At 74.5% G+C, this 48,809-nt stretch carries 36 protein-coding genes and 1 pseudogene; 22 read left to right on the forward strand and 15 right to left on the reverse strand.

What is annotated here, in order from left to right:
- Positions 1-1,004: condensation domain-containing protein (locus tag ABT023_RS23630; RefSeq protein ID WP_350888575.1), on the forward strand; the 1,004-nt coding region annotated here is incomplete at its 5' end.
- A gap of 78 nt (positions 1,005-1,082) precedes the next feature.
- Here ABT023_RS23630 and ABT023_RS23635 read toward each other — a convergent pair.
- Positions 1,083-1,304 (reverse strand): hypothetical protein, encoded by a 222-nt coding sequence (locus ABT023_RS23635; protein WP_350888576.1) that lies wholly within the window; start codon positions 1,302-1,304, stop codon positions 1,083-1,085.
- A gap of 224 nt (positions 1,305-1,528) precedes the next feature.
- Here ABT023_RS23635 and ABT023_RS23640 point away from each other — a divergent pair, with 224 nt between their 5' ends.
- Complete coding sequence (locus tag ABT023_RS23640; RefSeq protein ID WP_350888577.1) at positions 1,529-2,242, forward strand: DUF8817 family protein; 714 nt, start codon at positions 1,529-1,531, stop codon at positions 2,240-2,242.
- Positions 2,243-2,675: 433 nt separating this feature from the next.
- On the opposite strand, the gene ABT023_RS23645 is transcribed toward ABT023_RS23640, so the two are convergent.
- Genes ABT023_RS23645 through ABT023_RS23655 form a run of 3 tightly spaced genes read right to left on the reverse strand, consistent with a single transcriptional unit; the run spans position 2,676 to position 5,723 of the window.
- Positions 2,676-3,389, reverse strand: coding sequence for an HAD-IA family hydrolase (locus tag ABT023_RS23645; RefSeq protein WP_350888578.1), 714 nt, complete (start codon positions 3,387-3,389; stop codon positions 2,676-2,678).
- A gap of 37 nt (positions 3,390-3,426) precedes the next feature.
- Positions 3,427-4,563, reverse strand: a complete 1,137-nt coding sequence (locus ABT023_RS23650; protein WP_350888579.1) for a Gfo/Idh/MocA family protein — start codon at positions 4,561-4,563, stop codon at positions 3,427-3,429.
- Complete coding sequence (locus ABT023_RS23655) at positions 4,560-5,723, reverse strand: DegT/DnrJ/EryC1/StrS family aminotransferase (RefSeq protein ID WP_350888580.1); 1,164 nt, start codon at positions 5,721-5,723, stop codon at positions 4,560-4,562. The genes ABT023_RS23650 and ABT023_RS23655 overlap by 4 nt, the downstream gene beginning before the upstream one ends.
- A gap of 359 nt (positions 5,724-6,082) precedes the next feature.
- Here ABT023_RS23655 and ABT023_RS23660 point away from each other — a divergent pair, with 359 nt between their 5' ends.
- The 8 genes from ABT023_RS23660 (at position 6,083) to ABT023_RS23695 (ending at position 15,790) form a co-directional block, all read left to right on the forward strand.
- Complete coding sequence (locus tag ABT023_RS23660; protein ID WP_350888581.1) at positions 6,083-6,514, forward strand: type II 3-dehydroquinate dehydratase; 432 nt, start codon at positions 6,083-6,085, stop codon at positions 6,512-6,514.
- Positions 6,515-6,616: 102 nt separating this feature from the next.
- Entirely contained in the window at positions 6,617-6,970 is a 354-nt protein-coding gene (locus ABT023_RS23665; RefSeq protein WP_350888582.1) for a DoxX family protein, read from the forward strand.
- Positions 6,971-6,976: 6 nt separating this feature from the next.
- Positions 6,977-7,951: an ROK family protein gene (locus ABT023_RS23670; protein WP_350888583.1), complete on the forward strand. Its 975-nt coding sequence runs from the start codon at positions 6,977-6,979 to the stop codon at positions 7,949-7,951.
- A gap of 563 nt (positions 7,952-8,514) precedes the next feature.
- The gene (locus ABT023_RS23675) at positions 8,515-10,815 is read left to right on the forward strand and encodes a TRAP transporter permease (protein ID WP_350888584.1); all 2,301 of its coding nucleotides are present in this window, start codon (positions 8,515-8,517) and stop codon (positions 10,813-10,815) included.
- Entirely contained in the window at positions 10,812-11,831 is a 1,020-nt protein-coding gene (locus ABT023_RS23680; RefSeq protein ID WP_350888585.1) for a TAXI family TRAP transporter solute-binding subunit, read from the forward strand. Before ABT023_RS23675 ends, ABT023_RS23680 begins: the two co-directional genes overlap by 4 nt.
- Before the next feature lie 97 nt (positions 11,832-11,928).
- A complete protein-coding gene (locus ABT023_RS23685; RefSeq protein WP_350888586.1) occupies positions 11,929-14,409 on the forward strand; it encodes a sensor histidine kinase in 2,481 nt (826 codons plus the stop codon).
- Entirely contained in the window at positions 14,406-14,798 is a 393-nt protein-coding gene (locus tag ABT023_RS23690) for a roadblock/LC7 domain-containing protein (RefSeq protein WP_350888587.1), read from the forward strand. Before ABT023_RS23685 ends, ABT023_RS23690 begins: the two co-directional genes overlap by 4 nt.
- Positions 14,795-15,790, forward strand: coding sequence for a TAXI family TRAP transporter solute-binding subunit (locus ABT023_RS23695; protein ID WP_350888588.1), 996 nt, complete (start codon positions 14,795-14,797; stop codon positions 15,788-15,790). The genes ABT023_RS23690 and ABT023_RS23695 overlap by 4 nt, the downstream gene beginning before the upstream one ends.
- Positions 15,791-15,920: 130 nt before the next feature.
- On the opposite strand, the gene ABT023_RS23700 is transcribed toward ABT023_RS23695, so the two are convergent.
- The 10 genes from ABT023_RS23700 to ABT023_RS23745 all read right to left on the reverse strand — a co-directional run bounded on the left by ABT023_RS23700 (position 15,921) and on the right by ABT023_RS23745 (position 29,572).
- A complete protein-coding gene (locus tag ABT023_RS23700; protein ID WP_350888589.1) occupies positions 15,921-16,781 on the reverse strand; it encodes a S1 family peptidase in 861 nt (286 codons plus the stop codon).
- 178 nt (positions 16,782-16,959) lie between these two features.
- Complete coding sequence (locus ABT023_RS23705; protein ID WP_350888590.1) at positions 16,960-18,759, reverse strand: NACHT domain-containing protein; 1,800 nt, start codon at positions 18,757-18,759, stop codon at positions 16,960-16,962.
- Positions 18,756-20,216, reverse strand: a complete 1,461-nt coding sequence (locus ABT023_RS23710; RefSeq protein WP_350888591.1) for a VWA domain-containing protein — start codon at positions 20,214-20,216, stop codon at positions 18,756-18,758. Before ABT023_RS23710 ends, ABT023_RS23705 begins: the two co-directional genes overlap by 4 nt.
- A 70-nt stretch (positions 20,217-20,286) precedes the next feature.
- Positions 20,287-22,503: a tetratricopeptide repeat protein gene (locus ABT023_RS23715; protein WP_350888592.1), complete on the reverse strand. Its 2,217-nt coding sequence runs from the start codon at positions 22,501-22,503 to the stop codon at positions 20,287-20,289.
- Positions 22,500-23,630, reverse strand: a complete 1,131-nt coding sequence (locus ABT023_RS23720) for a hypothetical protein (RefSeq protein ID WP_350888593.1) — start codon at positions 23,628-23,630, stop codon at positions 22,500-22,502. Before ABT023_RS23720 ends, ABT023_RS23715 begins: the two co-directional genes overlap by 4 nt.
- Before the next feature lie 13 nt (positions 23,631-23,643).
- Complete coding sequence (locus tag ABT023_RS23725; RefSeq protein WP_350888594.1) at positions 23,644-24,747, reverse strand: transporter substrate-binding domain-containing protein; 1,104 nt, start codon at positions 24,745-24,747, stop codon at positions 23,644-23,646.
- Between the two features lie 17 nt (positions 24,748-24,764).
- A complete protein-coding gene (locus ABT023_RS23730) occupies positions 24,765-26,078 on the reverse strand; it encodes a GlnX family signal transduction membrane protein (protein WP_350888595.1) in 1,314 nt (437 codons plus the stop codon).
- A 170-nt stretch (positions 26,079-26,248) separates the two neighbouring features.
- Complete coding sequence (locus ABT023_RS23735; RefSeq protein WP_350888596.1) at positions 26,249-27,052, reverse strand: TetR/AcrR family transcriptional regulator; 804 nt, start codon at positions 27,050-27,052, stop codon at positions 26,249-26,251.
- 73 nt (positions 27,053-27,125) lie between these two features.
- Complete coding sequence (gene rfbB, locus ABT023_RS23740) at positions 27,126-28,115, reverse strand: dTDP-glucose 4,6-dehydratase (RefSeq protein WP_502890744.1); 990 nt, start codon at positions 28,113-28,115, stop codon at positions 27,126-27,128.
- Positions 28,116-28,240: 125 nt separating this feature from the next.
- Positions 28,241-29,572 (reverse strand): COG1470 family protein, encoded by a 1,332-nt coding sequence (locus ABT023_RS23745; RefSeq protein WP_350888598.1) that lies wholly within the window; start codon positions 29,570-29,572, stop codon positions 28,241-28,243.
- Positions 29,573-29,726: 154 nt separating this feature from the next.
- Between ABT023_RS23745 and ABT023_RS23750 the strand changes: the two genes are divergently transcribed.
- From ABT023_RS23750 to ABT023_RS23765, 4 genes are all read left to right on the forward strand, one after another.
- Entirely contained in the window at positions 29,727-30,350 is a 624-nt protein-coding gene (locus tag ABT023_RS23750; protein ID WP_350888599.1) for a response regulator transcription factor, read from the forward strand.
- A gap of 112 nt (positions 30,351-30,462) precedes the next feature.
- Positions 30,463-34,173 carry a VWA domain-containing protein gene (locus ABT023_RS23755; protein ID WP_350888600.1) on the forward strand — a complete coding sequence of 1,237 codons (3,711 nt, stop codon included), beginning with the start codon at positions 30,463-30,465 and terminating at the stop codon, positions 34,171-34,173.
- 4 nt (positions 34,174-34,177) lie between these two features.
- Positions 34,178-34,804 (forward strand): Pvc16 family protein, encoded by a 627-nt coding sequence (locus ABT023_RS23760; RefSeq protein WP_350888601.1) that lies wholly within the window; start codon positions 34,178-34,180, stop codon positions 34,802-34,804.
- A gap of 3 nt (positions 34,805-34,807) precedes the next feature.
- Positions 34,808-36,904, forward strand: coding sequence for an ATP-binding protein (locus tag ABT023_RS23765; RefSeq protein WP_350888602.1), 2,097 nt, complete (start codon positions 34,808-34,810; stop codon positions 36,902-36,904).
- Positions 36,905-36,947: 43 nt separating this feature from the next.
- Here the strand turns inward: ABT023_RS23765 and ABT023_RS23770 are convergent, their stop codons facing one another.
- Positions 36,948-37,307: a hypothetical protein gene (locus ABT023_RS23770; protein ID WP_350888603.1), complete on the reverse strand. Its 360-nt coding sequence runs from the start codon at positions 37,305-37,307 to the stop codon at positions 36,948-36,950.
- Between the two features lie 739 nt (positions 37,308-38,046).
- On the opposite strand from ABT023_RS23770, the gene ABT023_RS23775 reads away from it, so the two are divergent.
- The 8 genes and pseudogenes from ABT023_RS23775 to ABT023_RS23810 all read left to right on the forward strand — a co-directional run.
- Entirely contained in the window at positions 38,047-38,811 is a 765-nt protein-coding gene (locus tag ABT023_RS23775) for an eCIS core domain-containing protein (RefSeq protein WP_350888604.1), read from the forward strand.
- A gap of 85 nt (positions 38,812-38,896) precedes the next feature.
- Positions 38,897-43,021 (forward strand): hypothetical protein, encoded by a 4,125-nt coding sequence (locus ABT023_RS23780; RefSeq protein WP_350888605.1) that lies wholly within the window; start codon positions 38,897-38,899, stop codon positions 43,019-43,021.
- 1 nt (position 43,022) lies between these two features.
- Positions 43,023-43,595, forward strand: coding sequence for a hypothetical protein (locus ABT023_RS23785; RefSeq protein WP_350888606.1), 573 nt, complete (start codon positions 43,023-43,025; stop codon positions 43,593-43,595).
- A gap of 182 nt (positions 43,596-43,777) precedes the next feature.
- Positions 43,778-45,307 carry a phage tail sheath family protein gene (locus tag ABT023_RS23790; RefSeq protein ID WP_350888607.1) on the forward strand — a complete coding sequence of 510 codons (1,530 nt, stop codon included), beginning with the start codon at positions 43,778-43,780 and terminating at the stop codon, positions 45,305-45,307.
- A gap of 24 nt (positions 45,308-45,331) precedes the next feature.
- A complete protein-coding gene (locus ABT023_RS23795; RefSeq protein WP_350888608.1) occupies positions 45,332-45,775 on the forward strand; it encodes a phage tail protein in 444 nt (147 codons plus the stop codon).
- 4 nt (positions 45,776-45,779) lie between these two features.
- On the forward strand, positions 45,780-46,229 hold the full coding sequence (locus ABT023_RS23800; protein WP_350888609.1) for a hypothetical protein: 450 nt from the start codon (positions 45,780-45,782) through the stop codon (positions 46,227-46,229).
- Positions 46,226-46,384 (forward strand): DUF6760 family protein, encoded by a 159-nt coding sequence (locus ABT023_RS23805; RefSeq protein ID WP_350888610.1) that lies wholly within the window; start codon positions 46,226-46,228, stop codon positions 46,382-46,384. The genes ABT023_RS23800 and ABT023_RS23805 overlap by 4 nt, the downstream gene beginning before the upstream one ends.
- A gap of 37 nt (positions 46,385-46,421) precedes the next feature.
- Positions 46,422-48,809 (forward strand): annotated as a pseudogene (locus tag ABT023_RS23810) (hypothetical protein); the annotation flags it as partial.

Here is a 48,809-nt window from a genome sequence, read left to right on the forward strand (position 1 = left end):
AACTCACCGAAGCACTACAACAACCCCTCGACTACACCCAAGGCCGCAACTGGCGAGCCGCCCTCATCCGCGAAAAAACCACCAACCGCATCCTCCTCGGCATCGGCATCCACCACATCGCCTTCGACGGCTGGTCCCACACCCTCCTCGTCAACGACCTCAGCCACGCCTACACCGCCCGACTCGCCGGCAAGACCCCCGAATGGGACCGACCCGCACCCACACTGCGCGAGGCGTACGACGAGCACACCCGCCTGCGCCACGCGGCCGACCTCGACGCGCAGCGGGCCTACTGGCGCGAGCAACTGCGCGGGCTCTCCCGCCAGGGCGAGGGCCGACCCCAGGAGCTGCTGGTGGAGACCCCGGCCTGGGGGCCCAAGGCCGGACACATCGTCACCGTCACCCCCGACCTGATGGAACGCTGGGACCGCGCCGCCCGCGAACACCGGTTCAGCCGCTCCACCTACTTCGCCGCCGCCTACGCCTCCGCGCTCCGCGCCACCCATGAGCAGGACGACATCGCCATGCTGATGATCGTCGCCCAGCGCGGCAGCCGGATCCTCGACTCCACCTTCACGAGCCGGATCAGCTCCAACTGCCTCCGGGTCCGGTTCGACGGGCCGGAGAAGAACCTGATCCGGGCCGTCCAGCGGACCGTCGACGAGCTGATGGCCGCCCAGGACGTGTCCTTCCTGGAGATGACCACCGACCCGGCCCTCGACATGTCCCGCGAGGTGGCCAACAGCCTGTTCTCCTTCGCCTACCAGGACAACGTCATTCTCCCGCTTGAGCTGCCCGGCTGCCGGACCGAGGAGATCGTCGAGCCGTACGCCCGGGAGTGGTCGGGCGCCTGCCTCGTCGAGGTGCTGCCCGGCAACGGGGACACCCTCTTGCGCGTCACCGTCCGCACCGACCTGGTCCCGGCTTCCGTCGCCGAGATGCTGGCCACCGAGATGCTGCGCTTCCTCGAAGCCGGCCCCGAGGGCGTCGACCAGGCGCACTGAGAGGTCCGCCCGGACGCCACCCCGGCCCGCCAACGTCACGTCGACGTTGGCGGGCCGGGGTGCAGGGCGGCGGCTTCGTCACCGGGTCAGCCCGGCCGCCGTCGCCAGGTGCCCGACGCCGGCCGGCATCGGGCCGCCGCGCGCCACGTCGGCGATCACCGTACGCGCCAGCGGCCGGCACCGGACCTCCGCAGGTGCGGTCCGGTCGGCGTCGGCCAGGGCGCGGCCCGCCCGCAGCAGGTCACCGACGTGCAGGTACGCCCGCGCGGTGTCGACCAGCTGCGCGGCCCGGTGCTCCACCGGCAGCTGCCCTGCTCGGCAAGGGACCCACGCCGAGCCGCATCCGCACCGCGTTCCGACGCCGTACCGGAAGTGCCACCTACACCGAATCAGTGATCGACTCGGGCCCAGCATTCCGCTGGCCATCAGCCCGGCTTGCGCCACCTCGGACGTTCGGTCGGCTGCGTACGGCGATCGGCTATTCCCATGTGCACGCGTCTGCTCACGACGGCTATCAAGTACGGATGACCAACGAAGTAGCCGTTCCTCTGTTGCCCTGCGCCTCCATCGAGGAGATCGCCGCCTTCTACGAGGTGCTCGGTTTCCACACCACCTACCAGCAGCGCAAACCCAACCCGTACGTGGCGTTGCAACGCGAGGACTTACAGCTGCACTTCTTCGAGATCGCGGGGTTCGATCCGGAGAAGTCCTACGGCTCGTGTCTGGTGTTGACCTCGGACACGGGTGAGCTCTACCGGGCCTTCGCGGCAGGCATGCGGGTCGCATACGGCAAGGTGCTGGTCTCCGGAACGCCGCGGATGACCAGGCCCCGGGCGCGGAGGAACCAAGACGGGCTGAGCGGTTTCAGCGTCATCGACCCGGGTGGCAACTGGATCCGCGTCACCCAGAACGCGGCTGCCGGCCCCCCGTCGGCGCCCACCGGTCGCCTGGCCAAGGCGCTGGCGAATGCCGTCGTGCAGGCCGACTCCAGAGGTGACGCCCGGCAGGCCGCGCGAATCCTCGACAGTGCGCTGGCCCGCGCCGAGGCAGATGACGACCCGGTCGCGTTGGTGGAGGTTCTCGTCTACCGCGCCGAGGTTGCGATGGTGCTGCACGACCCGGCCACGACAGCCGAGATGCTGGCCCGCGTCGACAATGTTGCACTGAGCACGGACGAAGCCCGACGGGCGACTGCTGCACTTGATATCGCATCCGACCTGGCGGTGGCGCTGACCTAGAGCCCGGTCGAAGTCGGGCTACCCCGGCTCGGTGTGGGTGGGAGCGGTCCGTACGAGCGCACACGGCCGCGCCGGATCGCGCCGGATCGCGCCGGATCGCGCCGGGTCAGCGAACAAGATCGTGCTCGATCACGGAAGGAGTGGCATCGTCACGGGTAGGAGGCCACACTTTCCGGGATCGAGCATGATCTTTCCGGGATCGAGCACGATCTTGCACGGGCTGGCCGATCGCCGGCGGTCTCCGGGAGGCCGCCCGGTCCCGGAGCGCTCCGGAACTGGTGGATGTCCGCTCATCGTCATGGCAGCGGTCGCTCTCGGTTGGTGGCACACGCGCTTGCCTGCCGACGAGGGCATCGCCCGGCAGACCAAGGACGACCAGGACGTGGCCGTGCGTCTCCCGCACCTCGACACGCGCTAGCCGCAACCGCGCGGGTCAGGGGACGAGGGCCGCCGGGCAGTGGGCCAGCAGGTCCGCCGGGGCGTGCGCGACCACGTCCGGACCGGCGGCGAGCAGGGCGGCGATGTCGCCGCCGTGCCAGGTGGTGGCGACGGTGGTGGCACCGGCGTCCCGGCCGCTGAGCAGGTCGATAACCGCGTCGCCGACCATCATGGCCTGGGCCGGCGGGACGTCGAGGTGGCCGAGCGCCTGGAGCACGATGTCCGGGGCGGGCTTCGGGCGGGCCACCTCGTCGGAGCCGATCACCTGGTCGAACAGGCCCAGCACGCCGAGCGTGTCGAGCAGCGAGCGCGCCCGGGGGCCGCTCTTGCCGGTGGCGATGGCCATCCGGATGCCCCGGACGTGCAGCTCCTCCAGGGTGTCCCGGACGCCGGGGAACAGCGGCACCAGGTGGGCCATCCGGTAGCTCTCCCGGACGAAGGGCTCCTCCATCTCCAGCGGCAACCCCATCAGCCGCATGATGTCCGGGAAGTACCGGCCCATGTGCCGGTTGTACTCCTCGAACGGCGCGGGTCCGTCGCCCACCACCTCCGCGTACGCGATGCTGAACGCCTCGCGCATCACGGCCGAGCTGTCGACGATGACACCGTCGAGGTCGAACACGACCGCGCGGATCGGACCCCGGCCCGGCGCCGGGAGGGGCACGTCGGCCGGGAGGGGCACGTCGAGGATGGACGGTGATTGGCTCATGGCTGCTCCCCGGAGCGAGTGAGGTCGCCGGTGGTTCTCACCGGTCGCGATGGCCCGCCAGCGCGTGTTCCCGCTCCGGCTCGGTGGGCCGGGCGGAACGGTAGATCCGTTCGATGATGTCGATGGTCCGACGGGCCTCGGCGGCGGCCACTCCCCGGCTGGCCGGGTCGGCGAGCAGCCCGGGCAGGGCGTCGAGCTGGCGGTCGTACTCGCTGCCGATCGGTTCGGCGGGCAGCGGCAGCGGGACGGTCTCGCCGTCGCGGGTGCGGGTGAGCACCGGCGTGGGCTCCCGGTTCGGGCTGAACCCGAACGTGCAGCGCAGGGTGGCCGAACCGGCGGCGCCCTGCACGGTGATGGTGGTGCGGTCGAGGGCCTCGTGCGACGCCCAGCAGGCGTGCAGGGCGACCGAGGCACCGCCGTCGGTGAGCAGGAACCCCCGGGCGGTGTCCTCGACATCGCCGCGGGACCGGCCGCCGGTCCCGGCCTCGCTGCGCCATGCGGCGTGCGCGGCGCTGTCGTTGACGAAGTCGTCGGAGACGTTGCCGATGGCGTGGCTGACCCGGGTGTCCGGGCCGAGCATCGGCAGAACGGTGTCGAGCAGGTGCCAGCCGAGGTCGACCAGCGCGCCGCCGCCGGAGAGGTCGCGGCGGGTGAACCAGCCGCCCGCGTCGGGCACCCCCCGGGCGCGGACCCAGGCCACGTCGACGTGTCGGACGGGGCCCAGCTCGCCGGCGGCCTCCGCCAGCGCCCGGACGTCGGCCCGCCACCGGGCGGCGCTGCCGGCCAGCAGCACCGCGCCGCCGTCGCGCTCCGCGTCGGCGAGCAGCTCCGCCTCGGCGGAGGTGAGGCAGACAGGCTTCTCCAGGAACACCGGTACGCCCCGGCGCAGCAGCCCGGCGGCGACGGTCGCGTGCAGGTGGTTGGGGACGGCCACCACCACCAGGTCGACCGAGCCCGCGGGCAGGTCGTCGACGTCGGCGTACGCGAAGGGCACCGCGTGGATGTCCCGGGCGGCGTCCCGGACCGCCGGCTGCGGGTCGATCAGGGCGGTCACCTCGAAGGCCGGATGCGCGGCGAGCCGGGGCAGCCAGATCTCCCGCCCGGCCCACCCCAGGCCGGCCACCGCGACCCGGACCGGACGGTCGGGCGCGGCGGCCGGGGGCAGCCCGGTCATTCGGCGAGGATGTCGGCCAGCACGGCGGCGATGTCGTGCATCTGCTGCTCGGTGCCGAGCAGGGTGCGGTGGTGCAGCCAGACGCAGTCGGAGTGGATCTGCTCGACGTTGGGGCAGCGGGCGGCGATCGCCTCGATGCTCTCGTCGGGGGCGCCGGCCTCCCAGAAGCCCTCGCACCGGTAGATGGCCCGGAACGCCACGAACGCCGGGACGCCCCGGGCGATGAGCGCGTCGACCACGGCACGGCGGCGCTCCAGGGTGATCCCCGGGATCCGGAACATGGCCATGTAGTGCGGGTTGCGGTCGGTGCGCGGGTCGGTGGCCTGCGGCACCACGCCGGGGATCTCGGCGAGCAGGCTGGCCAGCAGCGGCCAGCGTTGCTCGCGCGCCTCGATCTGGCCGTCGAGGCGGGCGAGCTGGGCGCGCAGCACGGCGGCGGTGAACTCGCTCATCCGGTAGTTGGAGCCGGTGGTGCGGTGCAGGTAGTCCCGGTCGGTGCGGGGCCGGCCGCAGCTGTGCACGAGGAATGCCCGCTCGCGGGTCTCCTCGTCGGGGAAGAGCACCGCGCCGCCCTCACCGGCGGTCATCAGCTTGCCGTTCTGGAAGCTGAACGCGGCCACCGAGCCGAGCGCGCCGGCCCGCTTGCCCTGCCACTGGGCGCCGTGGGCGTGCGCGGCGTCCTGGAGCAGCGCCACTCCGGCATCGGCGGCGATCTTGTCCAGCGCGTCCATGTCGGCGAACTGGCCGGCCATGTGCACCGGCATGATGACCCTGGTGCGGTCGGTGATCGCAGCGGCCACGGCGGCGGGGTCGACGCAGTAGGTGTCCAGGTCGACGTCGACCGGCACGGCGACCGCGCCGAGGCGCTGCGCGGCGAGCGACGACGAGATGAAGGTGAAGGCGGGGACGATCACCTCGGTGCCGGCCTTGACGCCGAGCACCTCCAGTGCGACCTCCAGGGCGTGGGTGCCGTTGGTGACGGCGAGCGCGTGCGGTGTGCCGTGGTACGCGCCGAACTCCGCCTCGAAGGTGTCGACCTCGCTCCCGCCCATCCGCCACCACTGACCCTGTTCCAGGGCACGGATCAGGCCGGCTCGTTCCTCGTCACCGAACTGCGGCCACTCGGGGAACTCCGGCACCGTCGACGGCTGACCACTCATGACTTCCCACTTCCCAATCCAGGAGGACCAGCGGTTCCCGACCGTCCCGCGGCGGCTTCGCGCGTCCCGCGGACCCGGGCTCGCCCACTGCGGCGGGCCTGCGCCGGTCGGCCGGTCGAGCGGGGACGCCGCCGTCGGATCGGTCAGCGTCATCGGCTCGCGGTGGACGCTAACCGACCCGGCAGGACGCTCACCTCCCCTAACGGCCCCTACCCACCCCTTAGTTCGACGGCGGGCCGGCGGCGGTCGGCGCGGGCAGGGCCGGCGGCGTAGTAAGACTGCGGGGAATCTGTCGCCGGCCCGGCGGGGGCCAGCCACGCGAGGTGGCCGTACCCGGGCTGTTCCCCGCGAGGTGAGCTGTGCCCGACGTGCTGCTGTTGAACGGTCCGAACCTCGGCATCCTCGGCCGACGCGAGCCGGAGATTTACGGCACCGACACCCTCGCCGACATCGAGCGGGCCGTCGGCGAGGAGGTCGCGGCGCGGGGCTGGCGGGTGGTCGCGGTGCAGCACGACTGCGAGGGCGCGCTGGTCCGCACCGTGCAGGAGCACTACGACACGGTGGGCGCGATCGTGAACCCGGGCGCCCTGATGATCGCGGGCTGGAGCCTGCGCGACGCGCTGGCCAACTATCCGCGGCCGTGGATGGAGGTCCACCTGTCCAACGTGTGGGCCCGGGAGAGCTTCCGGCACGACTCGGTGCTCGCCCCGCTGGCCAGCGGGATCATCGTCGGGCTGGGCTCGCTGGGCTACCGGCTGGCCGCCCGCGCGCTGGTCGCCACCGTCGACTGAGGACGATGCCCGGTCCGGCGTGGCGCCGCGCGTACCGGGCCACCCGGCCGTCCGGCCGATAGGGTCGGCCCGGCCCTGACCCCCTCCGAGAAGGAAGAAACCGTGCAGATTCCCATCATCGTCCTCAGCGTCATCCTCGCCACCGTCTTCGCGGCGCTGGCCTACCCCAAGCTCACCGGCCAGGCGCAGATGCGCGAGCGGATGGCCCACCTCGGCGTCTCCCCCGGGCTCACCAAGGTGATCGGCAACCTGGAACTGGCCGCGGTCGTCGGCCTGATCTTCGGCCTGTACTGGTCGCCCGCCGGGATCGCGGCGGCGATCGGCCTCACCCTCCAGATGATCGGCGCGGTGATCTTCCACCTCCGCGCCCGGGACCCGATCTCGGTGGCGGCGATGCCGGCCGTGTTCGGGCTGGCGGCAGCCGCGGTCGCGGTGCTGCACGTGCTGCGGGGCTGACCGCCGGTGCCGGAGCGGACCGACACCGCCGTGCTCGGGGTCGACATCGGGGGCACCAAGGTCGCGTTGCGGGCCGAGCGGGCCGCGTCCGCGCCGGGCGACCCGGGGGCGTACGAGCAGCTCGGGGCCGCCGCGTCGCGGTCGTACGAGCGGACGCTGACCTGGCCGACCGGCGGCGACGCCGAGGCGGACGTGGCTGCGCTGGCGGGCGCGGTCGACGCGCTGCGCGCGGAGTCCGGTTGGCGGCTGGCGGCCGTCGGGGTGGCGATGCCCGGCACCACCGACCCGACCGGTCGGGTGACGGTCTGGCCGGGCCGGCCGAGCTGGGCCGGGCTGCGGCTCGACAAGTCGCTGCGCCGGCTCTTCCCCGGCAGCCGGACCGCCTGGGCCGACGACGGTGACCTCGCGGCGCTCGCCGAGGCCCGGCACGTCGGCGCGGACGACGTCGTCTACCTCGGGGTGGGGACCGGGGTGGGCGGGGGCGTGGTGCTCGGCGGACGCCCGCTGCCCGGGGCCGGCCGGGGCTCGCCCGAGGTCGGGCACATGGTCGTCGCCGTCGACGGGCCGCGCTGCGACTGCGGCCGGCACGGCTGCCTCCAGGCGATCGCCTCCGGGCCGGCCACGCTGCGCCGGGCCGCCGCCGGGCGGGGGGCCGCCGTGAGCTTCGCCGAGCTGCGCGACGGGCTGGCGCGGGACCGGCCGTGGGCCCACGACGCGGTCCGGCCGAGCGGTACGGCGCTCGCGGCGGCCGTGGTCAGCCTCGGTGAGCTGGTCGACCCGTCGGTGGCGGTGCTGGGCGGCGGGTTCGCCGCCGGGCTGCCGGGCTTCGTCGGGCTGGTCGAGCGGGAGGTCGCCCGGCTGGCCCGGCCCGGCCGCGCGGCGCCGGCCGTGCGGGCCGCCGCCCTGGGCGGGCTCTCCTCGCTGCACGGTGCCGTGGCGCTGGCCCGGAACCTGACCGTGCCGCCGCCCGCGTACCCCTGAGCCGACCCGGTCACGGGCCGCCGGGTAATCCGTCGGTCATTCATTCACGTCATCTTCGGGCGCCGGGCGGGGATGACGGGTTCACACAGGCTGCGCTACGCTTCGTGCGCTCCGCGCCCGGCCGTCCCGCGAGCGCAGCACGGAATCCGTCACCGCCGCCTCACACGCCACGGCTCCACGCGCCACCGCTTGACACACCCCGGCTCCACACATCACCGATGCCGCACCGTCGGTCCGCGTACCGGCGCACCCGCCCGGCGCCGCCCCGCACGCACGCCGAGCGGACCGGCTGCGACCCGAGGCCAGGAGCCCTCGACCGGCCGGCCGGGCCACCGCACAGCGCCGCCCCCGGGGCCGCGCCGCGATGTCGCGCACTCCGAATACCAATTCCGTACGCATTTCGCGGTCACGCCTGGTCGAACATCGCAGGAATACTCTCGCGTGATTCGACAAGACCCCGTTGATCACACTTACGTAAATACCGAGGACAATGTTCCCCTCGATGGGCAAAAGGCGTATCGTCCCGCTTCGTGTCGTCGCCTGACCGATCATCCAAAGGGCCCGTGCCAGCCGATCCGGCCCCGCCGGGCCGGCCGGACCACCACGCCGTCGCCACGGTGGCGGCACCGGAAGCCGCCCCGCCACCGGACGGCACACCGGCCCCGGACGGGGCCGCGCCCCACCGGATCAGTGGCGACGGGGTCGCCCGAGCCGCCCGGGAGGCCCAGGACCTGGCCGCCCAGTTCGAGGAGGAGAAGCCGGGCCGGCAGCTCACCGGGGCGGTCGCGGTGCTGCTCGGCACGGCCGCACTCGCCGTCGCGCTGCTCAGCCTCTGGCAGGTCTTCCGGCCTCTGCCGCAGGGCAGCAAGTTCTACCTGATCGTCTTCCTCGCCGGGGTGCTGCCGCTGGTCTTCCTGGCGTACCCCGCCGGGTTGCGGCTGCCACGGGTGCTGCGCCGCGCGTCGGCCCGCCGCGCCGGGCGACCCGACGGCCCGGACGACCCGACGCGCGCTTGCGCCGATCCCGGCAGCCCGGCGGCGCAGGACCCCGGCGGACCCCGGGTGCCGACGGCCGGGCGGCCCAGCGGGCTGGACTGGGTCCTCGCGGCACTCGCCCTGGTGGTCTGCCTCTACCCGGTACTGCCGCCGACCGTGGCCGGCGGGGGCGGCGGGTACGACGCGTTCCTCGACCGGCAGGGCCTGCTCGCGCCGCTGGACGTGGTGCTGGGCGCGCTGCTGCTGGTGCTGCTGCTGGAGGCGTGCCGGCGGGCGACCGGCTGGGTGCTGCCCGTGGTCTGCCTGGTCTTCCTCGGCTACGGCTACTACGGCGGCCTGCTCCCCCAGTCCTGGCCGGTGGCCCACGCCGGGCTGGACTTCGACCAGCTCGTGGACGCGTTCTACAACTCCGACAGCGGCTTCTACGGCACCCCGCTGGACGTCGCCGCCTCGTACATCGTGCTGTTCACCATCTACGGCGCGGTGCTGGACATCTCCGGCGCGGGCCGGTTCTTCGTCGAACTGTCCGCCGCCGCGTTTCGCCGTTCCCGCACCGCCGCCGGGCGCACCGCGGTCGCCTCCGGGTTCCTGCTCGGCACCGTCTCCGGCTCGGGCGCGGCCACCACGGTCAGCATCGGCGCGGTGACCTGGCCGATCCTGCGCCGCGCCGGGTACCCGGCCGAGCGGGCCGGCGGGATGCTCGCCGCGGCGGGCGTCGGCGCGATCCTCTCCCCACCGACGCTCGGGGCCGCCGCGTTCATCATCGCCGAGTACCTGGGCGTGTCCTACCTGCGGGTGCTGGCCTGGGCCACCATCCCGACGGTCCTGTACTACCTGGGCATCCTGCTCTCCGTCGAGATCGACGCCCGGCGGTTCGGCGCCCGGCCGGTCACCATCGAGGTCACCTCGCCGTGGCGGCTGCTGGCCCGGTCCGGGTACCACTTCGCCTCGCTGTTCGTCATCATCGGCTGCCTGGCGGTGGGGCTCTCGGCCACCCGCGCCGTGGTCTACGCGACCCTGCTCGCGGCGGCGCTGTCCTTCCTGGACCGCGCGCACCGGCTCACTCCGGCCCGGCTGGTCGCCGCCCTGGTGGCCGGGGTGCGCGGCGTGCTCGCGGTGGCCGCGGTCTGCGCGGCGGCCGGCATCATCACCGCCACCACCACCAAGACCGGCCTCGGGCCGCAGGCCGCCGCGCTGCTGGTCGGCGGCGCGAAGGCGGTCAGCACCGACCCGACCGTGGTCGTCCTGCTCACCGTCGTCCTCGCCGCGGTCGCGCTGACCCTGCTCGGCCTGGCCGTCCCGGTCACCGCCTCGTTCGTCATCGGCTGGGTGATCATCGGGCCGGCGCTGCTCGACCTCGGGGTGGCCGCGCCCGCCGCCGCGATGTTCGTCTTCTACTTCGCCGTGCTGTCGGAGGTGTCGCCGCCGACCGCGCTCGCCGCGGTCGCCGCCGCCGCGGTCACCGGCGGCCGGCTGGTCCCCACCATGTGGCAGACCCTGCGGTACGCGCTGCCGGCGTACCTGGCGCCGATCGCGTTCGTGGTCACCCCGAACGGGCTGGGGCTGCTCGGCACCGGCGGTCCGGGGCGGGTCGCCTTCGCCACCGCCGCGTCCGCGCTCGGCGTCGCGGTGCTCGCCGTCGCCGCCGGTGGCTGGCTGCCGGGGGTCGGCCCGGCCGGTCCGCCGGAGCGCGTCCTCGGTGCGTTGGCCGGGCTGACGCTGCTCTGGCTCGAACCTGTCCCCGTCGCGATCGGCGTCGCGCTCGCCGCCGCCGGCGTGACGGGCTGTCTGATCCGACGCGGACTCACCGCCAGAGCCGGCGGGCCGCGGGCCGGGAGACCGGCTGAACTGAGGGAGGAACCCACGTGAGGCGCACCAACGCACGACTCGCGGCCGTCGCGAGCACGCTCGCACTCGTCACGGCCGGCACCGTCGGCTGTGGCGGCAAGCAGGACGGCGCGGCCAAGGACGACGCGGCCAGCGAGATAACCTGCACGGTCGACAAAGACACCCGGATCGGCATAGCCACCGGCAACGCCACCGGCGTGTACTACGTGGTCGGCAACGCCCTGGCCAACCAGTTGCCCGGGGCCACCGGGGGCAAGCTGAGCGGCACCGCCGCCGAGACCGGCGCTTCGGTGCAGAACGTCGAGCAACTCGTCGCCGGCAAGTACGACGTGGCGTTCTCGTTGTTCGACACCGCCGTCAACGCGGCGCAGGGCAAGGGCAGCTTCACCGCCCCGCAGCCGGTCGAGGCACTGGCCCGGATCTACGACAACTACACGCAGGTCGTGGTGCGGGCCGACTCGGGGATCAAGTCGGTCGCCGACATGAAGGGCAAGCGGATCTCCACCGGCTCCCCCAAGTCCGGCACGGAGGTCATCGCCAACCGACTGCTCACCGCCGCCGGCCTCGACCCCGCCAAGGACGTCCAGGCGCAGCGACTGGACCTGACCAAGACTGTGGACGGGATCAAGGACGGCAGCGTCGACGGGCTGTTCTGGTCCGGTGGCCTGCCCACGGGCGGGCTGACCGACCTGTTCACGACCTCGGGAGACAAGGTACGGTTCATCGACATCAGCCCGCTGTTGCCGCAGCTGGCGGGGCTGAATCCGGCATACCAGGCGGGGACGATCGGCAAGGAGACCTACCGGACCGCGACCGACACCCCGACCATCGTGGTCCCGAACGTGCTCCTGGTCCGCAAGGACCTCGACGCGAACGTCGCCTGCGCGGTGACGAAGGTGCTGTTCGAGAAGAAGGACGCCCTCGCCCAGGCCAGCCCCGCCGCCGCCGGGATCAGCCTGGACACCGCCCGCCGCACCGACCCGGTGCCACTGCACCGGGGCGCTGCCAGCGCGCTGACCACCCTCGGCGCAAGCTGACCCCCGCAGTCGGGCCCGGCCACCACGCCGGGCCCGGCGCGGTCACACCCAGCACCCACGACTACCACCGCTGCCCCATCACCGCCCGGAGGCCCGCGTGCCCCAGCCCGGCACCGCCGACGTACGCCGGCACAACCGCTCCACGGACCGGACCAGTCGGTTGTGGTCGGTGCGTACCCAACTGGTCGCGCCGATCCTGATCGCCACGGTCGGCCTGCTCGTGCTCGGCACCCTGCAGACCCGCACGGCACTGGCCGCCACGGCCGACGCCGAGCGCGCCCGGGTGCTCGCCGGCACCGCCACCGCGACCGTACGGCTGGTGCACGAGCTGGAACGGGAGCTGGCCGAGACGGTCGCGTTGCGTCAGCGCGGCGGTGCCTCCGGTCGGCAGCTCGTCAACGCCCAGCGCCAGCGCGTCGACTCGGCGGCCGGGCGGTATCGGACGGCCCGGGACGACGCCCGGCGGGCCGCCCCGGCGCTGGCCGGCGCGCTGGACGGCGCGGACGGCCAGCTCGCCCAGCTCGACAACGCCCGGACCCTCGCGCTGGGCATCCGCCCCGCCGACCAGCTCTACGTGAGCCTGGTCGACACACTGCTCGGGGTCGCCGACGCGCTCCCCGCCCAGCTACGCGACACGGACCTGGCGAACTCGGCCCGCGAGGTGGCCGCCGTCGCCGCCCAGGAGCACTTCGCCGCGCTGGAGCGGGACCTGCTGCGGGCGATCTTCTCCCGGGGCGCGCTGGAGCCGGGCGAGCTGGCCCGGGTGGCCCAGTTGCGCGGGGCACAGGAGCAGCGGCAGGCCGAGTTCTCCCGGATCGCCAGCCCCGCCTCGTCGGCGACGTACAACCGGCTGCTGGACGGTCAGGACGTGGCGACCGCCCGCCGGATGCGCGACGGCGCGCTGGGCGCGGACGCGGCGCCGGAGGCACTGAGGACCGATGGCGACGCCTGGTACGTGGCGCAGAGCGGGGTGATCCGCCGGTACAACCTGATCAGCCGGGACCTGTCCGAGCAGCTCGACCGGCAGGCCGCCGGGCTGGCCGCCGCGGCCCGGCGGGACGCCCTGGTCAGCGCCGGGATCACCCTGAGCGTGGCGGTGCTCTCCTTCGTCGCTGCCGGGCTGCTCGCGATGCACACCAGCCGCCGGCTACGCCGGCTGCGGGTGGCCGCGCTGACCATGGCCCACCGGGAGCTGCCCGACCGGATCACCGCCATCGCGGCGGGCGGCCCGGCGGACGGGTGCCCCGGCGGGCCGGCCGACGGGGCGGATTCCGCGCTGGACCGGACCGCCGGCATCGCCCGGGGGCGCGACGAGATCGCCCAGGTGGCGGACGCGTTCGACACGGTGAACCGGTCGGCGTTGCGGCTGGCCGGGCAGCAGGCGGAGCTACGGGTCGACGTGACCCGGATGGCGGAGGCGCTGGCCCGACGGATCCGTACCCTGATCACCCGGCAGTTGCGCCTGCTCGACGAGTTCGAGCGGGAGGAGACCGACCCGGACGCGCTGGCCCGGCTCTTCGCCCTCGACCACCTGGCGGCCCGGATGCGCCGCAACGGCGAGAACCTGCTGGTGCTGGCCGGCGGCGAGCCGGGGCGCGGCCAGCACGGCGCGCACCTGATCGCCGACGTGGTGACGGCCGCCGCCGCCGAGATCGAGGAGTACACCCGGGTCGAGGCGGACCTGCCGCCCGTGGCCATCGACGCCGCGGTGGTCGGCAACCTGGTGCACCTGCTGGCCGAGCTGCTGGAGAACGCCACGGCATACTCCCCGCCGCACGCGATGGTCGGGGTCGACGGACGGCGCACCATCGACGGGCTGGTCCTGCGGATCCACGACCGGGGGATCGGGATCAGCGACAGCCGGCTCACCGAGATCAACGGACGGCTCGACAGGCCGGGCACCCTGTCCAGCGCCGCGGCGGGCAGCATGGGGCTGCACGTGGTCGCCCACCTGGCCGCCCGGCACCACATCCGGGTGTCGCTGCACAGCGCCGCCGGGGGCACCACGGCCACCGTCGAGATCCCGGAGAGCGCCCTCACCCTGGTGGAGAAGGTGGTGGCCCGGTCGGGTCCGGCGCCGGCCGCCCGGCCGTCGGGGACGCCGTCCTCGCCGGCCACCTGGTTCTCCACCGGCCGTGTCCCCGCCGCGCCGCAGCCCTGGTCGCCCGTCCCGGCCACCGCACGGCTCACGGCGGTCTCGCCGCCGGTACACCCCCAGCAGACCCCCGCCGTCACGCTGCCGGGGTTCGAGACGCAGCGCCGGCCCGGGCCGGCGGCACCGGCCTGGCCCGCCGGGCCCGCGGTCGCCGGCACCGGGTCGACCTGGGACGGCACGACGGGCCACGGCGGGACGGTGGGCCACGGCGGGACGGTCACGCCCGGCGGCGGGTCGCTGCCCCGACGTGCCCGCGGTGGCCAGCTCGCGCCCCCGCTGCCCTACGCGCAGCCCGCCCGGCGCCAGCCGGACGACCTGCTGGACCCGGAACTGGTCCGGGCCCGGCTCTCCGCACTGGCCGAGGGCGTCGCGACCGCGATGCGCCACGGCCAACAGAACGACGCCACCAGGAGAACCACATGACACCGCAGCCCAGCACAGGCCTGGACTGGCTGTTGGCCAGCTTCGCCACCCAGGTGCCGGACGTCGCCCACGCCCTCGCGGTCTCCGGCGACGGCCTCAAGCTGGCCGCCTCCCCCGGCCTCTCCACCGACCAGGTCGACCACCTGTCCGCCGTGATCAGCGGCCTGGCGAGCCTCACCGTGGGCGCCGCCCGGTTCATGAACGCCGGCCGGGTACGCCAGCAGATCGTCGACATGGACGGCGGGGTGCTGCTGGTGATGGCGGTCGGCGACCGGGCACTGATCGGCGTGCTGGCCGCACCCGGCTGCGACCTGGGCCAGATCGGCTACGAGACGGCCATGCTGGTGCAGCGGGTGGCCGAGGCCCTCGAACCGGCGGCCCGGTCGTGACCGCTCGCCCGACCCCGCCGAGTCGCGGGCGGGTGGCCGCCGCCCTGGTAGCGCTGCTGTCCGTCCTGCTGACGGCCGGCTGCGGTGGCGACGCGGCGCCCCAGCCGGCCCCCTGGCACGGCGGACGGATCTTCCTCGCCACCGGCAACACCACCGGCGTCTACTACCAGCTCGGCGGCGGGTACGCCGACCTGATCAGCCGGTACCTGCCCGGCTACGAGGCGCGCGCCGAGCCGACCGGCGCCTCGGGCGAGAACATCACCCGGGTCGCCGGCGGCGACATGGAGATCGCGTTCAGCCTGGCGGACACCGCGGCCGACGCGAACGCCGGGCGGGGCGCGTTCGAGGGCCGGCCGCAGCAGGTGCGCGCGCTGGCCCGGGTCTACCGCAACTACACCCACGTGCTGGTACGCACCGACGCGAAGATCACCACCCTGTCCGACCTGCGGGGCAGGCGGGTCTCCACGGGCTCCCCCCGGTCGGGCACCGACGTCATCGCCGGCCGGCTGCTCACCGCGGCCGGGATCGACCCGGAGCGGGACGTCCGCCGGGCCCGGCTCTCCCTGCCGGACACCGCCGCCCGGATGCGGGCCGGCACCCTCGACGCCATGTTCTTCTCCGGTGGGCTGCCCACGCCCGGCATCACCGACCTGCTCGCCGCCGCGCCCGGCAGGTTCCGGTTCCTGCCGATCGCCGACCTGATCGAGCCGCTGACCGCCGCGTACGGGCCGGTCTACGCCGCCGCCGACCTGCCGAAGGAGGCGTACGGGACGCCGACGGCGGTGCCGACGGTGACCGTGGCGAACATGATCCTGGTGAGCGCCGACATGCCGGACAAGCTGGCGTACGACCTGACCGCGCTGCTCTTCGCGCACCAGACCGAGCTGGGGACGGTGCACCCGGAGGGGCGCAACTTCGACCGGAGCGGCGCGGCCAACACCGACCCCGTCCCGCTGCACCCCGGAGCGTCCCGGTTCTACCAGAACGGTTGACCGGGCGGCCGGGACCGGGGCTGCCCACCGGGTGAGCACCGGCCGAACGGCACGGGGCCGGGCGGCTGCACTCTGCGGCTGACCGCGGAAGGCCCGCACCTCGCCGCGTACGGCCGCCCGGCCCGCCGGCTCACGGGATCGTCACCCCGTACGCGGCCAGGATCTCGTTGATCGGCTGGTAGTAGGTGGTGCCGCCGCTGGTGCAGTTGCCGCTGCCGCCCGAGAGGATGCCGAGGATCCGGCCGGTGGCGGCGACGTAGAGCGGGCCGCCGCTGTCGCCGGGCTCGGCGCAGATGTTGGTGCGGATCAGCCCGGAGACCGAACCCTCGGCGTAGTTGACCGTGGCGTTGAGGGCGGTGATCGTGCCGCACCGCACGCCGGTGGTGGAGCCGCTGCGGCAGACGGCCATGCCGACGACCGGGGTGGCGGTTCCGGTGACGGTCACCGTCCCGGGGTACGTGTGGACGGCGCTCGGGTGCGGGACCGTCGACGAGGTGTAACGGACGATCCCGTAGTCGTTGCCGGGAAAGCTGGTGCCGGTGCGGGAGCCGAGGACCGTCGTGTTGGCGCTGTCGGCGTACCAGGTGGTGGCGATCGACGTGCAGTGGCCTGCGGTGACGAAGTAGTAGGTGCTGCCGCTGCGGACGTTGGCGCCCAGCGAGCAGCGGCCCCCGCCGCCGGCGTAGATGGCCTGCCCGCCGGCGATCAGGGTGCTGAGCCGGCCGGGCTCCCGGCGGACCACGGCGTCGGTACCGGCCAACCGGGTGCGCAGCGCGGCCAGTTGGCTCTCGCTCACCGTGTCGTCCACCGCGACGGTGGTCCGGCCGGTGGCCGGGTCCACGGCCCACGCGGTGCCGGCCGGAGCGGTGGCGGCCATGGAGATCGACGCGGCGGCGACCGGCGCGGCGGCTGGCGCGGCGGCCCGGGCGACCGCCGGTGGTGCCGCCAGGGGGACGACGAGCAGGAGTGCGAGCAGGGGAAAGCGACGCATTCGAGCCTCCACACATCGGTAACAATGGATTCCCTACAGCATCCGCGCCCCGCCCGCCCCGTTCAATACGCCAAGCCGAGTCGACACCCCGAGGCCCCCACCCCCACCCACCCGCCGGGCGGCACCCCGGGATGGTGCTCTTTCGGGGAAAGAGTGGTGTCCCGTCGCGCGACGGCCACTAATTCCCGGAATCAGCGCGGGCGGCGCCGGCCGGCTGCTGACGCCGCCGGGTGGCGAAGAAGAGCGCGGCGGCCCGCCGGACGACGGTGGGTCGGCGCGGGTCGACGGCGACCTCGCGGAGCAGGTCCCGGTTCACCGTGGCGGCGGTCAGCGTGGTGAGCAGCGCGAAGCACTCCTGCCGCACGTCCGGCGGCGGGTCGACGCCGTCGACCGCCGGGCCCGGGCGCGGCGACCAGTGGGTCAGCAGCGCCGCCAGCACGTCCGAGCGGACCACCGGGCCTGCGGCGCCGCCCGCGGCCAGGTAGTGCCCGGCGGCGACCGCCCCGGCCGGGTCCCGCGCCACGTCCCGGAGGAACCCCGGCGCGACCGTGGCCCGGCTCATCGCCCACAGCCCGACGCCCCGCTGGGGGGTGCTGGTCATCGCCGTGATCCAGCGCTGCGCGCTCCAGTCCCGGGCGAGCGGACCCGCCGCCAGGTGCTCGACCAGGCCGGGCCAGGTCGGGGCCAGCGTGCCGGGAGCAGGGGCCGGCCCGCCCGCCGCACCGGACCGGGCGGCGGGCACGCGGCCGGCCCCGGCGTCGGAGAACAGGCCGGTGGCGAGCAGGACCAGCCGCACGTGCCGATCCCAGTCCGGCAGCACCCGGTCCGGCTGGTACGGCGCCTGCCCCGCCGACCAGTCGACCACCGCCGCGACCGGGTCGACGCCGGTCACCGCGGCAGCCGCCGCCACCTCGACCAGCTCGGTGTGGCGCTCGGTCAGCCAGTCGGCGACCGGCCCGCCCCGCACCGCCCGGCGCAGCGTGTCGCACGTCGTGTCGAAGCTGGCCCGCCCGCCGCCGAGCAGGGCACCGACGAACCGGTCCAGCAGCACCGCCGGGTCTGCCACCGGGTCCGGGCCCGCCAGCCCGGCCTGCCAGACCGCGGCGGCGATGGTGGCGGTGAGGGGGTTGCGCAGCGCCGGGCGTGCCCGCTGGTGGTCGACCCAGCTCAGGAAGCGCCGCGCGGCCACCGCGTCCGGGAACCAGCGGTGCGCGAACCGCCCGACGTCCGGGTCGGTGAACGGCGCCAGGTGGTACGCGGCGTACCCGGGGCCCAGAACCGCCAGTTCGTTCTCCGCGAGCTGACGGGTCGTCACCAGGACCCGCCACGGCCCGGCCGGGGGCGCGGGGGCGCGGGCCAGCGCGGCGAGGCGGTTGAGCACCTCCGCCCGGTCGTCCGGGTCCGCCACCGCGTCGACCCCGTCGACGCAGACCAGCCACGCCCGGTCCGGCGCGGGCTCCCGCGCGAAGTCCAGGCCGGGCACCAGATCGCGGTACGCCTCGGCGAGCGCGGCGGGCAGCGGTTGGTGCACCAGCGCGGTCGCCGGCAGGCCCACCACCACCGGCCCGGGAGGGGTCCGGCGCAACCGGCCCCGCCCGGCGAGCCACCACCGCGCCGAGCTCGCGCACGCCTGCCCGACCAGCGCCGATTTCCCGCTGCCCGGCTCGCCGATCAGCAGCACGTGCCCGGGGCCGGTGAGCAGCGACCCGGCGGCGACAGGGCCGGCGGCGGGGTCGAGCCGGGAGACGACCCGGCGGGCGACGTACACCTCCGACAGGGGGCGGACGTACCCTCCGGCGATCCGGTGCGGGTGGACGATCGCCTCCTCCGACTGGGCCCTCCACAGCGGGCTCAGGGCGGCCCACCAGCCGCTCCCGCGCCGGCCGCGCAGGTGGCGGCGGACCGCCAGGATCGCGGCGGCCAGCGCCAGCAGCCCGCTGACCACGCTGGCCACCTTATCGAAGTAGTCCCAGGTCACGCGCCCACCCGGGCCGGCCCGCCCGGCGAGTCGTGGTGGGCGCCGCACCCGCCGCAGTACGGGCGGGTGTGCAGTTCGCCGCAGTGTTCCCACGGCGGCACCCGCTGCTCGGGGGCCGGATGCGGCGGCGGGTCCGACCGCCCCGGGTCGCCGGACACCCAGGAGGACGTCTGCGGCGCGACCGCCGCGGAGTACTGCCAGCGCCGCAGGTCGACGTGGGGCTTGAGGCGTACGTCGCCGGCGGCGGCGTCCCGCACGTCCACGATCCGGTCGAGCTGCCGCAGCTTGTCGTGGTGGCCGCCGGCATGGGCGAGGGCCACGGCCCGCCCGAGGTGGTGCTCCGCGTCGGTGAGCCGGCCGACGCCGGCCGCCGCCAGCGCCAGCCCCACCTGTTCGGCGTACCCCTGCTGGTGGGTGTAGTGGGCGACGGTCTCGTGCACCCGGGAGAACAGCTCGATCTCGTCGGTCCACTCCACGTCCACGGGCACCTCGGCGGTGTCCGGGGCCGCGTCGACCCGTACGCCCAGCCAGCCGATCCGCCGCCGCGCCTGCGGGGTCATCGGGTCCACCTCCAGGGCGACGTGGTAGTCGCGCCGGTCGGCCGGGCTCCACGCCCCGATGGGGAAGTCGGTGGTGAGGTCACCGGCGGCCACGCCCCGACCGGTGAGGTCGGCGATGGTCGGGTACACCTGTTTGACGAAGCGGATCCGGGCCAGCGCGCTGGTGCGTACCCGCAGCCGGGCGTCGGCGGCCCGGCGGTTCAGCGCCCGGTCCAGCACCGCCGCGAACTCGGCGGCGAGGCCGTCGAGGTCCTCCACCGGCACGACGGGGTTGGCGCCCAGCGCGTCGGCAATGCCGAGCAGTTCCGGGCCGTCCCAGTCGTGCACCCCGTCGGCCGAGCCGATGGCCCGGCAGTCCACGGTGAACCGGCCCGCGCAGGCGTCCACCGCCGCCCTCAGCTCGGCGGGCCGCTGGGACTCGTTGCGGCCGTCGGTCAACAGGATGGCGTGCCCGATCGCGTCGGGCCGGGTTCCGAGCAGGTCCCGGGCCAGCAGCAGCCACTTGCCGATGGCGGTGCCGCCGTGCGGCGACGCCCTGCGTACCGCGCGCCGGGCCGCGGCCCGGCTGCCCACGTCGGCGACCGCGAGCCGCCGCTCGCCGGGGTAGATCATCTCGGCCCCGCTGGTGCCCTCCACCACGGCGAACGCCACCCCGTCGGGCAGCGCGTCGACGGCCGCGAGGGTGGCCGCGCGGGCGGCCCGCATCTTGGCCTGCGGCGCACCCATCGAGCCGGAGCAGTCGAGCAGGATCACCTCGGCGAGTTCGTCGTGTCGCGCGTCGCCCCCGGCCGGTCCGGCCCGCACCGCGGCGACGACGTCGACGGTCCCGCCGTCGGTCGGCAGGTACTCGCTGTGGTGGGCGGTCAGGTCGAGCCGCAGCCCGTCCGGTGCCGTCACGCGGGGCTCCTTTCGTCGGGTCCGCCGGCCGGCGGCTGACCGGCCACCGGCTCGCCGCGCCTGCCGGGGATCACCACCAGGTCACCGGCCGGTGCGCGTTGGCGAGGTCCACCAGCGCGATCCGCTCCCGCCGGTCGCCGGTGTGCCCGGCCAGGGACCGGCAGGTACGTTCGAAGACGCGGCGCAGGGTGTCCGGGTCGAGCCGGTGACCGAACAGGCGCCGGTCGGCGTACCGCCCGTCGGCCAGGTCACTGCCGAGGGCGATCCGTAGGATGTGCGCCTCGACCAGGTCGCGTTCGGCGAACGGGGGCAGCTTCTCCACGACGGCCGCGGCGTCGAGCGCGGCGTCGAGCCGATGGCCGTCCTCCGGCGCCTCCAGCAGCATCCGTACCGCGCAGGTCGCAGCCACCGTCGAGGCGCGGGACGACTCCGGCACGGTGAGCAGGACGGCGGCGGCGGCGCGTGGGCCCTCGGTGACGAACAGGCAGCGGGCCAGCCCGAAGGCGGCGGCGACCACACCCCGATCGGTCTCCCACACCCCCCGGTAGTGCGCGGCGGCCGTCGGGTGGTCGCCGGCGACCTCGCAGGCCACGGCGTACGCCAGGCGGGCGGACACCTCGCCGGGCAGCCACCCGTACACCCGCCCGAACCGGTCCCGGGCAGCGGCGCCGTCGGTGTCCACCAGGGCGACCAGGCCTTGGTGCCACCACAGTGACCAGCCCCGCCGGTCGTCGGGGATCCCGGCGAGCAGCGGCCCCGCCTCGTCCGCCCGGCCGGCGGCGAGGTACGCCCGCACCGTCCGGTAGGTGACCTCGGCCGTGTGCTCGGGCGCGGTGCCGAGCAGGGCGATCAGCTCGGCGGGTTCGGCCTGGCCGAGCGAGGCGAGGAAACCGGCCGCCGGGTCGTTGCCGTCGACCAGCGGCATCGGCAGGCCGAGCACGATCTCCACCATGTCGAGGGCGTCGACGTCGGCGTGCAGGGCGAACGCGCACGCCGCCGGGCTGAACAGGGTGGACCGGGTGGGCCGGGGAATGCCGTCGGCGGCCGAGCGCACCTGCCGGCGCACCCCCCTGACCTGCTCGCGCATCTCGGCGGCGGAGCCGAACCGCTCCTCGGGTTCGACGGCGGTGGCCCGCGCCAGCAGCCGCGCGAACGGGTCGAGGGGGGCCGGCAGCGGCAACCGCAGCAGGTCCTGCCCCACCGGCAGGGGCCGCAGGTCGGTCGCGCTGACCGCCAGGGTCAGCGCGGCGACGGTACGGCCGACCGTGTAGATGTCGGAGCGGACGCTCGGCCCCGCCGGGCCGAGCCGCTGCACCTCGGGGGCCTCGAAACCGGCCGTGCCCCAGGGCGGGCTGACGGTGTTGTCGATCCGCCGGGCCGCGCCGAAGTCGACGAGCTTGAGCGGGCCGTCCGGGCCGTACCCGCCGATCAGCATGACGTTCTCGGGCTTCAGGTCGCAGTACAACCAGCCCTGGTCGTGCAGGTACTCGAAGGCGTCGAGGATCTGCACCCCGTACCCCAGCGCCTGCGGCACGTCCACGGCGGACGGGCCGCCGTCCGGGCCGATGGCGCGGCGGGCGTCCTCCAGGGTGCCGCCGTTGACGTACTCCATCACCAGGTACCCGACGTCGGAGTCGGACTCGGGACGCAGCGCGTGGGTGATCGTCACGATGCGGGGGTGGTTGAGCGCGATCAGGGCCTGCCGTTCCCCGACGAACGCCGCTGCCGCCTCCCGGTCCTCGGGGTTGCGCTGCCCCTTCAGCACCCGCCAACTGCCGTCCATGTCCTCGTCGCGGGCGAGGAACACCCAGCCCACGCCGCCGTGCCCCAGACAGCCCTCGATCCGGTACCGGCCGGCCCGCACGTCGCCCATGGCCAGCGGCGGGGTGAACGAGTAGCGGGAGCCGCAGTTCGGGCAGTACCCGCTGACCCGGGGCACCCTGCGCCGGCACGTCGTCTGCGGGCAGTAGCGGGAATGCTCGGGCACGACGGCCTGGGACAGCACCGCCTCCAGCGGGTCCCGGGCCCGGGCCGGCGGGATGAGCGCCGGGCTCTCCCACGGCCGGCCCCGGGGACGCCACGGCTCGCGGGACTGCACCGGGAAGGGCCGGGGGACGCGGGACGACGGCTGCGGGACCACAGACGACGACGGGCGGACCGCCGACGGTGGCGGGTCCGCGCCCGGCGGGCCGCCGTCGCACGGGTGGCCCCACAGCCGGCAGTAGCCGTCCTGGTCCACCGTCCCGGGGCAGTTGCGTTCCGCGCAGGCGCGGCTCGTCGGCGTCATCGGGTCACCTCGTTCACGGCCTGTTGGTAGGCGCGGACCGCCCGGCTCGCGGCGGTCACGGCGAAGCGATCGGGGCGCAGCCTGTCCCGCGCCTCGCGGTAGCTCTGCTCCAGGTCCGGGTGCTCGGCCCGGCCCTCGTCGGCGGCGCGCTGCCGGTACGCCTCCAGCCGCCCGCCGAGTTCCACGTGGCAGCGGCCGCGCAGCCGCCGCCGGGCGGCGTCGACCTGGTCGGCGACCCGGTCGAGGGCGGCCTCCAGTTCGCCCACCGAACCCGCCGAGCCGGCCGAGCCGGCGGGGTCCGCCGAGCCCGCCGGGTCGTCGGGCGACGCGGTGCGGGCCGCGGCGGCACGGGCGAGCAGCCCGTCGACGTCGACGGCGGCCACCGGGTCGCCGCCGTCACCAAGCCCCTCCCGGGCCGCCTCGGCCGCGAACTCCCGCAGGCGCTTCACCGACGAGCACAGCCGCCGCTCCCCGGGCGTCCGCCGGTCCGGGTCGTCGATGGCCGGGGCGTGCGCCCGGCGTACGGCGGCGAGGTCGTCCGCGAGGCCGGCCAGCGCGTCGCGCCAGGGGCCGGGACGGGCGCAGCCCACCGGGTCCGCCGCGGCCTCCCGCTCCAACCCGGCGAGCCGGACGGCGGGCACGTCCGGTGCCGTCGCGTCCCGAACGGCCACCCCGGCCCCGTGCCGCGGGTCGGCGACCTCCTTGCGCAGCCGGTCGAGGTCGGCCTCCACGAACCGCACGGCCGCGCGGTACGCGTCGACGAGCCGGTGGATCGTGGCCCGGCGTTCCCGGGCCGCCGCGACGATCTCGTCGAGGGACAACCGCTCGATCCGGGGCACCTCCCCCGTGGCGGAGGTGAACGTGACCTCGATCGGGTCGGTGAGCAGCCGGGCGATGCGGTCGTTGCGCCGCGCCGCCGGGTCGGGGCCGTCGTCCATCGGGTCGAGGGCCAGCGACAGGCAGCCGAGCACGTGCAGCTCGTCCCAGGCCGCGTTCTCCGTCCCGGCGGTGACGCCGGTGAGCGGGGCGCGGAACTCGCCGGTGATCAGCGCCTGCGCCTCCAGCAGCCACTCGGCGGCCAGGCCGTGCGCGGCCCGCACCGCGTCGAGCCGATCGCCGTCCGGCATCACGCCCCGCCCCTCACCCGGGCGGCCACGACGTGACCGGTGGGCCCGGTGTCGGCTGCCCCCGGTCGGGGTGGTCGGCGAGCCACTGCCGGTGGGCCGTCGACCACACCCCGGAGGCGCGGGTGGACTCCAGGACGTGGTTGACGAACCGGGCCAGCTCGAGGCTGTCCGGGTTGTCCCGGGCGAACGCGAAGGCGTGCGGCTCGTCGGTGAACCAGGTGCACGGTCGCCTGCCGTCGTGGTAGCGGCAGAACTGGGCGTTGTCCCGGGGCGGCTCGGTGACCAGCGCGGTGTCGGGCGTCATCCGGGTGAAGCCGAGGAGGATGTTCTCGTCCGTGCTGACCGCGTCGACCTGCCCCTGGCGCAGCATGACCAGGCAGTCGACCGGGTGGGCGGCCTGCACCGGCACCAGGCGCGCGCCGTCGGCCGTGCGATAGCCGGCGATCGCCGCGAGCGAGGTGGTCCGCGCCGCCGCGCAGACCCGCCGGCCGCCGAGCTGCTCGATGCCCGCGTACTCCGGCCGGCCACCGACGCGTCGGACCAGCGCGGTCTGGCCGGAGTCGAGGTAGTCGTTGGAGAAGAGGACCTGCTTCGCCCGCTCGCAGCTCGCCGTCAGCGAGGTGGCGATGAGGTCGACCCGGTCCGGGTGGTCCGGCGCCAGCATCTCGAAGGCGCCCTGCCCGGGCGGCACCACCTTGAAGGTGATCCGCTTGCGCGGCTCCTCCCCCGGCCAGATGGCCCGGGCCACCGCCAGCAGGAGGTCGATGTTGAAGCCCTCGAACTGCTGCGTCTCGGCGTTCCAGTGGCTCATCGTGGCGTCGGACGGGTCGACGCCCGCGACCAGGCCCTGCCCCGACGCCCGGTCGCGGATCACCCGTGGCGGGGTGCCGCTCGGGGCGAAGCTGCTGCGCACCGTGCAGATGGCGTTGGCCGGCTCACCACCGGCGGCGATCCGCTGCACGCCCGAGGGCACCGCGGTGGGTACGGCGGCGGAGTCCGGCGGGACCGCCGTGCACGCCGCCGCCGCCAGCAGCAGTACGCCCGCCAGCACGGCCCGGACGGCCACCGGCCCGCCGCCGGGACGGGCCGCCGAGCGCCTCGTCACCTGTGTCGTCATCGGTTCCTCCGCCCGTCTCACCGGTACTCGGCCAGGCGTTGCCGCAACCCGACGACGACCGCGGCGCCGGCGAGCAACGCGACCCACGCGGCGAGCCCACCGAACTGGCGCGGCGTCGCCGGCAGGCCGCCCACGTGGCCGGCGACCACCTTGTCGCCCTCGTCCAGCCGGTTGGTGAGGGCGACGGTCGCCGCGTCGAAGGACTTCCCGGCGGGCCCGGCGTCCAGCACCGCGTCCAGGGCCCGGCGGAACGCGTCCGGCTCCTGGCTCTGCCGGGCGGTCCACACGGCGGTCAGGGTGGCGCAGTCCACCCCGTCCGGGACGGCGCAGAGCCGCCGGCCGTCGAAGTCCTCGTGGTGGCCCACCGGGTCGACGCTGGCGCCGAGCCCCAGGTAGACGTCCGCGCGGCCGGCCAGCAACGTGCCGAGCCGCTGCTGGGTGGCGCTCTGCTCGTCCACGGCCCGCGCCAGCTCGGGGAACCGGCTGTCGGCGGCCGGCCAGTGCGACCACGAGGCGACGGCCAGGGCCAGGACGGCCACGACGCCCGCCGAGGCGACCAGCAGGCCGGCGTTGAGCCGACGGCGGGTGCGCCGCCACAGCCACCACTGCACGGCCCCGAGCGCCGCCAGGGTCAGCAGCGGCATCAGCAGAGAGGCGGCCACCCACCACCGGGCGTCGACCCGGGCCTCCCGCAGCAGCCTGGTGTCGTAGTCCCACAGGGTCTGGGCGGCGGTCAGCAGCTGGGTGGACAGGTAGTGGGACGCCTCCCGCGCGTACGCGGAGGCGAGCACCCCCTGGTTGGCTGCCGTCCCCGGCCCCTCGGCCACCGCCAGCGCATCGGAGATGATGCGCTGGTAGACCTGCAACCGGGCGGCGATCGTGGCCAGCTTCGCCAGTCGGTCCGGGTCGTCGACCGCCGCGCCCATCGAGCCGTTCAGCGCGTGCTCGACCTCGTGGATCTTCCGCTGGTAGTCGGCCTTCAGCCCGGGCGCCCGTTCCTCGCCGGGCGGCAGCAGGAAGACGGCGCTGGCGGCGACGTCGGCATCGGCCAGGCCGACGTAGATCTGGCGGGCGCTCGTGCCGGTCCGCACGGCGGACGCGGCGGACCGTTCGCCCAGCGTGGTCGCCGGGCCGCCCGCGCGCAGGGCCACCACGGCAGTGGCGAACAGCAGGGCCGCGAGGAGGAGCCCGTGGAGCACGATCCGTGCGGGGGTCGTGCGGAGCGGGTCCCGCCAGCGCGCGGGGCCGCCCCGGCCCGGCTGGGCCGCGCCCCGGGTCAGCGTCGCGGTCGACGCCTCGGCCCTGCGGCCGGCTTCCACACGTACGGTCATCCGCGCCCCCGTCCGCCCCCGCCGCGCGCCGCCTCCGGCTCGCCGGCCGGGTCTGGCCGGCGCGGATGGACACCGGCGGGGAAGATCCAGGATGGCAGAGCGGCCGGGTGGCCGGCCGCACCATGTCCGGTATCCGACCGGACCGACAAAGTGGACGTCGGCCGGTGCCGCTATCCGGCGTCGGCCGCGCCCGAGCGGTCCGGTTCGGCCGTGGTCGAACGCTCGGCGACGATGACCGCGACGCCGTCGAGCACCCGCTGGAGGCCGAACTCGAACGCGTACTCCGGCCCGTACGCCGCGCCGTGCGCCTCCCCGGCCGCCGAGCCCACTCGGGAGGCCGTCGGGTACCTGCCCGGCTCCACGAACCTCTCCAGCCAGGGGGCGTGCGACTGCCACCACTGGCCGTCCGTCATGCCGGTCTCGCGCTCCAGGTCGACCACGTCCAGCGCGGCCCGCGCCGCGCTCTTGACGTGCCCGAGGACCAGGGTGAGCACGGCGTCCATCTCCACGTCGTCGAGGCCGATGCCGGCCACGGCGCCGAGCTCGTAGTCGTACTTGGCGAGCAGGTTCGGGCCGAGCACGGGCCGGCTGGTCTCGGCGCGCAGCAGCCACGGGTGGGCGCGGTAGAGCTCCAGGTTCTCCCGGGCGACCTGTTCGAGCCGGGCCCGCCAGCCGCCGGGGACGTCCGCCGGACGCCTCATCTCGCCGTAGACCGTGTCGACCATGACGTCGCGCAGCTCGGCCTTGCCCGGCACGTACGTGTAGACCGACATCGTCCCGACGCCCAGCGCCTCGCTGACCCGGCGCATGGTGAGCGCGTCGATCCCCTCGGCGTCGGCGATCTCGATCGCCGCCCGGACGATCCGGTCGACGCTGAGCCCCGGCCCGGCGCTGCGGCTGGTCGGCTCCCGGGTACGCCAGAGGATGGCCAGGCTGCGGGCGGGGTCGATCTTGCCCTTGCGCTCGTTCGGCATAGTGCCGCCATCCTATCCAGCGGCATACGGTACGACGTACGGGCCCGGATCAGCCGGCGGGTCGGTCGGCCGGTTAGCGCCCGATGGCCGCGTAGCGGGCCTCGGTGTCGGCCTTCTGCGGCCCCCACCACCACTCGTTGCCCCGGTACCAGTCGATGGTGGCGGCCAGCCCGTCGGGCAGCTCCGACCAGCGGGGCCGCCAGCCCAACTCGCGGCGGATCTTCCCGCTGTCGCAGGCGTAACGCAGGTCGTGGGCGGGGCGGTCCGGCACGCTGTCGAAGTCGTCGGCGGGCCGGCCGAGCAGCGTCAGGGTCAGCTCCAGCAGGGCCCGGTTGCTCCACTGCGCGCCGGAACCGATCAGGTACGTCTCGCCGAACCTGCCGGCGTCGAGGATCAGCAACACCGCGTCGTTGTGGTCGTCGACGTGGGTCCACTCCCGCACGTTCTCGCCGGTGCCGTAGAGCTTCGGCCGCCGCCCGAGCAGCACGTTGGTGATCTGCCGGGGCAGGAACTTCTCCACGTTCTGGTACGGCCCGTAGTTGTTCGCGCAGTTCGACAGCGTCGCCCGAACCCCGTACGACCGGGCCCAGGCCCGGACCAGCAGGTCCGAGGCCGCCTTGGTCGCCGAGTAGGGGCTCGACGGGTCGTACCGGGTCTCCTCGGTGAACGCCCCGCCGCCGTGCAGCGGCAGGCTGCCGAACACCTCGTCGGTGGAGACGTGGTGCAACCGCCGGTCGTGCCGGCGGACCGCCTCGAGCAGCACGAAGGTGCCCTCGACGTTGGTCCGCAGGAACGGGATGGGGTCGGAGAGGGAGTTGTCCACGTGGGACTCGGCGGCGAAGTGGACCACCGTGTCGCAGTCCCGGACGAGGGCGTCGACCAGGTCGGCGTCGCGGACGTCGCCGTGAACGAAGGTGATCCGGTCGCCCACCTCGGCGAGGCTGTCCCGGTTCCCGGCGTAGGTGAGCGCGTCGAGGACGGTCAGCCGCAGGCCCGGCCGGGCGGCCAGCGCCCGGTGGACGAAGTTGGCGCCGATGAACCCCGCACCCCCGGTGACCAGCATCTTCTCCATGCCGCGACGCTAGCCGACGCGTCTTGAGGCCCGGTCGAAGTCCGTCACCTGCCGTGGGCGGGCCGGTGACGCGACCCCGCCGCGCTGCCCATCGCGACGACGGCGACCCGGGGTCGTCAGGCCGCCGGGGTGCTCGTGCTGCGGGTGTAGCCGTTGAGCAGGGCGTAGTCGCGGCACTGGCCGCCCCCGCCACCGGCCCCGTCGAGGGTGGTGCCCGCCTTCCGGCAGGTGGCCCGCAGGCTGATCACCCGGCCGGCGCGGACCTCGATCGGCGACACCATGTGGTAGTCGAGGTCCCGGAAGTTGTTCAGCGCCACGGTGAGCACCGTCGTCCCGTCCACCACCAGCTCCAGCCGCCCCTCGTCGCCCTGCGGGTTCTGCAGGAAGATGTCGGTCAGCACGAAGACCCGGCGGGACGCCACGGTGTACTGGTCGGTGCGGGTGGCGCCCTTCGCGGCGGTGACCGCGAGCCGACGGCTGAAGGACTGCCCGCCCGCCGGGACACCCGGCACGGGGGCGCTGGGCGTCGCCGACGGCGGCAGCGGCGGGTTGCTCGGGGTCGGCCCCGACGGGCGAGGGCTGGCGGACGCGCCACCGAGCGCCCGCTGGGCCTTGTCGTCGGCCTGCTGGGCCCGGCTGTCGGCGGCGCTGGCCTGCTGCGCCACCGGGGCCACCTGCTCCTGGGCGACCTCCTCGGCCAGGGACTTCACCGTCGGCCGCAGCAGCGTGTACCACAGGCCGGCGCCGAGCAACGCGAGGACCACCAGCGCGGCGATGATCCGACCCACCCCCTGCGGCAGCAACGGCTCCTGCACGGTCGCCGCGTCCAGGGTGGCCGGGGGCGTCTCCTCCGAGACGACCGCGACCTGGAAGGGCAGCGTCGCCGGGTGACCGCGCCACCGCAGCCGGCGCGCGCGGACCCGCACCTGGACGAAGGCCGCCTCGCCGGGGGCCACCGCGAGTTGCGGCGGGCGGACCGCGACGCGGAGCCGGTTGTCCGGGTCGCCGCCGGCCAACGTCAGCCCGAGCGGCGTGTTGCCCAGGTTGGACACCGACAGCTCGTGCCGGCCGCCCCAGCGCCCCCGCGAGGTGCGCGGCAGGATCTCGGGGGCGATCTCGGCGAACGGCAGCACCCGCACCGTGGCTTCCGGAACGACCTGGCCGTCCGGGTTCTCGGCCGGGGTGACCCGCACCGCGAAGGGCCGCTCGCCGGCCACCACCTGCGGCGACCGGGGCGGCTGGAAGCGGATCACGACCGTCTCGGCCGAGCCGGGGTAGACCGAGACGGTGGGCGGCTCGGCGTGGGCCCAACCGGCGGCGTCGCCCAGCACCTCGAGCACGTACGACTCGACGATCGGGCCGGCGTTGCGGACCTCCAGCCGGCAGCTCGCCTCGCTGCCCGGGCTCACCTCGACGAGGTCGGTGTCCAGGTTCGCGTCGGTGGTCATGGCGCGACTCTAGGTGGATGCCCACCCATTCAATCCGCCGTGGAGGAAGACCTTGGGGCAACGCGGGAGGGCCGTTGAGCCCACGTTGACTGCACGATTGGTGCGGCGGGCGATACTCGGCGTCACCGATCGTCCCAGCGCACCGGGGGTGCTCATGCGACGCGTACCAGTCCACCTGTCCTCCACCGATGTCATCTCGCGCGCCGGGGTGGTCAGTCAGCTTCGGCCCCGGCCGGAGGTCCTGCTACTCGACGACGCCGAGGCCGACCGGGCCGAGGTGGCGGTGATCATCACCGACGGCATCGACGAGTCGTCCCTGCGGACCCTGCGCGCGATGCGCAGCCGGGGCACGCCCGCGCTGGTGCTGGTGGTGACCCAGGTCGACGACGCCGGGCTGGTCGCCGCCGTGGAACACGGCGTCGCGGGGATCGTCCGCCGGTCGGAGGCCAGCGCGGACCGCCTCATCGCGGTGGTCCGGGCCGCCGCGGCGGGCGAGGGCGCCGTCCCGCCGGACCTGCTCGGCCGGCTGCTCCAGCAGGTCGGTGCGCTGCAACGGGAGGTGCTCGGGCCGCGCGGCCTGACCTTCTCCGGGCTGGCCGACCGGGAGGTGGAGGTGCTTCGCCTGGTCGCCGACGGCTTCGACACCGCCGAGATCGCCGCGAAGCTCTCCTACTCGCAGCGGACCATCAAGAACATCCTGCACGACGTGACGAACCGGCTGCACCTGCGCAACCGCTGCCATGCGGTGGCGTACGCGCTGCGCAACGGCCTGATCTGAGCCGCGCTGCCCCATCGGGCAGGCCGCGCTGCCCGCAGACCGGCACCGACCGCCGCTACCCGCCCCGCCGGGGATCGCCACGGTGGGGACAGGGTGACCACGGGGAGGTGTCGTGCGCTGGGGCAACCGCCGCTGGGGAGTCATGGTGCTCGGGCTGGTAGCCGGGTCGGCGCTCGCCGCGCCCGCGCCACCCGCGCCGCCCGCCCCCACGCCGCCCGCACCGGCGCCGGCCCCGCCGGCCGCCGAGGTGGGCTACCGGCTGGGCTACCGCAGCGAGGAGCGCCCGACCCCGGTGGTGAGCGCGGGCGCCACCGCCGCGCCCCGTCCGCTGCTGTCCGAGGACGAGCGCGGCGACGCCGAGCGGGACGTCGACGCGCGCGCCGGCCGGCTGGTCTGGGTGGGGCGGCGGGCCGCCCCCGGCGGCGCGGACCGTGGCGGAGGGCTCTACCTGCGCCGCCCGGGCGGGCCACCGGTGCGGCTGGTCGGCGGTCCCGGCACGGTCGCCCACCCCGCCCTGTCCCCCGACGGCCGGCAGGTCGCGTTCACCAGCGACCGGGCCGGCAACGCCGACATCTGGGTGGTCCGGGTCGACGGCTCCGGGCTGCGCCGGCTCACCGACCACCCGGCCGAGGACAGCTGGCCGACCTGGTCGCCGGACGGGGCCCGGATCGCCTTCGGCAGCACCCGGGGCGACCCCGCCGGGGACGTCTGGGTGCTGCCGGCCGGGGGCGGTGCCGCCGTCCGGGTGACCGACGGCCCGGCCGCCGAGGGACAACCCGCGTGGTCCCCGGACGGCGCGCGGATCGCCTTCACCACCACCCGGTTCGCGCCGGCGGGCGACCCGGCCTTCCGTACGGTGGCCACCGTGGCCCCCGGCGGCGGCCCGGTGACCCGCGCGGTGCCGGGCCCCGGGGACGCCGCGCAGCCGGCCTGGTCCCCCGACGGCGCGCGGATCGCCTACACCTCCGTCCGCGACGACCCCGCCGGGGACGTGTACGTCGCCCGGGCCGGCCGGGTGACCCCGGTCGCCACCGGCCCGCGGCCCGAGCACGAGCCCGCCTGGCGGGGCGGCGACCTGATCTGGACCGCCACCGAGCTGGCCGACACCAGCGACGTGTGGACCGCCGACGCCACCGGCGGGGACCGCCGCGACCACACCGCCCGGCCCAACCTGTCGGAGACCGGGCCGGCGTTCAGCCCCGACGGCACCCGGCTCGCCTACAGCGCCGACCAGCCCGGCGGCGGGGCCCGGATCGTCGTCGCCGACGCCTCGGGCGCCGACCCGCGCGCCCTCGCCCCGCCGGGCACCGCCGAGGATGACCGGGACACCGACCCGACCTGGTCCCCGACCGGCGAGGCGGTCGCGTTCACCCGGCAGCCGTCGGACGACGACGCCCCCTCGCGGATCCTGGTCGTCGCGGTCGCCGACGGGAGGCTCCTCGCCGAGGTGCCGATGCCCCCGCACCTGATCGGCCGCGACGCCGAGCCTTCCTGGTCGCCGGACGGCCTGCGGCTCGCGTTCTCCCGGTTGGCCACCCCCCGGCGCAGCGACCTGGCGGTGCCGAGGGTGGATCGGCCGGCGCTGCCGGGCACCTCGTTCACCGTGGAGCAGTCGCTGCCCACCCCACCGATCCCGCCCCGCCCCGACATCGTCTTCCTCGTCGACGACACCGCCTCGATGTCCCAGCCCGGGGAGGGCGGGGCGAGCGTGATCAGCCAGCTCAGGGACCGGCTGCCCGAGGTCATCGAGAACGTGCGGGCGAGCCAGCCGGACGCCTGGTTCGGCCTGGCCACGTTCAGCGGGCGCGGCGGCGAGGGGGAGCACGACCCGGACATGTACCTGCCCCGCCAGTCGCTGACCAGGGACGACGCGGCCGTGGACGCCGCCGTGCAGCGGCTCGCCGCGCAGAGCCCGTACGGCACGGAGAACTGGTTCTACGCGTTGCGGCAGCTCGCCCGCAACGACCGGATCGGGTTCCGCCCGGACAGCAGCCGGATCGTCGTGCTGATCAGCGACACCGACAGCGTGGACAAGACCCTCCCGCCGCCGGAGGAGGGCGCGATCGACGAGGGGGACCTCACCCGCGCGCTCCGGGCCGCCGGGATCGCCCTGATCGGGGTGCCCATCGCCGGCGCGGACTTCGAGCGGGGGCTGAACTACGACGGCGCGGCCGGCCGACTGGCCGAGGCCACCGGCGGCCTGCTCACGGCCAACAGCGACCCGGGGCAGATGATCACGGCCATCATCGAGGCCATCGGGAAGCTGAAGGTCACCGTCAGGCCGAGCGCCACCTGCGACGACGGCCTCTCCGTCGCCTTCGACCCGGACCCGGCGAGGGTGGACGCCGGCACGCCGGCCAGGTTCACCGAGACCGTCTCCGTCGCGCCCGGGGCGGTCCCCGGGTCCGTGCTGCGCTGCACGCTGCGCTTCGACCTCGACCCGCCGGAGGCCGGGTCGGACGCCGTGCAGGAGCTGATCGTCCGGGTCGCCCAGCCCGGCCTGCCGCTGGTCCGGGTCGACGACGTGCAGGTCGCCCCGACCGGGCCGACCGGCGCCCAGGTGACCTACCGGGCCACGGCCGTGGACGCGGCGGACCGGCCGCTGCCCGTGCGCTGCGAGCCGCCGTCGGGCTCACGGTTCCCGATCGGCCAGACCGTGGTTACCTGCCGGGCCACCGACCAGGCCGGCCGCACCGGCGCCGACACCGCGCTGATCATCGTGTCCGACCCGCAGCTCACCGGCACCCGGATCTGGCTCGCCCGGCTCGACGGCGGCAGCACCGGCACCCTGACCGTCACCGACCAGACCGACCTCAGCGCCCGGATCGGCGACGGCTGCCCGGCCCGCGAGACGGACCGGTCGCCGGCCTGGTCCCCGGACGGGACCTCGATCGCGTTCGCCGACAGCAGCCGCCTCGCCGACCTGTGCGTGGTCGCGCCCGACGGCTCCGCCGCCCGGCACCCGCTCGCCGCCGGAGACCGGGACGGCCGTTGGGTGGCGGACCCGGCGTGGTCCCCGGACGGCCGGCGGATCGCGGTGACCCTCCAGGGGTCCGAGGAGCCGCCGGACATCGTGGTCCTGCCCGGCGCGGGTGGCCCGCCGACGACGGTGATCCGGCAGGTCGGGTCGGAGCCGGCGTTCCAGCGCCTGCCGTCGCCTGACCTCGCCCTCACCGTCTCGGTCGCAAACCAGCCGGCCTACCTGGGCGGCGACCCGGTCCCCGTCACCTTCACCGTGCGCAACGCCGGCCGCCTGCCGGCCGACAACGTCTGGCTGGACGTCACCCCGCCCGCCCCGCTGCTGCCGCCGGTCAGCGCCGACCCGCGCTGCGGGGCCGGCCGCCAACTCTGCCTGCTCGGCACGCTCGGCCCCGGCGGGCAGCAGGTGGTCAGGGTCGTGCTGCCCGCGCGGGCGGCGGTCGTCGCGGCCGTCGCCGGGCGGCTCACCGCGACCGTACGGGAGGTGTCGGCGACCCGCACGGCGCAGGCTCCGGTGCAGGTGATCGCGCCGCAGCTGCGCGTCGACCCGGCGATCGGGCCACCCGGGTTCGTGACCGCCGCCGTGGGCACCGGTTTCCCGCCCGGGGCGACGGTGCGGCTGCGCTGGCAGCCCGGCATCACCGCCACCCCGGACACGGTGACCGTCGACGCGGACGGCAGCTTCCGTACCCAGGTGCTGGTGCTGCGCAAGGACGAGCTGGGCCCGCGCGACCTCGCCGCCGCCCGGGTCTCGGGAGGCCGCGCCTTCGGGCCGGTGCGCGCCACCGAGCCGTTCCTGGTGGTGCCGCGCGGGCTCGACCCGCCCTTCCGGGGCAGGTGGTGAGCGGATGATCCACGAGGTCGACGACGCGCTGCGCCGGTTGGTCCGCGACGAGGCCCTGCCCGGGTCCGGCGTGGACATCGTGCTGGAGGCGCCGACGAAGGAGTGGGCGGCCCGACGCAACGCCCCCACCGTCAACGTCTACCTCTACGACATCCGGGAGGACCTGCGCCGCCGGTCCCGGGGCCTGGTCAACGAGTACGACGAGCGCGGCCAGGTGGCCCGGCGGGTCGCCCCGCCCCGCTACATCAAGCTGTCCTACCTGGTCACCGCGTGGACCCAGCGCCCCGAGGACGAGCACCGCCTGCTGTCGTCGCTGCTGCTGTGCTTCCTGCGCCTCGACGCGCTTCCCCCGGCGGTGCTGGCCGGCTCGGTGGCCGCGATCGGCATGCCGGTGCCGATGACCGTGGCGCTGCCGCCGCCGGAGGACCGGGCGTTCGCCGACGTGTGGACCGCGCTGGGCGGGGAGCTGAAGCCCTCGCTCGACGTCGTGATCAGCACGCCGGTGGACAGCGGCCGGGTGGTCGAGGCCGGCCCGCCGGCCCGCGACGGCATGGTGGCCGAGGTCGCCGACCGGGCCCGCGACGCCGCCGGGGACCGGGTCCGGCACCGGCCGACACCGGCCGGGAGCTGAGCCGTGGGTCGGCAATCACCGACACTGCTGCGCCGCCTCCAGCGGGTGGAGCTGGCGGTACGCGCCGCGGTGGCGGCCCGCCGGGAGTCCGACCCGCAGCCCGACGACCCCTTTCGGGGGCTGTACCTGTCCGACGAGGCGGTCGACGCCGCCCTCGCCGCCGGCCGGGAGCCTTTCCACCCGTGGCCGGGCGATCCGGCCGACGCCTCGGCAAGGGCGTCGGCCGGATCGGGGCCGGCGGCCGGGGCCGGGCCGACGCCGGCTGGGGCACCGGCCGGGCCCGAGGGAACCGGGCGGGATCCCGGGCCGGATCGGTTGGCGGCGCTGGCCCGGGCGGCGGGACTGACCCCGCTGGACGAGGCGCTGCTGCTGGTGGCCCTCGCCCCGGACGTGGACAGCCGGTTCGAGCTGTTCTACGGGTACCTCAACGACGACGTGACCCGCCGCCGCCCCTCGGTCGGGCTGGCGCTGCGGCTGTGCGGGCTGCCCGAGGCCGCCGCGTCGGCCCGGCTCCGGCTCGCCGCCGGGGCACCGCTGATCGACCTGGCGCTGCTGCGCGTCGACTCCCCCGACCGGCCGGTGCTCAGCCGCGGGCTGTGGGTGCCCGACCGGGTGGGCGGCTGGCTGCTCGGCGCCGACGCCCCCGAGCCGTCGCTGGTCGGGTTCGCCGAGCCGGTCGACGCGGCCGGGCCGCCGCCGCCCGGCGCCGAGCAGCTCGGCCGGTCCGGGGCTCGGCTGGCGTACCTGCGGGAGAAGCCGGGCGGCAGCGCGACGGCCCTCGCGGTGGCCGCCCTCGACCAGGCCGGGCGCGGCGCGCTCGCCATTGACCTGCCCCGGCTCGCGGCCGACCCGCAGGCGGCGGAGCTGGCCACCGTGCTGGTCCGGGAGGCCCTGCTCACCGGGGCGGGACTTGTCGTCGGGCCGGTGCGGGGCGACGAGCCGTGGGCGGTCTGGTCCCGGCTCACCGCCGGTGAGGTTCCGGTGCTGGCGTACGGGACGCAGCCCTGGGACCCGTCGTGGACGGCCGGCGCACCGGTGCAGGTCGACGTGGTGCCGCTGAGCGCCGCCGCGCGGGCCGAGGCGTGGCGGGCCGCGCTGCCCGGGCCGGTCGCCGACGGGCTCGACCCGGCCGCCGCCACCGCCCAGTTCGTCCTCGGTGCCCCGGCGATCCGGCGGGCCGCCTCGGTGGCCGTCCAGCTCGCCGCCGCCACCGGGGAGCCGGTCGGCGCGGCGCACCTGCGCGCGGGTGCGCGTACCCAGAACGCGGCCGGCCTGGAGCGGCTGGCCCGGCGGATCGTCCCCGAGGTCGGCTGGGACGACCTCGTGCTGCCGCCGGCGACGCTGTCGCTGCTGCATGAGCTGGCCGGCCGGGCCCGGCACCGGGACCTGGTGCTGCGCGAGTGGCGGATGCGCCCCGGCGGCGGGCGCGGGCACGGGGTGGCCGCCCTGTTCGCCGGGGACTCCGGCACCGGCAAGACGATGTCCGCCGAGGTGATGGCGGGCAGCCTGGGGCTGGACCTGTACACGGTCAACCTGGCCACGGTGGTGGACAAGTACGTCGGCGAGACCGAGAAGAACCTGGAGCGGATCTTCGGCGAGGCGGCCGGGGTCAACGGCGTGCTGCTCTTCGACGAGGCGGACGCGATCTTCGGCAAGCGCTCCGAGGTCCGCGACGCCCACGACCGGTACGCCAACATCGAGAGCGCGTACCTGCTGCAACGGATGGAGACCTTCGACGGGCTGGCGGTGCTGGCAACGAACCTGCGGGCCAACCTGGACGAGGCGTTCACCCGCCGCCTCGACGTGGTGGTCGACTTCCCGGTGCCTGACGAGGCGGCCCGGAAGGCGCTGTGGGACCGCTGCCTCGGCGACCGGGTGCCCCGCGCCCCCGACGTGGACCTGGGCTTCCTGGCCGAGGCGTTCGAGCTGGCCGGCGGGCACATCCGCTCGGCGGCGGTGACCGCCGGGTACCTGGCCGCCGGGGCGGGACGGCCGGTGGGGATGACCGAGCTGATCGGCGCGGTGGGCCGGGAGTACCGCAAGCTCGGCCGGCTGACCCTGGAGAGCGAGTTCGGCCCCTACCTGGGGTTGGCCGTGTGAGACGCCACCCGGCGACGGGAGATCGTTGCCGGGCGCGGGGACGTCACTCCCAGACGGTGACCCGGACGGTGAGCTGCTTCTCGACCGCCCTGGTCACCACCAGCAGCGCGTAGCGCCCGGCCGAGGTGACCACGCAGATTCCCCGGCGTTCCAGCAGCCGCTCCCCGACCGGGCGGGCGGACGGCTGCCCGTACCCCGCCCGGGCGCAGTCGGCGCGCTGCCAGGGGCCGGTGCCCGGCAGCGACGCCGCGTACCTCGGGTCCGCACGGCTGACGACGGCGTCGTTGCCGGCGTCGGGCCACCACGAGGCGTACCCGACGTCGCGGCTGGAGCCCCAGTCGTCCTTCGTCGGGTTCCAGTCGGCGGCCGTCGAGTCCAGGTCGTACGCCGTGTAGTCGGCCATGACCAGCGTTCCGCTCCGCCGCACCCGCGCGGAGAGATCCGCCTCGTCGGTCGGCGGGGGCGGTTTCGGCTTCGACGTCGGGTCGGGCCTCGACGTGGGCCCGTCGGACGGGGGGCCGGTCGGGTCCCAGATCGGCTCGGGAGGCAGCGGCGGAACGTCCGACGGCGAGCCGTCCGGAGCCGGGCCGACCGATGAGGGGCCGGCCGACGGCCCCGGGGCCTGCCCACCGGCTGCCGCCACGGGCGTCACGGACCCGGAGGCGCTCGGGGCGGGACCGACCCAGCGATCCACGAGCCCGACGCCCTTCGCCCACAGGGCGGCGACGACGAGCGGGACGACCGCCGAGATGACGGCCGCCTTGAGCCCCCAGCCCTGCATCCAGGACCGGCGGCCCGGTTCGCGGGCGCCCGAGCGCGCTCGCCGCGACGACGTACGACGCTCCGACCGACGTAGGACCATGGGCCCCTCCGTCCAACGTAGACAGCTGCCCGGACCGCCGATGTTAGGTCCGCTCGGCAAGGCGCGGCCGGCCCCGCGGGCGCATCGGGACCGTCTGCCGCGATCGGTGTCCGTGAGTGCGCCGACGGGGGCCACCAGGGCGCGACGGGCTGCCCGGGTGGGCACTTCGGGCTGCCCCTACGGCTGGCCCGGCCCCCCTGTGCCGGGGCGGCCCGACAGGGGACGGTCGAGACGGGAGACCCTGCCGTCATCGCGCCGGGTCGTTCCGGAGGAGGCCGACATGCGCGGACATCGCGAGTTCGACTCGGACGCGGCGGCACGGCCCGCCGGTGACCGGCCGACCGGCCCCGAGCGCGACACCGACCACCTCATGTACGCCGCCGCCACCGCCGGCCGCCCCGACGTCCTCGGCGCGTCCGGGCTGCTCGGCCTGCAACGGGCGATCGGCAACCAGGCCGTCGGGGAGCTGCTTGAGCCGGAACGGTCCCCGGTGCACTCGGTGGTGAACTCCGGCGGCGGGACGCCGCTCGCCCCCGACGTGCGGGCCGACATGGAGTCCCGGTTCGGCGGGCAGGACTTCGGCGACGTACGCGTGCACACCGACGGGGCGGCGCACGAGTCGGCGAGGTCGGTCAACGCGCAGGCGTACACCGTCGGGTCGAACATCGTCTTCCAGCGCGACAGCTACGACCCGGCGTCGTCGGCCGGGCAGCACATGCTCGCCCACGAGCTGACCCACGTCGTGCAGCAGCGCAGCGGGCCGGTCGACGGCACCGACCACGGCGGCGGGGTGAAGGTCAGCGACCCGTCCGACCGGTTCGAGCGCGAGGCCGTCGCCAACGCCGACCGGCTGATGTCCGCCCCGGCTACCCCCGCTGCCGCGCCGGCCCCGGCCGCCCCCGTCCAGCGGGCGGTCGAGCACGAGGGGCACGACCACCCGCAGGTGCAGCGCGCCGAGGAGATGTCCGAGGAGGACGAGTCGGCGCAGACGTACGTCCAGCGCCAGGAGGCCGGCGAAGAGGAAGAGGAGTCCGCCGAGCAGTAACGGTCCGGATCGGCCTCCTCCGGCCACTACGCAAGCGCCGTCGGCTCGTTTGCCCTGGTGAACCGCCCCGACCGGGAGGTGTGAGGTGAAGGCACCGGCCGAGGAGCGGGGCGACGCCCCGGCCCGCCGCGCCGCGCCGCCGCGCGCGGTCGCCGACCCCGAGCCCGCCATCGGCGTACGCGAGCCGGGCGCCCGCCCGCTGAGCCGGGCGGCCGTGCAGCGACTGCAGTCGGGGGCGGGCAACCGGGCGGTGTCGGCGCTGGTCGCCCAGCGGCGCGCGGCGTCGGCTCGTACCCCCGCCGCGAAGCGGCCCGGTGCCGGCGGTGGCGGGCGTGGCCCGGCCGCGTCGGTGCCCGCCCAACGCTCGGCCGCCGCACCGTCCGCCGCGACCTGCGGCGCCCCCGCCCCTGCCGGCCCGGTCGAGGCCGGGCCGGTGCAGCGGCTGGCGACGGACGCCGGCCCCCTCCACCGCCCCGGGCCGCAGGCCGACCCGAAGTTCGCCGCGCTCAAGGCGGACGTGCGGGGCAAGCAGCAGGTCCTCGGCGCGCACCCGCCGGCAGCGGCGGAGGCATCGAAGGCGCAGGGCGCGGCGAAGGCGCCGCAGGACGACAAGGAGGCGCAGGGCAAGGCGGCGAACGCGGAGAAAATGAACGCCGCGAAGCCCGGGGAGTTCGACAAGGCCGCGTTCGTGCGCGCGGTGAACGAGGCGATCGCGGCGCAGGCGCCGAAGAACCTGGATGAGGCCAAGAAGTTCGGTGATTCGGGCAAGGCCGACGCGGTCAAGGGACAGGTGCAGGGGCAGGTCACCGACGGCAAGAAGACGTCGGCGAGCGCCATCGAGACCACGACCAAGGCCCCGCCGGACACCTCGCAGGCCAAGGACAAGCAGGTCGTACCCCTGGTGGCCGACAAGCCACCGGCCACGCCCGGAACTCCCGACCCGGCCAAGGCGGTGCCCGACAAGGCCCCGCCGGCAGCGACGGACTTCTCCGCCGGCCCGAAGCAGGTCGACCAGCAGATGGCCGACGCTCAGGTCACCGACGAGCAGCTCGCGAAGTCCAACGAGCCGGAGTTCACCGGGGCGTTGAAGGAGAAGACCGCCGTCGAGCAGCACGCCCAGACTGCGCCGGGGCAGGTGCGCGCCGCCGAGACGCAAACGTTGACCGGCGCGAAGGCGGCCGCGGGGGCGGCTGGGGCGACGGCGATGACCGCCCTGGCCGGGAGCCGCAAGCAGGCGGGTGCGCAGGTGGGGGCGGGCAAGGAGCAGGCCAAAGGCGCGGACGAGTCCAAGCGTGCCCAGGCCACGGCGAAGCTTCAGACGGTCTTCGATGCCACGAAGTCCGACGTCGAGGAGATCCTGTCCGGGCTGGACAAGAAGGTCGACGAGAAGTTCACCGCGGGTGAGAAGGCGGCCCGGGACGGGTTCACCGCCGACTACCAGCGGCGCATCGACGACTACAAGGACAAGCGGTACTCCGGCCCTTTCGGATGGGCCAAGTGGGGCAAGGACAAGCTGCTCGGCCTGCCCGACGAGGTCAATGCCTTCTACGACCAGGCCCGCAAGGGCTACGTCGACCGGATGCAACAGGTCATCTCCGGCGTCGCCGACGTCATCGGCGCGGAGCTGACCCGGGCCAAGCAGCGCATCACCACCGGCCGCGACCAGTTGCAGGCCGAGGTACGCAAACTCCCCGCCGACCTCCAGGCGATCGGCAAGGAGGCCGCCGGCGAATTCGCCGGGAAGTTCGACGAGCTGACCGAGTCGGTGAACAGCAAGGGCACCGAACTGGTCCAGACCCTCGCGTCGAAGTACAACGAGGCGCTCAAGTCGGTCGACGAGGAGATCGCGGCCGAGAAGGAGAAGAACAAGGGCCTGGTCGCCAAGGCCGTCGACGCCGTCGCCGGGGTCATCAAGACCATCATGCAGCTCAAGGACATGCTGATGGGTGTCCTGGCCAAGGCCGCGCAGGCGGTCATGGCGATCATCAAGGACCCGATCGGCTTCCTCGGCAACCTGGTCAGCGCGGTCGGCGCTGGCCTGAAGCAGTTCCTGGCCAACATCGGCGAGCACCTGAAGAAGGGTCTCGTCGGCTGGCTCACCGGAGCGATGGCCGGCGCCGGCCTCGAACTACCGGCGAAGTTCGACCTGCGCGGCATCGTCATGATGGTCGGTTCCCTGCTGGGGCTGACCTGGGCGTCCATCCGTGGCCTGATCATCAAACGCGGGGTGCCCGAGCCGGCCATGAGCGTGGTCGAAAAATCCGTCCCGCTGGTGCAGAAGGTCCAGGCACAGGGCCTCGGTGGGTTGTGGGAAGAGATCCAGGACAAGGTCGGCGACCTCAAGGCCAACCTGTTCTCGAAGATCAGTGAGTACCTGATCCCGACCGTGCTGATGGCCGGCATCACCTGGATCATCTCGCTGCTCAACCCCGCGTCGGCGTTCGTCCGCGCGGTCAAGATGATCATCGACTTCGTCACGTTCATCGTGACCCAGGGCGCGCAGATCCTGGAGTTCGTCAACTCGGTGCTCGACGCCATCATCGCGATTGCGGGCGGCGGGACGGGTGGGGTGCCCGCGCTGATCGAGAAGGCCCTGGCGCGGTCGGTGCCGGTGCTCATCGGGGTGCTGGCAGCGGTGCTCGGCGTCGGCGGGATCGCGCAGCGGGTGCAGAAGTTCTTCAAGTCGCTCAGCGCGCCGGTCATGAAGGCGGTCCACTGGGTCGCCGACAAGATCGCTGCAATCGGCAGGAAGCTGTGGGCCAAGGTCCGCAACAGGCGGCAGAAGAAAGCAAGCGATCGGGGCGGCCCGGGCGGCGACCGCAGCGCCTTGGCGCTACGCGCAGCCGTGTCACTCGTAAAGCCTGGCATCGCCGTACCCGAGATCAAGAAGAAACTGCCCGCGATACGCAAGAAGTACGAACTGAAACAACTCACACTGATCACCGACACGGTAGAGCAGGACAAGACCCTGATCCATTTCCGAGCGGTCAACAGCCCGGGAGTCGACAGCGAACAGGTCACCGTACCGGGTGATGAGTCCAACAAAGAGAAGCTCGACGAGATAAAAGCGGCGATGCCGGCGCACGTGGACAGGTTCGTCGGCACCGTGCACGAATTCTGGTGGAAGACCTACATCAGCAAGGTTCGCCGGGGAACGGATGAGGGGTCTTCACCCCTCTGGACGAAGGATGACATCAGGAACACCGACGGGGAGGCCCGCTCAAAAGCGACTGCGCCGGAGTTCATCCGCCCACTCGTCACGTACTTCGACTCAAACCGGAAGAGGGCAGACACGACCCCCTTCTACGAATATGTGTTCCAGAATTCGGGGAGTGCGGCGAAGCGCGCGGTCCTGCAGGAACTCGGCACACCGGTACCCGACCGGCTCAAGACAGAAGGCCTGGCCCGGGTGCCTGCACTTGAGGCGGAACAAGGCTACAAGGATCGCCTGACCAAGGGGCTGCAGAAGCTGGGGCCGACATCCTACAAGGTCGACGTCCTTCCGTATGGGCAGCTGAATCTGCCGACGCCGCGGCCCACAGAACATTCCGACTTCTTCCCGACCAACATCAAGGTCACAGATGACGGGACGAAGCGGATCACCACGTACACGACCCTGGCGGGCAAGAGCTTCCAGGTGGTCGAGTCGGACGCCCTTCGAAGCATGTCACTGCGGGTCAAGGGAATCGATCTGCGCCTGAAGACGGGCGGCGGACCACGGGGTGTCACGCAGGACAGCCCAGGATTCGTCACCAATATGAATCTCAACCGCGCGCACGGCATCGCGGACATGTTCGGCGGGTCCGGCTTCGAGGAGGCCCGCAATCTGGTGACCACGAGCGACCACTACAACCAGGTGGTCATGAGCGAAGTGGAAACCGCCATAGCGAACCGAATCAAGCTGTTCGCGCGCACCCACCAGAGGGAAACCGAGGATGTGGCGTTGAACCTCACGGTCACAGTGCGCTTCGGTGAACTTGTCAGTGAACTGCTCAAGCAGAGGATCACCCATCAACCGTGGTACCAGGCCGGGGACGCTGAGGCAACGAAAAGACTCCAGGAAATGCTGAAAATCATGCTTAACCCTCCAATCCGGAGGGCCGCAGAGGTGATCTACGAATACGAGATCGTCTCCGGCGAGAATTCGATCAAGGATCGAGCACGCATCGGGGCAGACGAATGGCTATTCGTAGAGAGAGAGGCAGGATGACATGGATCTGGACAACGCGGTGGATTTCTTCAACAAATTTCTCGATGCTGAGCACCAGCAGGCCATGGCAGCGCTCACGGAACCGGACGACGTCCTTGAGGAGCGCCGCAATGTCACGCAGAGCCTGATGCACTCCCCGCCGGGTACGATAATGGCGTCCCCGGCCGGGCGAGCTCTGGGCCATTCAGCCGAGGAGTTGGCGGAGTTCTCCGCGAACGCCAGTCGACCACAGCGCCGCACACTTTTCCTCGTCGCGGAATACCGCAATGCCACTTGGCAGACCCTCTTCGCCGGGTACACCAGCGGGGCACATCCCGACACCTCGCTCGTTTACGAGCGGCTTTATTATGCGAGCGAGGTCGAGGGAACGCCGAAAATGATTTCGGAGTACCTGATCGAAATCGAATTCGAGATGGATGCGGAGGTTCGGTGGCGCCACGCCCAAGGAGTGAAGATCGAAAACCCCGGGCAGCTTGTCGCCGCGCACGCGATCCGGGAGCCCGCGCTTGAAGAGCAGCGTCAAAGCTGGGAAGACCTCGTCCAGCAGGCCAACCAGAACCGGCAGCCCGATTAGCCAGGTGACTCTCCGGGGAGGATTGCACGGGCCGGGCGTCACCAACAGCCACGAAGTGCCCTAACCTCGCTCGGTGCGCCAAAGGGCAGTGGAGGGTTCCCGATCAATCGGCCCGGCGGACGTGTGAGCCGCCGCCCGCACGCGGGACGCTCGACTCGATCCCCGAGGGACGAGGAGGCGGGATGCCCAACTACCTGGCGCCGGGCGTGTACGTCGAGGAAGTGGCCGGCTCGCGCCCGATCGAGGGCGTAGGCACGGCGGTCGCCGCGTTCGTCGGCTTCGCCGCGCAGGGGCCGTTCAACACCCCGACGCTGGTGACGAACTGGAGCCAGTACTCGCAGACGTTCGGCGAGTTCGCCCCGGACTGCTACCTCGGCCACGCCGTGTACGGGTACTTCATGCAGGGCGGCGGCGCGGCGTACATCGTGCGGGTCGGCGGCGACCGGGCCAGCGACGAGGCTCTGCCGGCGGCACCCGAGCCGACGGCGATCCTCGGCACGTACCGGGTGGTGGCCCGCGCCCTGCCCGAGGGCGCCCCTGACGACCTGACGGTCGAGGTGGCCGACCCGCCGGAGGGCGTGGGCGAGGACCGGTTCAACCTCGTCGTCAAGCGCGGCGGCCAGGTGGCCGAGACGTTCGAGTCGGTGACCACCAAGCGCGGCAAGGACAACGTGGTGACGGTGGTCCGCGAGCGGTCCAAGCTGATCACCATCGAGGAGGCGGCCCCGACCGGACAACTGGCCCGGCCGCTCGGCGGCGAGGTCGCCCTCACCGCCCCGGCGCCGGTCAGCGCACCGGAGTCCGTGTCCGCCGACGAGTACGTCGGCGACGCGGCGGAGCGTACCGGCTTCGGCGGCCTGGAGGCGGTCGACGAGGTGACGATGGTCGCGGTGCCCGACCTGATGGGGGCCTACCAGCGCGGCGCGATCGACCTGGAGTCGGTGAAGGCCGTGCAGTCCGCGGTGATCGCGCACTGTGAGCTGATGGGCGACCGGATGGCCATCCTGGACCCGCCGCCGGGGCTGTCGCCGCAGCAGGTCAAGGAGTGGCGCACCGACCAGGCCGGCTACGACTCGAAGTACGCCACGCTCTACTACCCGTGGATCAAGGTGTTCGACCCGGTGACCGGCACCAACCGGTTCATGCCGCCGTCGGGTCACCTGGCCGGGGTGTGGGCCCGCAACGACGCCAACCGGGGCGTGCACAAGGCCCCCGCGAACGAGACGATCCGGGGTGCGATCGCCCTGGAGACGCAGCTCACCCGCGCGGAGCAGGAACTGCTCAACCCGATCGGCGTCAACTGCATCCGCTCGTTCCCGGGCCGGGGCATCCTCGTGTGGGGCGCGCGGACGCTGTCGTCCGACCCGGCGTGGCGGTACCTGAACGTGCGGCGGCTCTTCAACTACCTGGAGGAGTCGATCCTCAACGGCACCCAGTGGGTGGTGTTCGAGCCCAACGACCACATGCTCTGGGCCCGCATCCGCCGCACCATCAGCGCGTTCCTGGTCAACGAGTGGCGACGGGGCGCGCTGTTCGGGCTCACCCCCGACGAGGCGTTCTACGTCAAGTGCAACGAGGAGACCAACTCCGCCGAGAGCATCGACGCCGGCCAGGTGATCTGCCAGATCGGCGTGGCCCCGGTGAAGCCCGCCGAGTTCGTCATCTTCCAGCTGGCGCAGATGTCCGGCGGCACCAGCCTGGTCAACGAGTAGTCCCCAAAGCGTCAGGAGGCAGTCGTGCCGCTCCCCGATTTCGACTCCGCCGTCGGCCACTCGTTCGGCCTTGAGGTGGACAGCATCATCATCCGCCAGATCACCGAGGTCTCCGGCCTCAAGATGGAGCAGGACGTCATCGAGTACAAGTCGAACACCGCCGACGGCAAGTTCGCCGTACGCAAGGCGCCCGGCGCGCCGAAGGCCGGCGAGGTCACGCTGACCCGGGGCCTGACGGCGGACAACAGTTTCGAGCGGTGGGTCAAGGACTGCCGCTTCGGGAAGATGGGCTCCGCCCGCAAGGGCGGCGCGATCATCGTCTTCGACTACGAGGGCATACCGATCAAGCGGTACAAGCTCACCAACGCGTGGGCGAAGAGCCTGGAGATCAGCTCGCTCAAGGCCGGCGACACCAGCGTGCTCACCGAGAAGCTCGTGGTGACGTACGAGTCGATGGAGGTCGAGTAGCCCCATGCGCCGCACGTCGTCCCTGGTCCCGTCGCCCGGCCCGGAGCCGGCCGAGCCGCCCGCCGTCGCCCCGCGCCGCGAGACGCTGCGCACGGAGTTCCCGTTCGAGCTGCCGCGCGGCTACGTCGACGGCTCGGGCACAGTCCACCGGGACGGGGTGATGCGGCTGGCGACCGCCCGCGACGAGCTGGTGCCGTTGCGCGACGACCGGGTCCGGGAGAACCCGCCGTACCTCACGGTGGTGCTGCTCAGCCGGGTGGTCACCCGGATCGGCACGGTGCTGGACGTGCACCCGGGCGTGGTGGAGGACCTGTTCGCCTCGGACCTGGCGTTCCTCCAGGACATGTACCGGCGGATCAACAGCGAGGGGCACACCCGGGCGAGCGTGGTGTGCCCGGAGTGCCGGCACCGCTTCGCCGTCGACCTCGCCGGTGGGCGCCTGGGGGAATCGTGACGTACGCGGCCGGCCGCATCTACTCCGAGGTCGCGTACGTCGCCTACCACTTCCACTGGTCGCTGGACGAGATCCTCGACCTCGAACACGGCGAGCGCCTGCGCTACGTGGCGGAGATCGCCAGCATCAACACCCGCATCAGTCAGGGACGGTGACCCGATGTGGCCGTGGCGCCGGCGAGCGCAGGGGACCGTGCAACGGTCCACCACGGACGCGCCGCCCGGAGACGGCTCGCCGGCCCCCACCCGGAGCGGGCCGCCGGCGTGGCAGAGCCTCCCGCCGCTCCAGCGGATCATCTCGGACGAGCCACGGCTGAACCTGCCCGACACGTTCACCGGGTCGCTGGCCGCGTGGCGCGACCCGTCGTACCTGGCGCCCCTCGGTCACCTCGTCGGTGCCGCCGAGCCGGCCGGGGTGCTGCACGAGACGGCCGTGCCGGTGAGCGAGCCACCCCGGTCTTTCCCGGAGCCCGTCGGCCGGACGCACGGCGAGGACCCCGGGCCGCTGCCGCTCGCGACGCCGTCGGCGGACAACCGCCCGTTGGCACCGTCCCTGCAACGACAGGCCGCCGGTCCGCCGGGAACCGCACCGACGCCAGAACCTCCGCCGGCCGTGCCGGCCCGGGGGCGGGCGGTGCCCGTGGAGCCGGTGCCGGTCAGCCGGCTGCTGACCGCGCCCCCGCCGCCGGAGGAGCTGCTCCTGCCCGCCGTCGACCGCCCGGCCGACCCGACGCCGGAGGCCGCCCGACCCGACACCGCCTCACCCGAGGCACCCACCCTCGGACGGGACGACCCGGCGACGGGTGACACCGACGCGACGACCCCGGCCGATATGGCGGGTCCCCCCGGCGGTGACGTCACGGTTCCGGCGTCGGACGCGTGGTCGGCGGCGGCAACCGCCGGGCCCCTCACACCGGGCAGCGCCGGGCCGTCCGCACCGGACCTGCCCGTGCAGCGACTCGTCGGGGACGGCCCGAGGCCAACCCGCCGGCTCGGGCTGGGCGAGCCGATCGTGTCCCCCGTGCTCCCCCCGGCGTCCCGCCCGACCGGCGACGCCGCTCCCCCGCCGGTGCAACGCTCCACGGCCGGGCAGGGTCCCGAGCAGGTGCGACGCCCCGCCGCCGGAGAGGGCCGGTCGGGCGGCCCACGGTCGCCGGCCGCCACGCCGCTGGTCCAGCGGTCGCCGGCCGCCGGGAGCGGGCCGGCCAGCGGGCCCGGGGCCGCCGATCGACCGGCCGACGCGGGAGACGCGACGCCGGCGGGCGACTCGGCCGCGCTCCTGGGCGAGGGGGCCGTCACCGTCTCCCGGCTCGGAACGGAAGCACTCCCCACCGGTCTCGGCCCCTCCCCCGTGGGGCCGCAGGCCGAGGCGGGGACCGCCGGCGGGGGCGAGGACCTCGCCGGCGGTCCCCCGCCGCCCGCCGAGGGCCTGCCGCTCGCCGGTACGCCGCGCGGCGACGCCCCACCCACCCGTTGGCCCGGCGGCGCGGCAGACCCGGGCACGGGCGGACCGACACCCGTCCAGACGTTCGTGCCACCCGCCGGGGAGATGCCGCCCGCCGGGGGGACGGCACCCGGTGGGAACGTGCCGGCGGAAGCGGGCATGGCCCCGCTGCTGGGCGGACCGGCCACGTCGACGCCCCCGGGCGTCGCCTCCTCGGAGAGCGGGCCGGCGGCGGGCGTTCAGGCGGTGGATCCGGCCGGCGGCCCAAAGGCGGGACACGTGGGCTCCGGCGGCCCCGACCTGCCGGTGGTGGCACGCCTGACGACGTCGACCACCTCGACCGGCCCTCAGGCCGAGGAGCCGACGACCGACACCGGACCGGTCCCCCACGCCGAGGCGCCGACCGGCACCGATGCCCCGTACGACGGGGGAACAAGCCCGGTCGGTCGCGTCACGACCGGCGGGGAGACCGACGGCGGACCGGGCGTCGCCAGCCTCGTCGGCCTCGTCGGCGGAGACGGCGGAGACGGCGGCATGGCCGACCCCACCGGCGACGCGGGCCCCGCAGGGGTGGACCCGAACGGGAGCCCGCCCCCTCCCCTGCCCCTCGTCGTGGCCCGGCTCGTCGGTGACCGCCCGCCCCCGCTGCTGACCGGAGCCGGCCCGATCGCGCCGCTGCCCGACCGGCCGACCGTGCAGCGGGTGACCTGGCAGCGGGACGAGGCGACGGCCACCGACGGGTGGGCCGCCACCGCACCCGACCCGGACCGGGCCGTCCCCGTGGACCTGTACCCGACCCCGGCCGCCTCATATCCGACCCCGACCGCCCCGTACCCGACCGCCCCGTACCCGGCCACGGCGGCGTCGACCGACGCAGCCGGCTCGACCGGCGCGGAGGCCGGCCGCGGGCTCCCGCCCGTCCAGCGGTGGGTGGGCGCGCTTCCTGGCACGCCGTCGGCCGGCCGGCCCCAGGGGCGGGACACCGCGCCGCCCGGGCCGCCGCTGTCCGCGTACGCCATGGGTGAGCTGTCGGGTCCGGTCGTGCAGCGGGCCGAACCGGTCGACGACGCCGCCCCGCCGCCCCCGGTCGACGCACCCGCGCCGCCTGCGGCGGCCCCGCCGCCCGGCGGCGGCGGG

The sequence above is a fragment of the Micromonospora sp. NPDC002296 genome (assembly GCF_040296145.1).
Taxonomy (GTDB): Bacteria; Actinomycetota; Actinomycetes; order Mycobacteriales; family Micromonosporaceae; genus Micromonospora.

What these genes read in the sequence shown, in the direction of transcription:
- ABT023_RS23640 (WP_350888577.1), top strand. Translation starts at nt 1,529, where the DNA reads ATGACCAACGAAGTAGCCGTTCCTCTGTTGCCCTGCGCCTCCATCGAG.
- ABT023_RS23645 (WP_350888578.1), bottom strand. Translation starts at nt 3,389, where the DNA reads ATGAGCCAATCACCGTCCATCCTCGACGTGCCCCTCCCGGCCGACGTG.
- ABT023_RS23650 (WP_350888579.1), bottom strand. Translation starts at nt 4,563, where the DNA reads ATGACCGGGCTGCCCCCGGCCGCCGCGCCCGACCGTCCGGTCCGGGTC.
- ABT023_RS23655 (WP_350888580.1), bottom strand. Translation starts at nt 5,723, where the DNA reads ATGAGTGGTCAGCCGTCGACGGTGCCGGAGTTCCCCGAGTGGCCGCAG.
- ABT023_RS23690 (WP_350888587.1), top strand. Translation starts at nt 14,406, where the DNA reads ATGACACCGCAGCCCAGCACAGGCCTGGACTGGCTGTTGGCCAGCTTC.
- ABT023_RS23700 (WP_350888589.1), bottom strand. Translation starts at nt 16,781, where the DNA reads ATGCGTCGCTTTCCCCTGCTCGCACTCCTGCTCGTCGTCCCCCTGGCG.
- ABT023_RS23715 (WP_350888592.1), bottom strand. Translation starts at nt 22,503, where the DNA reads ATGACGCCGACGAGCCGCGCCTGCGCGGAACGCAACTGCCCCGGGACG.
- ABT023_RS23720 (WP_350888593.1), bottom strand. Translation starts at nt 23,630, where the DNA reads ATGCCGGACGGCGATCGGCTCGACGCGGTGCGGGCCGCGCACGGCCTG.
- ABT023_RS23725 (WP_350888594.1), bottom strand. Translation starts at nt 24,747, where the DNA reads ATGACGACACAGGTGACGAGGCGCTCGGCGGCCCGTCCCGGCGGCGGG.
- ABT023_RS23730 (WP_350888595.1), bottom strand. Translation starts at nt 26,078, where the DNA reads ATGACCGTACGTGTGGAAGCCGGCCGCAGGGCCGAGGCGTCGACCGCG.
- ABT023_RS23735 (WP_350888596.1), bottom strand. Translation starts at nt 27,052, where the DNA reads ATGCCGAACGAGCGCAAGGGCAAGATCGACCCCGCCCGCAGCCTGGCC.
- rfbB (WP_502890744.1), bottom strand. Translation starts at nt 28,115, where the DNA reads ATGCTGGTCACCGGGGGTGCGGGGTTCATCGGCGCCAACTTCGTCCAC.
- ABT023_RS23745 (WP_350888598.1), bottom strand. Translation starts at nt 29,572, where the DNA reads ATGACCACCGACGCGAACCTGGACACCGACCTCGTCGAGGTGAGCCCG.
- ABT023_RS23750 (WP_350888599.1), top strand. Translation starts at nt 29,727, where the DNA reads ATGCGACGCGTACCAGTCCACCTGTCCTCCACCGATGTCATCTCGCGC.
- ABT023_RS23760 (WP_350888601.1), top strand. Translation starts at nt 34,178, where the DNA reads ATGATCCACGAGGTCGACGACGCGCTGCGCCGGTTGGTCCGCGACGAG.
- ABT023_RS23770 (WP_350888603.1), bottom strand. Translation starts at nt 37,307, where the DNA reads ATGGCCGACTACACGGCGTACGACCTGGACTCGACGGCCGCCGACTGG.
- ABT023_RS23775 (WP_350888604.1), top strand. Translation starts at nt 38,047, where the DNA reads ATGCGCGGACATCGCGAGTTCGACTCGGACGCGGCGGCACGGCCCGCC.
- ABT023_RS23785 (WP_350888606.1), top strand. Translation starts at nt 43,023, where the DNA reads ATGGATCTGGACAACGCGGTGGATTTCTTCAACAAATTTCTCGATGCT.
- ABT023_RS23790 (WP_350888607.1), top strand. Translation starts at nt 43,778, where the DNA reads ATGCCCAACTACCTGGCGCCGGGCGTGTACGTCGAGGAAGTGGCCGGC.
- ABT023_RS23800 (WP_350888609.1), top strand. Translation starts at nt 45,780, where the DNA reads ATGCGCCGCACGTCGTCCCTGGTCCCGTCGCCCGGCCCGGAGCCGGCC.